48 protein-coding genes, 3 tRNA genes, 1 pseudogene and 1 riboswitch (1 of these 53 only partly in view) are annotated in these 57671 nt (G+C 70.0%); of the genes and pseudogenes, 28 read left to right on the top strand and 24 right to left on the bottom strand.

Going from position 1 to position 57671, the window contains the following annotated elements; translation table 11 throughout:
* Positions 1 to 623: the 3' portion of an NADP-dependent oxidoreductase gene (locus B3G12_RS08560; protein ID WP_186367259.1), read on the top strand. Its footprint begins 298 nt before the window's first position; the window shows 623 of its 921 coding nt (coding positions 299-921); the start codon falls outside the window, past its left edge; the stop codon is at positions 621 to 623.
* 206 nt (positions 624 to 829) lie between these two features.
* On the opposite strand, the gene B3G12_RS08555 is transcribed toward B3G12_RS08560, so the two are convergent.
* Positions 830 to 1588: an SDR family NAD(P)-dependent oxidoreductase gene (locus B3G12_RS08555; protein WP_144941282.1), complete on the bottom strand. Its 759-nt coding sequence runs from the start codon at positions 1586 to 1588 to the stop codon at positions 830 to 832.
* Positions 1589 to 1866: 278 nt separating this feature from the next.
* Between B3G12_RS08555 and B3G12_RS08550 the strand changes: the two genes are divergently transcribed.
* Both B3G12_RS08550 and B3G12_RS08545 read left to right on the top strand, forming a co-directional pair.
* Positions 1867 to 3822: an AMP-binding protein gene (locus B3G12_RS08550; protein ID WP_290499902.1), complete on the top strand. Its 1956-nt coding sequence runs from the start codon at positions 1867 to 1869 to the stop codon at positions 3820 to 3822.
* Between the two features lie 5 nt (positions 3823 to 3827).
* Positions 3828 to 4379 carry a GNAT family N-acetyltransferase gene (locus B3G12_RS08545; RefSeq protein WP_244944899.1) on the top strand — a complete coding sequence of 184 codons (552 nt, stop codon included), beginning with the start codon at positions 3828 to 3830 and terminating at the stop codon, positions 4377 to 4379.
* A gap of 36 nt (positions 4380 to 4415) precedes the next feature.
* On the opposite strand, the gene B3G12_RS08540 is transcribed toward B3G12_RS08545, so the two are convergent.
* Entirely contained in the window at positions 4416 to 4910 is a 495-nt protein-coding gene (locus B3G12_RS08540) for a GNAT family N-acetyltransferase (RefSeq protein ID WP_144941288.1), read from the bottom strand.
* 110 nt (positions 4911 to 5020) lie between these two features.
* Here B3G12_RS08540 and B3G12_RS08535 point away from each other — a divergent pair, with 110 nt between their 5' ends.
* The 4 genes from B3G12_RS08535 to B3G12_RS08520 all read left to right on the top strand — a co-directional run bounded on the left by B3G12_RS08535 (position 5021) and on the right by B3G12_RS08520 (position 8054).
* On the top strand, positions 5021 to 5482 hold the full coding sequence (locus tag B3G12_RS08535) for a hypothetical protein (RefSeq protein ID WP_144941290.1): 462 nt from the start codon (positions 5021 to 5023) through the stop codon (positions 5480 to 5482).
* 50 nt (positions 5483 to 5532) lie between these two features.
* On the top strand, positions 5533 to 6072 hold the full coding sequence (locus B3G12_RS08530) for a VOC family protein (protein WP_144941292.1): 540 nt from the start codon (positions 5533 to 5535) through the stop codon (positions 6070 to 6072).
* On the top strand, positions 6062 to 6853 hold the full coding sequence (locus B3G12_RS08525; RefSeq protein WP_290499901.1) for a MerR family transcriptional regulator: 792 nt from the start codon (positions 6062 to 6064) through the stop codon (positions 6851 to 6853). Before B3G12_RS08530 ends, B3G12_RS08525 begins: the two co-directional genes overlap by 11 nt.
* 121 nt (positions 6854 to 6974) lie before the next feature.
* The gene (locus B3G12_RS08520; RefSeq protein WP_244944898.1) at positions 6975 to 8054 is read left to right on the top strand and encodes a permease; all 1080 of its coding nucleotides are present in this window, start codon (positions 6975 to 6977) and stop codon (positions 8052 to 8054) included.
* Here the strand turns inward: B3G12_RS08520 and B3G12_RS08515 are convergent.
* On the bottom strand, positions 8020 to 8562 hold the full coding sequence (locus tag B3G12_RS08515; protein WP_145011898.1) for a GNAT family N-acetyltransferase: 543 nt from the start codon (positions 8560 to 8562) through the stop codon (positions 8020 to 8022). The two genes, B3G12_RS08520 and B3G12_RS08515, sit on opposite strands and share 35 nt — an antisense overlap.
* Before the next feature lie 111 nt (positions 8563 to 8673).
* On the opposite strand from B3G12_RS08515, the gene B3G12_RS08510 reads away from it, so the two are divergent.
* Positions 8674 to 9039: an SdpI family protein gene (locus B3G12_RS08510; RefSeq protein ID WP_290499900.1), complete on the top strand. Its 366-nt coding sequence runs from the start codon at positions 8674 to 8676 to the stop codon at positions 9037 to 9039.
* Positions 9040 to 9143: 104 nt separating this feature from the next.
* Here B3G12_RS08510 and B3G12_RS08505 read toward each other — a convergent pair whose 3' ends face one another.
* A complete protein-coding gene (locus B3G12_RS08505) occupies positions 9144 to 9776 on the bottom strand; it encodes a hypothetical protein (protein WP_144941300.1) in 633 nt (210 codons plus the stop codon).
* Between the two features lie 9 nt (positions 9777 to 9785).
* The gene (locus B3G12_RS08500; protein WP_144941302.1) at positions 9786 to 10079 is read right to left on the bottom strand and encodes a putative quinol monooxygenase; all 294 of its coding nucleotides are present in this window, start codon (positions 10077 to 10079) and stop codon (positions 9786 to 9788) included.
* Between the two features lie 218 nt (positions 10080 to 10297).
* Between B3G12_RS08500 and B3G12_RS08495 the strand changes: the two genes are divergently transcribed.
* From B3G12_RS08495 to B3G12_RS08485, 3 genes are all read left to right on the top strand, one after another.
* Positions 10298 to 10588 carry a hypothetical protein gene (locus B3G12_RS08495; protein WP_144941626.1) on the top strand — a complete coding sequence of 97 codons (291 nt, stop codon included), beginning with the start codon at positions 10298 to 10300 and terminating at the stop codon, positions 10586 to 10588.
* Positions 10589 to 10739: 151 nt separating this feature from the next.
* Positions 10740 to 11741 carry an ABC transporter ATP-binding protein gene (locus B3G12_RS08490; RefSeq protein ID WP_144941305.1) on the top strand — a complete coding sequence of 334 codons (1002 nt, stop codon included), beginning with the start codon at positions 10740 to 10742 and terminating at the stop codon, positions 11739 to 11741.
* A complete protein-coding gene (locus tag B3G12_RS08485) occupies positions 11738 to 12532 on the top strand; it encodes a hypothetical protein (RefSeq protein WP_144941307.1) in 795 nt (264 codons plus the stop codon). The genes B3G12_RS08490 and B3G12_RS08485 overlap by 4 nt, the downstream gene beginning before the upstream one ends.
* 152 nt (positions 12533 to 12684) lie before the next feature.
* On the opposite strand, the gene B3G12_RS08480 is transcribed toward B3G12_RS08485, so the two are convergent.
* The 4 genes from B3G12_RS08480 to B3G12_RS08465 all read right to left on the bottom strand — a co-directional run bounded on the left by B3G12_RS08480 (position 12685) and on the right by B3G12_RS08465 (position 16713).
* Positions 12685 to 14325, bottom strand: coding sequence for an ABC transporter permease (locus tag B3G12_RS08480; protein ID WP_144941309.1), 1641 nt, complete (start codon positions 14323 to 14325; stop codon positions 12685 to 12687).
* Complete coding sequence (gene modA, locus B3G12_RS08475) at positions 14322 to 15155, bottom strand: molybdate ABC transporter substrate-binding protein (RefSeq protein WP_290499899.1); 834 nt, start codon at positions 15153 to 15155, stop codon at positions 14322 to 14324. The genes B3G12_RS08480 and modA overlap by 4 nt, the downstream gene beginning before the upstream one ends.
* Positions 15155 to 15556, bottom strand: coding sequence for a TOBE domain-containing protein (locus B3G12_RS08470; protein WP_144941314.1), 402 nt, complete (start codon positions 15554 to 15556; stop codon positions 15155 to 15157). The genes modA and B3G12_RS08470 overlap by 1 nt, the downstream gene beginning before the upstream one ends.
* A gap of 374 nt (positions 15557 to 15930) precedes the next feature.
* Positions 15931 to 16713 (bottom strand): enoyl-CoA hydratase, encoded by a 783-nt coding sequence (locus B3G12_RS08465; protein ID WP_144941316.1) that lies wholly within the window; start codon positions 16711 to 16713, stop codon positions 15931 to 15933.
* Between the two features lie 156 nt (positions 16714 to 16869).
* On the opposite strand from B3G12_RS08465, the gene nadE reads away from it, so the two are divergent.
* The gene (nadE, locus tag B3G12_RS08460; protein ID WP_290499898.1) at positions 16870 to 17697 is read left to right on the top strand and encodes an ammonia-dependent NAD(+) synthetase; all 828 of its coding nucleotides are present in this window, start codon (positions 16870 to 16872) and stop codon (positions 17695 to 17697) included.
* Positions 17698 to 17917: 220 nt separating this feature from the next.
* Here nadE and nhaA read toward each other — a convergent pair whose 3' ends face one another.
* Positions 17918 to 19309, bottom strand: coding sequence for a Na+/H+ antiporter NhaA (nhaA, locus tag B3G12_RS08455; RefSeq protein WP_290499897.1), 1392 nt, complete (start codon positions 19307 to 19309; stop codon positions 17918 to 17920).
* Positions 19310 to 19516: 207 nt separating this feature from the next.
* On the opposite strand from nhaA, the gene B3G12_RS08450 reads away from it, so the two are divergent.
* From B3G12_RS08450 to B3G12_RS08440, 3 genes are all read left to right on the top strand, one after another.
* On the top strand, positions 19517 to 19738 hold the full coding sequence (locus B3G12_RS08450) for a hypothetical protein (RefSeq protein ID WP_290499896.1): 222 nt from the start codon (positions 19517 to 19519) through the stop codon (positions 19736 to 19738).
* Positions 19739 to 20255: 517 nt separating this feature from the next.
* Positions 20256 to 20390, top strand: a riboswitch (TPP riboswitch).
* Positions 20391 to 20435: 45 nt separating this feature from the next.
* Positions 20436 to 21200, top strand: coding sequence for a 3-oxoacyl-ACP reductase (locus tag B3G12_RS08445; protein WP_290499895.1), 765 nt, complete (start codon positions 20436 to 20438; stop codon positions 21198 to 21200).
* A gap of 1 nt (position 21201) precedes the next feature.
* Complete coding sequence (locus B3G12_RS08440) at positions 21202 to 22632, top strand: LLM class flavin-dependent oxidoreductase (RefSeq protein WP_290499894.1); 1431 nt, start codon at positions 21202 to 21204, stop codon at positions 22630 to 22632.
* Between the two features lie 180 nt (positions 22633 to 22812).
* Here B3G12_RS08440 and B3G12_RS08435 read toward each other — a convergent pair whose 3' ends face one another.
* Positions 22813 to 24072 (bottom strand): phospholipase D-like domain-containing protein, encoded by a 1260-nt coding sequence (locus B3G12_RS08435; protein WP_290499893.1) that lies wholly within the window; start codon positions 24070 to 24072, stop codon positions 22813 to 22815.
* 152 nt (positions 24073 to 24224) lie between these two features.
* Between B3G12_RS08435 and B3G12_RS08430 the strand changes: the two genes are divergently transcribed.
* The 3 genes from B3G12_RS08430 to B3G12_RS08420 all read left to right on the top strand — a co-directional run bounded on the left by B3G12_RS08430 (position 24225) and on the right by B3G12_RS08420 (position 28954).
* Positions 24225 to 25031, top strand: coding sequence for an exodeoxyribonuclease III (locus tag B3G12_RS08430; RefSeq protein ID WP_055086002.1), 807 nt, complete (start codon positions 24225 to 24227; stop codon positions 25029 to 25031).
* Positions 25032 to 25033: 2 nt separating this feature from the next.
* Positions 25034 to 26044: a hypothetical protein gene (locus B3G12_RS08425; protein ID WP_290499892.1), complete on the top strand. Its 1011-nt coding sequence runs from the start codon at positions 25034 to 25036 to the stop codon at positions 26042 to 26044.
* 1041 nt (positions 26045 to 27085) lie between these two features.
* Positions 27086 to 28954: a glycoside hydrolase family 13 protein gene (locus B3G12_RS08420; RefSeq protein ID WP_290499891.1), complete on the top strand. Its 1869-nt coding sequence runs from the start codon at positions 27086 to 27088 to the stop codon at positions 28952 to 28954.
* Positions 28955 to 29083: 129 nt separating this feature from the next.
* Here the strand turns inward: B3G12_RS08420 and B3G12_RS08415 are convergent, their stop codons facing one another.
* From B3G12_RS08415 to B3G12_RS08395, 5 genes are all read right to left on the bottom strand, one after another.
* Positions 29084 to 29554 carry a hypothetical protein gene (locus B3G12_RS08415; RefSeq protein ID WP_290499890.1) on the bottom strand — a complete coding sequence of 157 codons (471 nt, stop codon included), beginning with the start codon at positions 29552 to 29554 and terminating at the stop codon, positions 29084 to 29086.
* Between the two features lie 191 nt (positions 29555 to 29745).
* Positions 29746 to 29818 (bottom strand) — tRNA-Phe (locus B3G12_RS08410).
* A gap of 75 nt (positions 29819 to 29893) precedes the next feature.
* Positions 29894 to 29967 (bottom strand) — tRNA-Asp (locus tag B3G12_RS08405).
* 88 nt (positions 29968 to 30055) lie between these two features.
* Positions 30056 to 30128 (bottom strand) — tRNA-Glu (locus B3G12_RS08400).
* Between the two features lie 165 nt (positions 30129 to 30293).
* Positions 30294 to 31241, bottom strand: a complete 948-nt coding sequence (locus B3G12_RS08395) for a universal stress protein (protein WP_290499889.1) — start codon at positions 31239 to 31241, stop codon at positions 30294 to 30296.
* Between the two features lie 161 nt (positions 31242 to 31402).
* Between B3G12_RS08395 and B3G12_RS08390 the strand changes: the two genes are divergently transcribed.
* Entirely contained in the window at positions 31403 to 32764 is a 1362-nt protein-coding gene (locus B3G12_RS08390; protein ID WP_290499888.1) for a D-arabinono-1,4-lactone oxidase, read from the top strand.
* A gap of 38 nt (positions 32765 to 32802) precedes the next feature.
* On the opposite strand, the gene B3G12_RS08385 is transcribed toward B3G12_RS08390, so the two are convergent.
* Both B3G12_RS08385 and B3G12_RS08380 read right to left on the bottom strand, forming a co-directional pair.
* Entirely contained in the window at positions 32803 to 33897 is a 1095-nt protein-coding gene (locus B3G12_RS08385; RefSeq protein WP_290499887.1) for an LLM class flavin-dependent oxidoreductase, read from the bottom strand.
* Between the two features lie 165 nt (positions 33898 to 34062).
* Positions 34063 to 35502 (bottom strand): FAD-dependent oxidoreductase, encoded by a 1440-nt coding sequence (locus B3G12_RS08380; RefSeq protein ID WP_414672744.1) that lies wholly within the window; start codon positions 35500 to 35502, stop codon positions 34063 to 34065.
* Positions 35503 to 35728: 226 nt separating this feature from the next.
* Here B3G12_RS08380 and B3G12_RS08375 point away from each other — a divergent pair, with 226 nt between their 5' ends.
* A complete protein-coding gene (locus B3G12_RS08375) occupies positions 35729 to 37189 on the top strand; it encodes an NCS2 family permease (protein WP_186366770.1) in 1461 nt (486 codons plus the stop codon).
* Between the two features lie 25 nt (positions 37190 to 37214).
* Here the strand turns inward: B3G12_RS08375 and B3G12_RS08370 are convergent, their stop codons facing one another.
* Complete coding sequence (locus B3G12_RS08370) at positions 37215 to 38159, bottom strand: spermidine synthase (RefSeq protein ID WP_145011847.1); 945 nt, start codon at positions 38157 to 38159, stop codon at positions 37215 to 37217.
* 175 nt (positions 38160 to 38334) lie between these two features.
* Positions 38335 to 38634: pseudogene (locus tag B3G12_RS08365) on the bottom strand (thiamine-binding protein); the annotation flags it as partial.
* Between the two features lie 96 nt (positions 38635 to 38730).
* Between B3G12_RS08365 and pta the strand changes: the two are divergent.
* Together pta and B3G12_RS08355 are read left to right on the top strand one after the other, a co-directional pair.
* A complete protein-coding gene (gene pta, locus B3G12_RS08360; protein ID WP_145011846.1) occupies positions 38731 to 40824 on the top strand; it encodes a phosphate acetyltransferase in 2094 nt (697 codons plus the stop codon).
* A 161-nt stretch (positions 40825 to 40985) separates the two neighbouring features.
* Positions 40986 to 42218, top strand: coding sequence for an acetate/propionate family kinase (locus B3G12_RS08355; RefSeq protein WP_126874876.1), 1233 nt, complete (start codon positions 40986 to 40988; stop codon positions 42216 to 42218).
* Between the two features lie 140 nt (positions 42219 to 42358).
* Here the strand turns inward: B3G12_RS08355 and B3G12_RS08350 are convergent, their stop codons facing one another.
* On the bottom strand, positions 42359 to 42862 hold the full coding sequence (locus B3G12_RS08350) for a phosphoribosyltransferase (protein WP_126874877.1): 504 nt from the start codon (positions 42860 to 42862) through the stop codon (positions 42359 to 42361).
* Between the two features lie 156 nt (positions 42863 to 43018).
* Between B3G12_RS08350 and B3G12_RS08345 the strand changes: the two genes are divergently transcribed.
* Positions 43019 to 44581: a nucleobase:cation symporter-2 family protein gene (locus tag B3G12_RS08345; protein WP_145011838.1), complete on the top strand. Its 1563-nt coding sequence runs from the start codon at positions 43019 to 43021 to the stop codon at positions 44579 to 44581.
* A 170-nt stretch (positions 44582 to 44751) separates the two neighbouring features.
* Here B3G12_RS08345 and B3G12_RS08340 read toward each other — a convergent pair whose 3' ends face one another.
* Positions 44752 to 46554, bottom strand: a complete 1803-nt coding sequence (locus B3G12_RS08340) for an ABC-ATPase domain-containing protein (RefSeq protein ID WP_145011835.1) — start codon at positions 46552 to 46554, stop codon at positions 44752 to 44754.
* Positions 46555 to 46685: 131 nt separating this feature from the next.
* Entirely contained in the window at positions 46686 to 47924 is a 1239-nt protein-coding gene (locus B3G12_RS08335; protein WP_145011832.1) for an MFS transporter, read from the bottom strand.
* Positions 47925 to 47999: 75 nt separating this feature from the next.
* Here B3G12_RS08335 and B3G12_RS08330 point away from each other — a divergent pair, with 75 nt between their 5' ends.
* Complete coding sequence (locus B3G12_RS08330; RefSeq protein ID WP_145011830.1) at positions 48000 to 49049, top strand: hypothetical protein; 1050 nt, start codon at positions 48000 to 48002, stop codon at positions 49047 to 49049.
* A gap of 818 nt (positions 49050 to 49867) precedes the next feature.
* Complete coding sequence (locus B3G12_RS08325; protein ID WP_144941373.1) at positions 49868 to 52531, top strand: excinuclease ABC subunit UvrA; 2664 nt, start codon at positions 49868 to 49870, stop codon at positions 52529 to 52531.
* Between the two features lie 113 nt (positions 52532 to 52644).
* Here B3G12_RS08325 and B3G12_RS08320 read toward each other — a convergent pair whose 3' ends face one another.
* Positions 52645 to 53838 (bottom strand): glutathione-independent formaldehyde dehydrogenase, encoded by a 1194-nt coding sequence (locus tag B3G12_RS08320; protein ID WP_055083551.1) that lies wholly within the window; start codon positions 53836 to 53838, stop codon positions 52645 to 52647.
* A 575-nt stretch (positions 53839 to 54413) separates the two neighbouring features.
* Here B3G12_RS08320 and B3G12_RS08315 point away from each other — a divergent pair.
* The 3 genes from B3G12_RS08315 to B3G12_RS08305 form a co-directional block, all read left to right on the top strand.
* Complete coding sequence (locus B3G12_RS08315; RefSeq protein WP_290499885.1) at positions 54414 to 55745, top strand: VWA domain-containing protein; 1332 nt, start codon at positions 54414 to 54416, stop codon at positions 55743 to 55745.
* A 412-nt stretch (positions 55746 to 56157) separates the two neighbouring features.
* Positions 56158 to 56688: a hypothetical protein gene (locus B3G12_RS08310; protein WP_290499884.1), complete on the top strand. Its 531-nt coding sequence runs from the start codon at positions 56158 to 56160 to the stop codon at positions 56686 to 56688.
* Between the two features lie 718 nt (positions 56689 to 57406).
* Positions 57407 to 57671 (top strand): transposase (locus B3G12_RS08305; RefSeq protein ID WP_290499883.1); only part of this gene is annotated, 265 nt, incomplete at its 3' end.

Genomic DNA, 57671 nt, shown 5'->3' with positions numbered 1-57671 from the left:
CGTTTGCCCAGTACGTCTCGGTCCCCGTGCGCGCACTCGCCCCCAAACCGAAGAGTCTTTCCTGGGAACAGGCCGGAGGGCTGCCGCTCGCCGGACTCACCGCGTACCAGGTGCTCACCCGACTGGGTCTCGCGGAGGGCAAGACCGTGCTGATCCATGCGGCCTCCGGTGGTGTGGGGAGCATGGGCGTGCAGATCGCCAAGGCGTTCGGCGCGCGGGTGATCGGCACCGCATCGACCAAGAACCACGACTACGTGCGTGAGCTCGGCGCGGAGCCCGTGGAGTACGGGGACGGTCTCGTGGAGCGCGTCAAGGAGCTTGCCCCGAACGGTGTGGACATCGTCGTGGACTTCGTGGGCGGCGTGGTGGAGGACTCCGTCGCCGTGCTCGCGGACGGCGGCCAGCACGCCTCCATCGCGGACCCCGGGGTGGAGGAGCACGGCGGGAGCTACATGTGGGTCTCTCCGGACGCAGAGCAGCTCACCGAGCTCGCTCGCCTGGCCGACGACGGCAAGCTCACCGTCCGCGTGGACCGCACCTTCCCGCTCTCACAGCTGCCGGACGCATTCACCGCCAGCCAGGAGGGCCACGCCGTGGGCAAGATCGTGCTCACGGTCGACTGATCCGCGGAACGCCCCGGGGGCGTCTCGACCTCAGCGGGGCGACTCCCGGGGCCTTTCGCGCAGGCCGGGGCCACGGAGCTCTGACCACATCACGACGATGCCTCGTCACGGGTGGACCGTGACGAGGCATCGTCATGTGCGGGGCCGTGCGGTGTCGTCGCCCGTGGCTGCGTGGCCGGGACGGGACAGGCGCGCGGCAGCGAGGATCAGCGCGGCGCCATGCGCAGGGCGCCGTCCATGCGGATGGTCTCCCCGTTGAGGTAGTCGTGCTCCACGATCATCCCCGCGAGCTGGGCGTACTCGTCCGGGCGGGCCAGGCGGTGCGGGAAGGGGACGGACTCCGCCAGGGCGCTGCGAAAATCCTCGCTCACCCGACCGAGCATGGGGGTGTCCACGATCCCGGGGGCGATCGTCATCACGCGCACCCCGCGGGAGGACAGGTCACGCGCCGCGGCGATCGTCATCGAATGCACACCGCCCTTGGACGCGGCGTACGCGGCCTGGCCGATCTGTCCCTCGAAGGCAGCCACGGAGGCGGTGTTGATGATGACGCCGCGTTGACCGGCCTCGTCCACGGGGTCCTGCGCGGTCATGACCTCCGCGGCGAGCGCGAGGACCGTGAACGTGCCCACCAGGTTGATCCGCACCACGCGCTCGAACAACGCGAGGTCGTGTACGCCGTTCTTGCCCACCACGCGCGCGGAGGTCCCGATGCCCGCGCAGTTGACCACGGTGCGCAACGGCGCCACGTCCGCGGCGGTGGCCACGGCGGCCCGCGCCTGCTCCTTGTCGGTGACGTCCGCGGACACGTACTGCACGCCATCGACCGGCGCGGCGGCGTGCACGACCTGCGGCAGATCCAGGCCGATCACGCGCGCCCCACGCGCCACGAGTTCCGCGGCCGTGGCCGCCCCCAGCCCGGAGGCCGCACCCGTGACGACCGCCGTCGAGTCCCTGATGTCCATGTCCGCTCCGTTCCCCGCCTCGTGGGCGGTCCAGCACGCTGTTGATAACGCCGTTCGTCGCTTTCTCCGCCCGATCGTACGGCTCCGGTGCGCGCAGGTCGACGGGCCCCATGAGCCGGCAAGCCCCGGTCAGCGCGCGACCAGCGACGACGCCCCGGTGCGGTGCAGTAAATTTGAGGAACCAGCCACCCCCGGTTCGAGGCGCGAGCACCACAGGCGCGCCGGGCCGCCCTCCCGTGGACGGGCCGGGGATCCGCACACGTCGCAGCGAGGATCCCATGAGCGAGACCACCGCCTCAGAACACTCCGTCACGCAGCGGTTCCGTGCCGCACGGGACCAGCTGCTGCGCCTACGCACCGACCTGGACGCCGCACACCGCGAGTTCGAGTGGCCCCGGTTCGAGTATTTCAACTTCGCCCTGGACTGGTTCGACGTCCTGGGCAACGGCGAGGAAGCGGACCGCGAGGCCCTCGTGATCGTGGAGGAGGACGGCACCGAGACCCGCCGCACGTACGCGCAGCTGTCCCGGCGCTCGTCGCAGCTGGCCACGTGGTTGCGCTCGCGGGGCGTGCGCCGCGGTGACCGGGTCATCCTCATGCTCGGCAACCAGGTGGAGTTGTGGGAAACCATGCTTGCGTGCACCAAACTGGGCGCACCCATGATCCCCACGACCGTGATGCTCGGGCCCGCCGATCTGCAGGACCGCGTGGAGCGCGGCCGGGCGGCCTGGGTGGTCACGTCCCACACGAACGCCCTGAAGTTCGAGGACGTCCCCGGGGACTTCACGATCATCGAGGTTCCCGATCAGCCCGATCACCGTCCCCGTTCCGCACCGTCGGTCTTCGCATCCTCCGCTGGGCACGACGACGCCGCGTCGTCGCCCGCTGCTGCCGACGACGACGCTGCGGGAGCGCCGGAAGCCGGGACTGCGGCGTCGTCGGGCGAGGGTGAAGAACCGAGCCCGCGGAAGATCGGGGAGCACCCCGTGATCGACTACCGGGACTCCTCCGCGGGTCCCGAGGAGTTCGAGGTGGCCGAGCCCTCGCCCGCGGATGACCCGCTGCTGTTGTACTTCACCTCCGGGACCACGTCCCTGCCGAAACTCGTGGAGCACACCAACGTCACGTACCCCGTGGGGCATTTGTCCACGATGTACTGGATCGGGCTGGAACCCGGGGACGTGCACCTGAACGTGGCGTCGCCGGGGTGGGGCAAGCACGCGTGGTCCAACTTCTACGCACCGTTCATCGCGGGTGCCACCGTGTTCCTCTACAACTACTCGCGCTTCGACGCCGTGGCACTCATGGACCAGATGGACCGCGAGGGCGTGACGTCCTTCTGCGCACCGCCCACCGTGTGGCGCATGCTCATCCAGTCGGACCTGACCCATCTGAAGAACCCGCCGCGCAAGACGGTGTCCGCGGGTGAACCACTGAATCCGGAGATCATCGCGCGGGTCAAGGCCGCGTGGGGCACCGAGATCCGTGACGGGTACGGTCAGACCGAGTCCTCACTGCAGATCGCCAACACCCCCGGGATCCCCGTGAAGCCCGGGGCCATGGGCCGTGCGCTACCTGGGTACGAGACCGTGCTGATCGACACCACGACCGGTGAGGTGAGCGAGGCCGAGGGCGAACTGTGCTTGCGTCTGGACCCGCGTCCCGTGAGCCTGACACCCGGCTACCACGGGGACGCCGCGAAGACCGATGAGGCGTTCCGGGAAGGCGTCTACCACACCGGGGACGTGGTCTCGCGGGACGAGAACGGGGTCTTCACCTACGTGGGCCGCGCGGACGACGTCTTCAAAGCTTCCGACTACCGGCTCTCTCCCTTCGAACTGGAATCCGTGGTGATCGAACACCCCGCGGTCGTGGAGGTGGCAGTGGTGCCTTCGCCGGATCCCATCCGCCTGGCCGTTCCCAAGGCGTACGTGGTGCTCGCCGCGGGTCACGAGCCCACCGCCGAGACCGCGGAGAGCATCCTGCATCACTGCCGCGTGAACCTCGCGCCGTACAAGCGAATCCGGCGCCTCGAGTTCTTCGACCTGCCCAAGACCATCTCCGGCAAGATCCGCCGGGTGGAGCTGCGCCGCCGGGAGGCGTTGCTGCACCCGGACACGCTGGGGGACGCCGGTGCGGCGTCGGGTGGAGCGGACGAGTCGTCAGGCGGGGCCGGTTCCGGCGACTCCGTGGAGTATGCGGACACGGACTTCCCGTCGCTGCGGGGTGAGTGAGCCTGGTGGCTGACATCAGCTCGGTGTGGCACCGGGAGCTGACAACTGAGCAGACCGACCAGCTGGGGCAGCTCTTCGATGCGGAGTACGGAACCGACGAGGGGCCGTGGAACCCTGACGCACCCTACGGCTACGCCCCCGCCGAGCTGCACGTCATGGAAGTGGAGGGCGGGAGGGTCGTGGGTCACGTGGGCACCCAGCGGCGGATGATTTTCGTGGGTGACCGCGAAGTGCTGGTTGCGGGAACAGGCGGAGTGCTGGTCTCCCCCTCGCATCGGGGCCAAGGCTGTGGTGCGCGGCTGCTCGCTGCCGCGCAGCACACCGCCCGATCCATTGCACCAGCCGATTACGGATACCTCGGTTGTCGAGAAGAGGTAGTCCCGTTCTACGAGTCGTGCGGGTACAAGCGCATTGAGGTCACCGAGCGATTCCGTTCCCGCAACGGTTCCAGCCAAACGGTCGAAGAAACAGGCGCCCCGGTGATGGTGTGCACTGGAACGCGCGATGTGGACACCTGGCCCCCGGGCAGTGTCGACCTTCGAGGTCGCTGCTGGTGACTTCCTGCAGTGCTCCTGCGGAGCGACCGGTCCGTATCACCCCGCCTTCCACACCATGACCCCGTCATGCTCTCGTTCGGGGACCGCTGAGAACCCTTCGGACTCATAGAGGTCTCTCGCGCGGTTGCCGTCCTCCACGGAGAGGCTGACGCGGTCGTGCCCGCGCGCGGCGCTCTCCACGAGAAGCATTCGAAGCAGACGACGCCCCTGCCCGGCACCCCGGCATTCGGGAGCCACCCACAGACTGGCTTCCGGAACGTCAGCGGCAACGAACCCGTACCCGGGGTTGTCCACGCCCAGGAACTGCGCCCAGGCCACGCCGACGACGCCCGAAGGGTCCACCATGATGAAGCCGAAGTCTCCGCGCTCAGGTTCGAACACCGTGTAGTGGGCGACTGCGGGATCGGCAAGAACCTCCTCGCGCGAGAAGCGTTCTCCGCGCCAGTTCACGTTGCCCAGGGTGGCCGCACGGAGAGCCTCGACGTCCCGACTCGACAGAGGTCGGACCGACGAGAGGTATTGATGGTTCATGGGACACTCCTTCAGGGATCGTGAGGCCCCATCGGTGAGGCACTTCTCAACGAGCCCAAGACTCGACCGTTCCGCCCCGCCCCCCCCACTCGTAGTACGGAGAATCATCCATGGGAAAGACCCACAACTTCTACCACCGGGCGTGCGATGTCGCCGCCGGGGAGAACATCGTGGGGATCACCGTGGCGGAGGACGGACGGGTGGCACTGGAGTACGGCGAGTTCCCGGAGAACCTGCGGTGCAACTGGGCGGGGTTCCTCTACGACCTGTCGCTGACTCCTGCAGTGCTCGACGACCTGCACCCGGGCCTTCGGGTCGTCTCGGCGCACCTGCAGGAGGGGTACGGGCACGTCGTGGTCTCGGACGGCACCGCGCGGCGTGAGTACCGCTGCGAGATCGTGGCCGTGGACCGCGGGCCCGTGTCGCTCGAGATCCTCCCCTTCGATCCGGCCGTCGAACCGCAACGTGGCAGCGCCTACTGGGACGGTCTGACCCCCACGGGCTTCATGGAGGAGCTGCGAGGAATTTTCCCCGACGATGAGCCAGACGGTGGCCTTCTCAGTTCCGTGTAGATCGCTCCCCGCTTGACCCTCACGCGACGTGAGGAAGAACAGTCTCCGTTATGAGCACTCCCTTCGACGCATTCGACCTCAGCCCCGTTCCCACGCCCGCCTGGGACGCCACCCCGCCCGAGGACTACCACGGCATCTACGGCATGCCGGCGTTCACCACCGTTTGCACCGCTGATCTGCCCGCCTCCGTGAGATTCTGGACCAACGCGCTGGGCTTCTTCACGCTTTTCGAGATCCCCGGACAACTGGTTCATCTGCGGAGGTGGGCGTTCCAGGACGTGCTCCTGGTTCCCGGCGCCCGTGCGGGCGAAGCCGCCTCTCCCGCCGTCGTGAACTTCTCGTGCGTGTTGCACCAGATCGAGCCGCTCGTAACGGCATGCAGACGGTTCGATGACGTCGCCGTGACCGGTCCGCGGGACACGCCCTGGAACAGTCGCGAGGTGGAGGTCGTGACCCCCGAACGGGTTCGGGTGGTCTTCACTGCGGCGAAGCCATATGACCCCACAACCCAGGAAGCGGCGAACCTCCGGGCCGTGGGAATCACCGCCCCGGGCTCCGAGGCAGACCACAATGAGCCGCATGACGGATGACCAGCTGACAGTGGGCCAGGCTGCGCAGCGCCTCGGCGTGACCGTCCGGACGCTGCACCACTGGGACGCGGAGGGTCTTGCCCAGCCCTCCGCGCGGTCCGCCTCAGGGTACCGGCTCTACACGCAGGCGGACCTCGACAGGTTGGAGCGGGTGGTGCTCTACCGCGAGCTCGGCCTGGGGCTCAACGCCATATGCGGCCTGCTCGACGATCCCGACATGGACGCCGTGGCCACCCTGCACGAGCAGAGCGCCCAGACAGAGGAACATATCCACCGGTTGCAGCAGCTGCAGGGCAGCCTGCGGAACATGATCGAGGCGCACGAACGCGGGCCGCTCGTGGGCCCTGAGCGTCAGGAAGAGGTGCTGGGCGAGGGGTGGAACCCCGACTGGCCCGCACAGGCCAGGGCTCGCTGGGGCCACACGGCGCAGTGGCGGCAGTACGCCGAACGGGCGGCCGTACGGGCGCCGGAGGGGTGGTCGGAACTCACCCGAGAAACGGAGGAGCTCGACGGCGACCTCGTTCGGGCCGTAGATGACGGCGCAGTCCCTGGAGACGCCCGGGCAAACGACCTCGTGGAACGGCACCGCAAGCTGTTCAGCCGGTACTTTCCCCTCACACGACAGATGCAGGTCTGCTTGGGGCGGGTATACGAGTCAGACCCGGCGTTCGCTGCCCACTACGATGCGCTGCACCCCGGCCTCGCGATGTGGCTTCGAGAGGCCATCGACGAGAGCGCACGGCTCCACGGAATTGACCCCGACACTGCCAGCTGGGAGTGAGCCCGCCCGCACCCTTGTAGGAGGCCGCCCGCGCGGAAGCGAGCCTCGGGCGTAGGCTGAGCCGGCGGCGTCGCCTCCGGTGACGACATCGCGCCCAGTCCCCGCCCCGAAAGGCTCCCCGGTGAGCACCACCATCACGCCCCTCGATCCCCCCGAGGCCGCCACCCCCGCCCGTGCGAAACGCATGGGCTGGGCAGGACTCGCCCTCACTCTGGTGATCCTGGTGGCCGGGCTGCTGTGGGCCAAGTGGCTCCCGTACGACCTCAAGGGCCACAAGCTGGCCGAGACCGGCGTGTGGGGCGGCGAGGCGATCTTCGGCGCGGCCGGTTCCACTCTGTCCTTGCAGGGCGCGTTCGACTTCACGGTGGTCTACCTCAAGGCCGTGTGGAAGGCCGCGCTCGTCGCCCTTCTGGTGGCCGCCGCACTGGAGTCCCTGGTGCCGCGCCGCTGGCTGCTGCGGGCGCTGAGCCGCAGAACGTCCTGGGGACAGGGCATCTCGGGAGCGCTGCTCGCTCTGCCCAGCATGATGTGCACGTGCTGCACCGCCCCCGTGGCCATCGGCCTGCGGCGTTCCGGGGCGCCGGCGGGGGCCACCGTGGCGTACTGGCTGGCCAATCCGCTGCTCAATCCTGCAGTGCTGGTATTTCTGGGACTCACCATGTCCTGGCCGTTCGTAACCACGCGCGTGGTCGTGGGCATCGTGGTGGTCCTGATTGCGGCCGTGCTCGTGAGCCGACGCTTCTCCACCGTGCAGGTCGAGACCCCCGAGACCCTGCCCTCCGACCCGCGGACGTGGGGCGAGATGCTCTCCCGCTTCGGCAGGGCACTTGGCCTCTACCTGATGGTCCTGGTCCCGGAGTACGTGCTCCTGGTGGTGCTCGTCGGGTTCTTCTCCGGATGGCTCTCGGACTTCGCGGCCCTGAGCCAGCACGCCGGGCCGCTCGCACTGCTCCTGGTGGGCGTGATCGGTGCGGCACTGGTGATCCCCACGGGCGGCGAGATCCCCGTGGTCGTGGGTCTCACCGCCGCAGGCGCCGGCTACGGCGTGGCCGGGGTCCTGCTCATCACGCTGCCCGGGCTGAGCATTCCGTCCATCGTGATGGTCGCCCGCCACTTCGGGATCCGCACCACCCTGCTCGTCACCGGGTGGGTTGTGGTGGGCGGCCTCATCGCGGCCGGGCTCCTGGTGGCACTGGGCTGACGACGCCGCTCGCTCCGGCTACCTCGGCAGTGGCCCCCACCCACCTGACCTCGCCCTCCACCGCAAGACCAGTGGGCGCCATTCCCAGACCACGCGCCACCCGTTGAGAGGCCGCATGGTCCGGGTGGATGTGCGCCACGATCCCCTCGACGCCGTGATCGCGCAGCTCCCCCACCAGGAGTGCCGCCGCTCGGCGCGCGTATCCGCGCCCCTGCCACGGGACCCCGATGACCCAGGCGATCTCCGCAGGTGAGCCGTCCAGCGGAACGGTGGCCTGCACGTAGCCCACCGCCTGTTCCCCCGGTCCCACCACCACGATGCGGTTGAGCCACAGCTCGGTCCCGTCTGAAGATCGGCCACGGGTCTGCACCGCGTACTGCCCCTCCAGGCCCTCAACGCTCGGAGGTTCGCCGCCCGTGTACCGGTACAGCGCGGGATCGGCCAGGACCAACGCCATCTCAGGGGCATCGGTCGCGCTCAGAGGCCGGAGGGCAAGTGAGGTCGTCATGGGTCGAATTTATCGCCCCGGCAATCTCCAGGTGGCCCCTGGAGGGTTTACATCACCGGCATCCCCAGTCGTGGGTGACCGCCACGAGTTCGCTGGGATATCCTCCCTCCCATGGACGAGTCCAGCGGGGGAGCCCTCATTGGCATCGTCATGTCCGTGGTGGTGTTCGGGATCCTCTTCATGGTCACCCGCATGGGAGCCAGCGGGGAGATGGGGCGCAACGGCGCCGTGGGCATCCGCACCAGGGCCACGAAGCGCAGTGACGCCGCATGGCGCGCCGGTCATGCCGCAGCCCTCCCCGTGGTCAGAAGCGCGTGCCTTGTGATCCTGGTTCTCGACCTGGTGTGTCTGGCCTTGATCTTCCTGGGCCCCGCGAGTCTGGTTCCGTGGCTCGGGGTCATACCGTCGGTAGCAATTCTGGCCGCGGCTGTTACCCCTGTTCTCGCGGCCAAGAAGGGTGCCGACGGCGCCGCCTGAGTTCCAGCGTTGAGCTCCTCGCGCGAGCACGGCAGAGCCGTGATCTGGGGCGGTCCGTCCAGGTGGGGTGCGGCGGCGTCGTACTCCGGAACGGCGCCGTAGGATCACCCCGCGACGAGCGCGTAGATCCCGCCCAGGAACACCACCCCGTAGGCGGAACCCGCCACCAGCTGCGGCCACGTGTGCGCGCCCAGGATGCGGCGGCTCACGCAGACGGCCACCGCCACGGGGATGAAGAGCAGGCCCCACGGCCCCCACGCGACGGGCAGGATCACCGCGGTGCCGCCCATCATCATGCCGTGCACCGAGATCTTCCACCACGGGCTCACCAGGGCTACCACCGCGCTCGCGGCGAGCGTGGCGGTGAGCAGGCCCGTGATCTCCACGGGCCCGTGGAACGCGAGAGTCACGGCGAGGAACGCCGCCACCAGCAGGAACGTTCCGACCATCACTGGGCGGCGGTGCTCCTTGACGCTCACGTGGTGGTCGGTGAGCACACCCCGGCGCGCCAGCACAGTGACCGTGGCGAGTGAGACCCCGCAGACCGCCAGCGCCGCCATCACGCCCCACAGCAGTGCCCCGAGGCTCCTGTGCACGGTCCACGGCAGGACCACCAGCAGCGCGGCCAGCACGAGCGGCGCCTGGAAGACCTCGCTGAGGACAAGGGCCCACGCGGGCCCTCGTTCAGCCGGGGCAGGATCCGGGCGCGGCGGCATTGTCTCCTCGTGGTTGGTCACGTGTGGCGGTCAGAAGTCGAGCGTCTCGTAGGTCTTGTGCGCACGCTCCGCCAGGGCGGGGATCGCCTGGCTTGTTCCCCACTGGTCGAAGTGCTCGGAGCTCACATGGGCCGTGAACGCATCCTTGTCCGTGTACACCTCGAAGATGCGGAACACGGCAGGCTCCTCCGGGCTCTGGTACGCCTGGTAGTAGAGGTTCCCGGGCTCCTGGCGAGCGGCCGGGGAGAGGTGGGAGAGCGCGTCACGCACGGTGTCCTCCTCTCCGGGCTTCGCAGTCCAGGTGGCGCTGCAGACGAAGGCCATGGGTTGTCCTCTCTCGATGTTGACGCCGGACGGTCACCGGCCCGACTCATGCTACCGACCCGGAGGCGGGCGCCGGACGGCGGGGGCTCGTTCTGCAATCACGCCGCCGACCGGCGCAGTCTCCACCCCTTGTCGAACACCTCGAGGCGGGCGAAGATCGTGGGACCAGCCGTCCCCCCAAGAGGAACGACCCCGTGTCCACGCCGACGACCGTTCGCATGTTCAACGAATACGGCTGCAGCTGGCCGTTCTGGGGAGAGGAAGGTCTCCTGGACCAGGAGAACTTCCCCCTCCCGCCGGAACTGACCCGAGACGTCCTGGCGTGGACCCGGAACTTCAAGCAGCACTTCGACCACGAGAGGGGCTGGCCCACGCCGGAGCAGCGGGAGGCCAGCCGCTGCGAGGGCGAACGACTCGCGGAGAGGGTGCAAGACGCGGTGGGCCCAGAGGTCACCATCGACCTGCACCTGTGGGAGGTGCATGTCGACGAACCACGTCTGCCTCGGTGAAGGCGGGTCGTCCGCTCACCCTCCGAGCGTGCCTGAGAACCCTGTCTGCGTGAGTTCGTCGACACTCCTCTCCTGACGCACCGTTCTACGAGACTCGCCCTCATCCCCCACCTCCGCCGTCCCACCCCGTTCGGCCGTCAGGATGGAGAGCATGATTCGCATCGAGCACCTCACCAAGCGCTACGGCGGATTCACCGCGGTGCACGACATCTCGTTCGTGGCACAGCCCGGCCGGGTCACCGGTTTCCTTGGGCCCAACGGCGCCGGGAAGTCCACGGCACTGCGGATGCTCACCGGTCTCACGCCGGCCAGCTCGGGCGAGGCGCTCGTGCTCGGCCGCCGCTACGCCGAGCTGCCCAACCCCAGCCGGCACGTGGGCGTGATGCTCGACGCCGCCGCGCAGCACCCCGGGCGCACCGGCCGCGAGGTGCTGCAGCTCGCCGCCACCATCACGGGTGCGGGTAAGGCACGGGTGGACGAGATGCTGGACCTCGTGGGGCTGGAGCCCTCCGAGGCACGCCGCCGCGTGAAGAACTACTCCCTGGGCATGCGCCAGCGCCTCGGGCTCGCGGGCGCACTGATGGGGAAACCCCAGGTGCTCGTGCTCGACGAACCCGCCAACGGCCTGGACCCCGCCGGCATCCGCTGGATGCGTGGCCTGCTCCGGGACTTCGCGGACCAGGGCGGCACCGTGCTGCTGAGTTCGCACCTGCTGCACGAGGTGGAGCAGGTCGCGGACGACCTCGTGATGATCGGCCACGGCCGGATCGTCGCCCAGGGCAGCATGGCGGACCTGCTCACCACGCGCCCCGGCTGCGTGGCCGACGCCGAGGACCGCCCGGCCTTCGCCACCGCGCTCAGCGCCGCGGGCATCGCCTTCTCGGGACGCGCGGACGGTGCCGCCGAGATCGAGGCCGACGCCGCCCGCGTGGGTCGCGTGGCGCTCGACGCCGGTGTGCCCCTCACCCTGCTGCGCCCCGCGGACGGCACCCGGCTGGAGGACATGTTCCTGCAGCTCACCGCGGACACCGCCCGCGACGAGCAGGGGCGCGGAACGCCCGCACCCGGCGCGGCGGCGTCGTCCGCCACCACACCGCCCGCGCAGCCGTCACCCGCCCAGGGATTGTCCGCCCGAGAGGAGCCCACCGCATGAGCACCGCAACCACCACCACGGCCCCGTGGGGCCACGCCGAACCGACGGGCCGCGGGCTCTCGTTCCTCACCCTGCTGCGCGTCGAGCTGCGCAAACAGGTGGACACGCGCGCCGGGCGCGGTCTGCTGATCGCCATCGGCGTGCTCACCGCCCTCGCGCTGGGGCTCGCCACCTGGCTGACCCGCGAGCAGGGCGCCGACCTCCCCGGGCTGTTCGTCGTGACGTTGACGCCGCAGGGGCTGCTGCTGCCCGTGCTGGGGATCATCACGGCGTGCAACGAGTGGAGTCAGCGCACCGCCCTGATCACGTTCACGCAGGAACCCCGCCGGCTCCGTGTGGTGCTCGCCAAGCTCCTCGCGGCACTCGTCCTGGGGACGATCGCCCTCGCGGCCGCGTGGGTCCTGGCGCTGACCGCTCACCTGATCTCCGCCGGTCTCTCCGGCAGCCCGGTGAACATCGACCTCGCTCCCGGTCAGCTGGCGGGCCAGTGGCTCAGCCAGATGCTCGCCCTCCTGCAGGGTGTGGCGTTCGGGCTGGCGCTGCTGTCCGTGCCCCTGGCGATCGTCGCGTACTTCGTCCTGCCCATCCTGCACTCGGCAGCTGCCCTGATGGTGCCCGCGCTGCATGATCTCGGCGCGTGGGTGAGCATCACCGCGGCCTCCGCCCCGCTCATGGAGGGAGTGGACCTCACCGCCACGGAGTGGGGTCAGCTGGGAACGTCCTCGCTGCTGTGGATCGGGGTGCCGCTGCTGATCGGCATCTGGCGGGTGCTCACCCGCGAAGTGAAGTAGGGGCCCCGGCACCCCCGCGGGTGATCGCAAGGGGAGATCAGCCCTCGCAGGGCTGACGGCCAGGGCTTGTCCGGCACAGCGGACATCGATGTCCTCCGTACGTACGAGGACCGGCCCTGACCTGTGGAACAGGCGGGCCGGTCATGGTGAAATTACGTCGTCTCAGCCTGGTGCGACCGGCCATTCCCACCACGGATGACCCGATCCATCCGCACCACCCGGTCCGCGAGCTCGGCGACGTCCGCGTCGTCATGCGTGACCACCACCGCGGTGCGCCCGGCCAGCACGCGTTTCAGCACCTCGCGCATCCGCGGGCGGGCGGCCACGTCCAGTGCGCTCATGGGCTCGTCCAGCAAAATCACGCGCGGGTCCGCGGCCAGCACGCGTGCGATCGCCACGCGCTGCGCCTGGCCTCCCGAGAGCTCGTCCGGGTGCCGCTGCGCGAACTCCTCTGCATCCACCTCCCGCAGCCACGCCCGCGCACGACGCCGCCCTTCCGCCCTCCCTTCCCCGCTCGCCCGCGGCCCGAACGCCACGTTGTCCAGCACGCTCAGGTGGGGGAACAGGAGGGGCTCCTGCGCCATGAGGGCCACCCCGCGGCGGTGCGCCGGGACCCACACGGGCCGGCTTCCGGTGCCTGCCCGCACCACACACCGCTCCCCCACGTGGACCGCACCGCCGTCCGGTGCCACCATTCCGGCGATCACGCCGAGCACCGTGGACTTCCCCACCCCGTTGGGCCCGAGCAGCGCCACGGTGGCGCCCGGTTCCACGGTGAACTCGGCAGCTGCATGCCGTTGCTCGTGAAGCACGTCCACGCGCAGCCCGATGGTGTTGTGGGACCCCTGCGCCGGACTGCCAGCTGCGACCGTGGCCGGCGCGGCAGGGACCCCCTCGGCGGAGGCCGCTGCAGCGGCGTCTGCGCGCGGCTCAGGATCGGTCTTACCGTTCGGCGCACCGGCGCCATCCCGCCCGAACCACCGGGTGAGGTTCGCGCGGAAGCCGGCGCCGCGGCGTCGTCGTGCGGGGGCGCTGAGGCTCACGACCAGCAGCGCGACCAGGACGAGCAGCAGTGAGAGGGCCACGGCCGCGTCGGGGTCGGTCTCGCGCTGCAGGTAGATCTCCAGCGGGAGCGTGCGGGTGACACCTTCCAGACTGCCCGCGAACGTGAGGGTGGCGCCGAACTCGCCCAGGCAGCGCGCGAAGGACAGCGCGGCGCCGGAGAGCACGGCGGGCAGGGTGACGGGCAGCGTCACGCGGAAGAGCGTGCGCGTGGGCGAGGCGCCCAGGCCAGCGGCGATCTGCTCGTAGCGGGTGCCCGTGGTGCGCAGTGCGCCCTCCAGTGAGACCACAAGGAACGGAAGTGCCACGAAGGTCTGCGCGAGCACCACCGCCGTGGTGGAGAACGCGATGTCCACCCCCAGTGCGCCCAGGGGACGCCCCAGGAATCCCATGCGCCCGAACGTGTAGAGCAGCGCGATGCCGCCCACCACCGGGGGCAGCACGAGCGGAAGCAGCACCAGCGACCGGAACACGGTGAGGCCCCGGGCCGTGGACCGCGCCAGCACCAGGGCCAGCGGGCAACCCAGGACCACGGACAGCACGGTGGAGACCACCGCCGTGCGCAGGCTCAGCCACAGCGCGGCGAGCGAGGACTCACTCGTGAGCAGCTCCCCCAGGTGCGCCCAGTCGATGCGCAGCAGCATCCCCACCAGGGGCAGCAGGATGAGCAGGGCACCCACGCCCGCCGGGAGCAGCACCCACCGCGGGGTGGCGGAGAAGCCGCGCGTCACGGGGTGCCGAAGCCCGCGTCCTTCAGCACCTTCTGCCCGCGCTCACCCGTGACCAGGTCCACGAACTGCGCGGCGAGCTCCGGCTGCTCGGACTTGTTCAGTGCCACGATCGGGTACTTGTTGATCGCCTCGTCCGTCTTGGGGATCTCGATAGTGGTGACCTTGTCCCCGGCAGCCTTGGCATCCGTGACGTACACGATCCCGGCGTCCGCCTGGCCGCTGGTGACCTTGCCGAGCACGTCCGTCACGGCGTTCTCCTGGCTCACGGGCTTGAGCTCCACACCGTTGGCCTTCTCCACCTTCTGCGTGGCGGCGCCGCACGGCACCTCGGGCGCGCACGTGACGAGCTTGACCTTCTTATCCAGCACGTCCTGGACGCTCGTGATCCCCGCCGGGTTGTCCTTGGGCACCACGAGGGTCAGCACGTTGGTCGCGAAGATCTTCGGCTCCCCCTGGGCGAGGTCCGCGTCCGTGAGCTTCTTCATGTTCTTCTGGTCCGCGGAGGCGAACACGTCCGCGGGTGCGCCCTCGGTGAGCTGCTGCACGAGCCCCGAGGATCCGCCGTAGTTCACGTCCACGTGCACGCCGGGGTGGTCCTTCTCGAACTCGTCGGACAACTGGTCGAAGGACTGGGTCAGGGACGCCGCCGCGGACACCCGCAGGGTCTTGTCCCCGCCCCCGGCCTTCGAGGACGACGCCGATGCGTCACCTGCCCCGCTCTGCCCACCGCAGCCGGTGAGCACCAGGGCACCCAGACCCGCAGCGGCCACGAGGGCCGTGAGTCGGCGTTTACCCGCGGTGCCCGGTGTCTTCCGCTCTGCGCGCGCCATCACTTGCGCCCCTCCGTCTCCACGATCACTGCGGTGGACTTCACCACGGCAGTGGCCACGGATCCCGGTTCGAGCCCGAGGTCCTCCACCGCCTCCGTGCTCATGAGGGACACGATCCGGTGCGGACCGCACTGCAGCTCCACCTGGGACATCACGGGGTCGGACTTCACCGCGGTCACCAGCCCCACCAGCCTGTTCCGGGCCGAGCTGCCCACCTTCGCGGGGTCCTCGGGGCTCACGGCATTGCGGCGGGCAAGCTGCGCGAGCTGCGCCCCGTCCACCACGGTGTGCCCCGCAGAGTTCTTGTGCCCGGTGAGCGCGCCCTGCTCGATCCACCGCCGCACGGTGTCGTCGCTGACGCCCAGGAAGGTGGCCGCCCGGGCCACGCGGAGGAAGGTCATGGACACACCCTATCCGCAGCTGCGGGTCATAGGTACGAAGAGGACCGCAGATGCGGGGACAGTCCGTGGTCACGGGCTCACGGAGTCGGCCTGGCGCCCTTCCGATGCTGACTGGCGGAGCAAGTGCACGCAACGGCCCGGATGTCGACGTTTGCTCCGTTGGTGCACGCCCCCGGAAAACCGCCCACATCTCGCCTCCACCCCCGCGCAAGAACGGAGCAAACGCACCAGAACCGCTCAATTTCTGCATCTGCTCCGTTGTTGCGACCGCCGCCGGGCAGCACGACGGCGCCGCTCCCGGGCCTCCCCCGGAACGGCGCCGTCGATGAGTGTCACCGGGTGGTGCACCACCCCGCGCGGTGCACCTCTGGTGCTCACTCGTGGGAGAAGTTCGGCTTCCGCTTCTCCGTGAAGGCCGCCATGCCCTCCTTCTGGTCCGCAGTGGAGAACAGCCCGTGGAACACGCGGCGCTCGTACTGCAGGCCGGCGGCCAGGGTGGTCTCGTACGCGGTGTTCACCGTCTCCACGGCGTGCTGTGCCACCGGCTTGGACATGCCGGCGATCGTCGTGGCGACCTCGAGCGCGGTGTCCATGAGGGAGTCGGCGGGGACCACTCGGGAGACGAGTCCGGAGCGTTCCGCCTCCTCGGCGTCCATCTGGCGGCCGGTGAGAATGAGGTCCATCGCCTTGGCCTTGCCCACCGCACGGGTGAGCCGCTGCGTGCCGCCCATACCGGGGATGACGCCCAGGGTGATCTCCGGCTGCCCGAACTTGGCGGTGTCCGCGGCGATGATCATGTCGCACATCATGGCCGCCTCGCAGCCACCGCCCAGGGCGTAGCCCGCGACCGCCGCGATCTTCGGCGTGCGCAGCCGGGCGAAGGTGTCCCACGCGGAGAAGAAGTCCTCGCGGTACATGTCCGAACCGGTCTTGGAGCCCATCTCCTTGATGTCAGCACCCGCGGCGAACGCCTTCTCGGAGCCGGTGAGGACGATCGCGCCGATCTCCGGATCGCGGTCCAGGTCGGTGGCGGCCGCCACGAGCTCGGTCATGGTCTGCTCGTTCAGCGCGTTCAGCGCCTTGGGGCGGTTCAGCGCAATCACGCCCACGCGTCCCTCGCGGCGGACCAGGATGGTGTCGTAGGTGTTCTCAGTCATGTGACCAGCATCTCACGACCCCGCCGTGCCCCGCCTCACACCGCCCCGTGCCTGGCGCGCGTCGGAGCAGGCGCACGTGCGGCGTCGTCGTCATCTGCGGGGGGGGGGGGAGTGGGACGTGACGTGCCGGAAACACGCGGTCGCTAGCATGGCGGCATGCGTGAATTTCAGGCACAGATCATCGCCGAACTCGGGGTGGCCCCGCGGATCGACCCGGAGACGGAGGCAGCGCGGCGCGTCGACTTCCTGTGCGACTACCTCCAGGCGACGCACACCAGGGGCTTCGTGCTGGGCATCAGCGGCGGCGTGGACTCCACGCTCGCGGGTCGGCTCGCGCAGCTGGCCGTGGAGAAGCTGCGCGAGGACGAGATCCCTGCGGAGTTCGTGGCCATGCGCCTGCCGTACCGCACCCAGCAGGACGAGGACGACGCCCAGGCCGCCCTCGCCTTCATCGAGCCGGACCGGGTGGTCACGTATGACGTCGCGCCGGCCGTCGACGGGTTCGAGGCCGCCTACGCCGCCGCCACCGGTGAGCAGCTCAGCGACTTCACACGCGGCAACACCAAGGCCCGCGTGCGCATGACCGCGCAGTACGCGGTGGGCGGGGACCACAACCTGCTGGTGATCGGCACGGACCACGCGGCGGAGTCCATCACCGGGTTCTTCACCAAGTTCGGGGACGGCGGCGCGGACCTCCTGCCGCTGGCCGGGCTGAACAAGCGGCAGAACCGGCAGCTGCTGGAGTACCTGGGAGCCTCGGAGCAGCTGGTCGGGAAGGTCCCCACCGCGGACCTGCTCAACGACAACCCCGGCCGCACGGACGAGGACGAGCTGGGCCTCACGTACGAGGACATCGACGACTACCTCGAGGGCAAGGACGTCCACGTGGAGGTCGCGGAGAAGCTGGAGCAGATCTTCCTGCGCTCCCGCCACAAGCGCACCGTGCCAGTGACCCCGGCGGATGCGTGGTGGCGGGAGGGCTGAGCCCGCTCCCGTTCAGCGCCGACGACGCCGAGCGGGTTGTGCCCGGCGGCGTCACTCACTGGGGGCCCCGGTGATGCGGGCCCTCAGCGCGTCGTGGAGTGCCATGGCACGGCTCCGTTCCACGCGATCCGACCTCGCGACTGACACAGTTTCGGCCCCGGGAAGCGCCCGGCACATGCCCTCCGCAACGACCACCGCAGGGGACGGAAGCCCCCGGTCCCTACGCCTCTGCGGCGTCGTTCCCGAACACCCGGGGTGACGCGCTGCGGTAGCGGCGGTTGCGGACCGCCAGCACACCGCCGGCCAGCACGGCCGCCAGGACCGAGGCGGTCAGCACGGCCACCTTGGCCTGGTCACCGGCGGCCGCGGACGGGTCGAAGCTGAGCTCCGAGATCAGCAGAGACACCGTGAACCCGATGCCGGCCAGCAGCGCGATCCCCACCAGGTCGATCCACCGGTAGGACGGATCCAGCTTCCGCCCGGTGAGCACGGTGGTGAGCCACGTGGCGGCAATGATGCCCAGCGGCTTGCCCAGGACGAGGCCCGCGATGGTGCCGAGCGTGACGGGGGCGGCGAGCGCCGTCGTCAATCCGTCCCAGCCGCCCACCGCGACGCCCGCGGAGAAGAACGCGAAGACCGGCACCGCGAACCCGGCGGACAGGGGCCGGACGCGGTGCTCCAGGTGCTCGGCGAGCTCCACGGGCTCCCCGGAGGCCTTCCCCGCGAGGACGGGGACGGCGAAACCGAGCAGCACGCCCGCGACCGTGGCGTGGATCCCCGCCTCGTGGACCAGGGCCCACGTGATCACGGCCAGCGGCACCAGGATCGCCCAGGCGGCCCACGTGCGGTGCGCGAAGAAGCGGGGGAAGCGGTGCGCCAGGAGCCCGAACACGGCCAGCGGGACGAGCGCGAGGAGCAGCGGGAGCACGTGCACCTCGTCGGTGTAGAAGACCGCGATGATCGTGATGGCCAGCAGGTCGTCCACCACGGCAAGCGTGAGCAGGAAGAGGCGGAGCGCGCTGGGCAGGTGCGAGCCCACGATCGCGAGCACCGCCACTGCAAACGCGATATCGGTGGCGGTGGGGATCGCCCAGCCGCCCAGGGTCTCGGGGTTCGTCGCGTTGACCGCCGCGTAGATCAGCGCGGGGACGACGACGCCGCCCACGGCCGCCGCGATCGGCACCGCCGCCTTCCCGAGGTCCCGCAGGTCACCCGCGACGAACTCGCGCTTGAGCTCGAGGCCCACGAGGAAGAAGAAGATGGCGAGCAGCCCGTCCGCGGCCCAGGTGCCGAGGCTGAGGTTCAGGTTCCACGGCTCGTAGCCGACCTCGAGGTCCCGCAGCTGGAAGTAGGAGTCGGCGGCGGGCGAGTTGGCCCAGACGAGGGCGATGACGGCGGCGACCACCAGGAGGATGCCGGCCACGGTCTCGCGGCGCAGGACGTCCTGGAGTCGGGAGAGGGCGCCGCCCGCGGGGTGGTCAGGCTCGCACGTGGGCTCAGGATGGTTGAAGAAACCGGGCTCCGAGACGAAGCCGGAGGGCTCTTCCTGCACCACGGGCTCCGGGGATCCGGGCTCACGGTGGGCAGGGGTGGTCGTGTGGTGCAGGGGCATGGACTACTCCAATGTCGACGGGCATCACGCTCATTACCGCCGACCAGACTTCCCGGCACACCAGCCAGCAAGAGTAGCAGGGCGCTTTTGGGTGGCGCACCCGGGGCGGCTTTCAGAAAGGCGGTCCCGCAGCAACCCACTCGGCTTCTCTGTCGCTGCGACCCGGGACACGAGACGATCTGGCAGTGACCTGCCTACGGTGGGGGCATGCTGAAACGGAAATCGGTGGGCTTGCTGATCCAGGGGTCCGCGATGGTGGCCCTCTTCCTGATCACTTTCATTGGAGCGCGGGAATCATGGCTGCTCATGACCCTGGAACTGCTTTTCGCCGTCATCTTTTTCACCAAGGCGGTGCAAGAACGGCGTGCAGAAGTCGCGGCACAGCGCCGTCGAGCGGCGCGCCGCCCCGCGAGCAACGGCCTGTCTTGACCGAGCTGCCACCGGCAGGACCGGTTATACCGGACTGCGGTGCGGCTGTGGCTTGGAAACACGAGCCAACATCAGGCTGATTCCCCACAGGAACAGGACCAGCAGCGGTACGAGAGTCATCATGGACGGCTCGTCCACGACTGTCACGCCGCCCACGTTCTCCCAGGTGCATGTGTGGCCCAGTGGCACCCAGCTCCACTCCGGCTCACCGTAGATCGAGCTTCCGTCGCCCAGTTCGCAGGACAGGGATCCGGAGTACACGAGTCGCTCCGCCACAAGCCCTCCGACCCAGGCGAGTACCGCTGCGAGCCACAGCACCCATCCAACGTTCCTTGCCCGCGAAGCGGCTGTTCGGTGTGACATTCGCCCGTCTCCGTTCTGGCTGCCGTGCCCCTCCGCCGAGCGCGCTGCCGGTTATTTGGTCTCGCCACTTTCCTATCAGGGTTCCCTGCGACCCCATCCTTCCCGGTCAATCCGCTCACTTGATCCTCGCCAAACCTCCCTGACTACACTGACCACCAGTGACACGGGGTGCCGCCACCCTTCCCTCCAGCCCCACCGGGCGCACGGAGCGTGAAGCCAAGGCGGCTGAGATGACACCCGTCGAACCTGTCCAGTTAGTACTGGCGAAGGGATGTCACGGTCGCACCGCGCAGGTGGCGCACCGCTTTCTTCGCCGTGAGCCACAGGAGTGAGCATGCGGATCGAGAACGCCATCGTCCTGGTCACCGGCGGAGCCCGTGGGCTCGGGGAGCACCTCAGCCGGGCATTCGCGCGCGAGGGTGCGCGCGTCGTCGTGAACTACCACGCGAGCGAGGACCGCGCCCGGGCGCTGGTCCGTGAGCTCGGGGAGGACAGGGCGCTCGCCGTCCAGGCGGACGTGACCGATGCCCACCAGGTGCGGGACATGGTCACCCAGGCCCGGGAGCACTTCGGCGCGCCGATCACGGTGGCCGTGAACAACGCCCTGGTGGACTTCAGCTTCAACGGGGACGCCCGCCCCACCCTGGAGCACCTGACCGCCGAGAACCTCACGCAGCAGTTCCACGGCGCCGTGGTGGGCGCCCTCAACGTGATGCAGGCGGTCACCCCGGGCATGGGCCAGGCCGGTGAGGGGCGCATCATCAACATCGGCACCAACCTCTTCCAGAACCCGGTGGTCCCCTACCACGACTACACCGCCGCGAAGGCCGCCCTGCTCGCGCTCACCCGCACCGCCGCCAAGGACCTCGGCCCGCAGGGCATCACCGTGAACATGATCTCCGGTGGCCTGCTGCGCACCACGGACGCGAGCGCCGCCACCCCGGACGAGGTCTTCGACTTCATCGCCGCCGGCACCCCCCTGGGCCGCGTGACCACCCCTGAGGAGTTCGCGAACACCGCCCTGTTCTTCGCCTCGGACTGGTCCCGCGGGGTCACCGGCCAGAACCTGGTGGTCGACGGCGGGCTGGTGATGGACTGACATGGCCGTCCCCTCCCCGCACGACGACGCCGCCCAGCCCGGTCCCGCGCGCACGGCACCTGCCGGGGGCGCGGCGTCGGCAACCACCCCCGAAGCCGGGCCGACGCTCGGGACGGCCGCTGCGGCGTCGTCGACAACAAAGACACCGGCCCGCCGCCTCCACCTCAACGCGTTCCTCTACGGCGCCGGCCACCACCAGGCGGCGTGGCGCGCCCCGAACTCCTCGGTGCACCGCCTCACGGACATCACCTACTACGAGGAACTCGCGCAGACCGCCGAGCGTGGCCTGTTCGACGCCGTGTTCTTCGCGGACGGCCACAGCGTGGGCGACGTCTCCGGCGGTCCGGTCTGGGCACTGGAACCGCTCACGGCGCTGTCCGCGATGGCGCGCGCCACCGAGCGCATCGGCCTGGTGTGCACGGTCTCTTCCACGTTCTTCGCCCCGTTCCACGCGGCCCGGATGCTCGCATCCCTGGACCACATCTCGGGCGGCCGGGCGGGCTGGAACGTGGTGACCTCCATGTGGGATGCGGAAGCCCGCAACCACGGCTACCGGGCCATGCCGCCCAAGGACGAGCGCTACGAGCGCGCCCGCGAGTTCGTGCAGGTGGCCCGCGCCCTGTGGGCCAGCTGGGACGAAGACGCCGTCACCGCGGACCCCGAGGGCCAGTGGGCGGACCCCTCCAAGCTGCACCGCCTGGACCACGAGGGCCGCCACTTCCTGGTGGACGGACCCCTCACGGTCCCGCGCTCCCCGCAGGGCGAGCCGGTGCTGTTCCAGGCCGGTGCGTCCGGGCCCGGCAAGGCCCTGGCCGGGGACTACGCGGAGGGGATCTACGCCGTGGCCTACGACCTCCCGGCCGCCCAGGAGTACTACTCCTCGGTCAAGGCGGAGGTCGCGCGGGCCGGCCGCGATCCGGAGTCCGTGGCCGTGATGCCCGGGCTGGTCACCTACGTGGGCCGCACCCACGAGGAGGCCCTCGCCAAGCAGGACCGCGTGGACCGGCTGCTGCCCGTGGAGCAGTCCCTCGCGCAGCTCTCCACGTTCGTGGAGCAGGACTGCTCCCAGCGGGAGCTGGACGCGCCCGTTCCCCCGCTGCCGCCCCTGGAGAAGTTCACCGGTCCGCAGGGGCGCTACGGCACCATCCTGCGCATCGTCGAGGCCGAGAACCCCACCGTCCGGCAGCTGCTCGGGCGCCTGGCCGCCGGCGGCGGGCACTGCACCATGGTGGGCACGCCGCAGAGCATCGCCGACCAGATGCAGGAGTGGCTGGAGAAGGGTGGTGCGGACGGCTTCAACCTCATGCCGCCCGTGCAGCCGGACTCCCTCGCCGATTTCGTGGACCTCGTGGTCCCGGAGCTGCAGCGCCGCGGCCTGTTCCGCACCGAGTACACCGCCACCACGCTGCGCGGTCACCTCTCGCAGGTCTGAGCCGGGCAGGACGACGCCGCCGCGCCCCGTTCGTGGGGCGCGGCGGCGTCGTGCGGAGACGAGCAGGCGGATCCTGGCTCCGGGTGGAGGCCCGGGTGGAGGCGCAGATCGGGCCCCGGCGACGAGGCGACCGGCGTGGGTGCCGGAACGCGGCGGCGTCGTCCCCTCAGGTCTCCCGGATCACATCAGGGGCCGCAGCGGCGCGAGCACCACCTCGGCCACCCGCGCCATGGGGTGGCGGTCACGCCACGCCGGCGAGGTCAGCTCGTCGCAGTGTGTGCTGTCCGAGAGGAAGACCTTCTCCATCTCCGCGGCGAAGTCCTTGTCCACGATCTCCACGTTGGTCTCGTAGTTGAAGGACAGGGAGAGCCGGTCCAGGTTGGCGGTGCCCACGGTGGACCACTCGCCGTCGATCGTGGCGGTCTTGGAGTGGATCATGCACGCCGCATACAGCAGGATGGTCACCCCGGCCTCCAGCAGCTGGCCGTAGAAGCCCCGGGAGACCCAGTCCGCCACGATGTGGTTCGAGTCCTTGGGCACCATGATCCGCACGTCCACACCGCGGCGGGCGGCGGCCAGGAGCGTGTCCAGGATCTGCTGGTCCGGCACGAAGTACGGGGTGTTGATCCAGATGTGGTCCCTGGCCCGCTCGATCGCGCTCAAGTACATGCCGCGGATGGGATACACCAGCTGGATGGGGAGGTTCGGCGAGACGCGCACCTCCGGATCCCAGTTCTTGGGCGGGATCCACTCGATCGCGTGCTCCGGGGCGCGGTGCTCGTTCCACACGGCAGCGATGGCGTTGCGCAGTCCCCACACCGCCGGGCCGATCTCCCGGATGTGGGTGTCGCGCCAGTGCCGGGAGTACATCGAGCCGATGTTGAAGCCGCCCACGAAGCCGATGTTGTCGTCCACCACCAGGATCTTCGAGTGGCACAGCCCCGAGAAGCGCAGGGGGCCCTTCCAGAACGGACGCCGCACCGCGGGGACGCGGAAGACGTCCACCTTCTCGGAGAACCGGTAGAACGAGTGCGGCACCACGGTGTTCGCGAACCCGTCGTAGATCACGAAGACCTTCACGCCCCGCTCGGCCGCACGGTTCATGCCGTCGAGGAAGCGCTGCCCGATCTCGTCGCCCTTCCAGATGAACGTCTCCATGTGGATCGAGCGCTCGGCACCGTCGATCGCCTCGAGCATGTCCTCGTACACGTCCTCACCGGAGGTGTAGACGGTCATTGCGGAGTCCTGCACCTGCGCGGTGTACGTGCCCGGGCGAGGAGCATCACGCTGCTTGCGCCCGCGCTGCTTCCACCAGTCGACGCCCACGAGGGACGCAACCACCACGGCCTGCGCCCCGAGCAGCGAGGCCGCCCCCACTCCCGCGGCCTTGAGGATGATCCGACGTTCCCTGATCTCGGCTAGCGCCCGCATTGCGTTCATGACGCCACAGTAGTGCCGCTCACCCCGCAGCCACCACGGTTTCGGGGGCGCCGCCTGGGAGTCGTCCTGGATCCGAGGGTGCGCGGCCCTCCCGACGACGACGTCGCACGGCTGGTTTCTCAGGGCCCGCGCGGGTGGCTACCGTGGGGAGCATGAGAATCGCCACGTGGAACGTGAACTCCATCCGTGCCCGCGCCGACCGCATCGAGGCGTGGCTCGACCGTTCGGACGTGGACGTCCTGGCCATCCAGGAGACCAAGGCCAAGGACGAGAACTTCCCGTGGGAGCTCTTCGAGTTCGCGGGCTACGAGGTGGCGCACTTCGGCGTGAACCAGTGGAACGGCGTCGCCATCGCCTCCCGCGTGGGGCTCAAGGACGTGGAGCGAACCTTCCCTGACCAGCCCACGTTCGGCAAGCCCGGCCAGGAGCCCGCCCAGGAGGCCCGGGCGATCGCCGCCACGTGCGACGGCGTGCGGATCTGGTCCCTCTACGTGCCCAACGGGCGCGGGCTGGAGGATCCCCACATGCCGTACAAGCTCGAGTGGCTGCGGGTGCTCGAGGGCCACGCCAGGCAGTGGGTGCAGGACGATCCGGACGCGCAGATCGCCCTGGTGGGCGACTGGAACGTGGCCCCGCGGGACGAGGACGTGTGGGACATCCAGCTCTTCAAGGACGGCGGATACACGCACGTCAGCGAGCCGGAACGCGCGGCGTTCAACGCGTTTGTCGAGGACGCCGGCTACCAGGACGTAGTCCGGCCCCGCCATCCCGGCCCCGGTGTCTACACCTACTGGGACTACACACAGCTGCGCTTCCCCAAGAAAGAGGGCATGCGCATCGACTTCCAGCTGTGCTCCCCCGCCCTGGCCGCTCGGGTGACGGACGCGTGGATCGACCGTGACGAGCGCAAGGGCAAGGGCGCGTCCGACCACGCACCCGTCGTGATCGAGATCGACTGACCGTGCCCCTCCTCAACGTGGGCAGCGCGTACCGCAGCGTCACCGGTTCACCCATCCGCTTCGCCCTGCGGATCTACGTGCCCCAGCAGGAGCTCGACGCGGCCTACGCCCCTGGCATCCCCCGCGCCATGGACCCGTTCACGGCCGGGGTGCACGAGTTCTCCGAGCAGCTCGCCCGGCTCGCCGACACCACCCAGCCCCTGCTTCCGCCCGCACACGAACCGCTGTGGACCATGCCGTTCTCCACCGCACCGGCCGGGGCGCGGCGTGTGGCCTCGGGCCGTGGGGGGGACTTCCCGGTCTTCCACCCCGCCCAGCGGCTTCGACGCTCCCTGCGCCTGTTCACCGCCGCCGAGGACGAGAACAGCGCCCAGCTGCTCCCCCTGCTCGTTCCCGAGAAACAGGTTGAGGCGGCCGCCAAGGCCACTTCTCGTGAGGCGTTCCTGCCCGTCTACACGCGGGAGTCCGCCTACGTGGTGCCCCTCGCGTGGTTCGCCGCGTTCGAGCCCGAGGACCACGTGTCCTCCCACCACTCGGGCCACGAGGTGCACCGGTTGATAGTCCCCGCGGACACCGCCGCGGCCCGGGTGGCTGGGGCCGCCCGGGCCGTGGAGGACGCCGCCCGATCCGTCACGCGGATGTCACGCTCCTCCGGGGCCGCCCGGGGCCCGGCCGGCGAGGACCTGTCCAGGGAGGATCCGTCCGGTGAGAATCCTTCCGGGGCGGGCCCGTCCGACGAGGTCGGAGACGTCCCCGAAGAGGCGCAGCAGGCCGCCGCGTTCGCGCAGGACCTCACCCGCCTCGGACGCTGGCTGGATGCGTTCAGCCCCGACTCCCTGCTCTGCCTGGACTACGGTTCGGTGGCGGACCGGATCCAGCCCGACGAGAGCCCCCGGGACGTGTCCGACGCCGTGGAGCTGCTGCGCGAGGGCGACTTCGGCTCCGCCACCGCGGCGCTGCGCCGCATCTTCGTGCGCTGGGCTCCGCTGGCCCACCTGCAGCAGGCGAACTGACACGCGGCGGGGGCGACGGCGCCGTCGCCCCCCCCCCCGCGTTTGCTCCCCTAGTGCAAAATCCGGCCCGGAAATTGGCATTAGCTCAGTTTTTGCAGGAGGCCGGCGGCGGGCACATGGGGAGGAGGGGTGACGCGTCGCACGGGCTGGGGTGCTTCTGCTCCAGGACAGGCCCCGTCGCACACGATTCACCCATGTGTCCCGGCGGGCTGGTGAGCGCAGGTCGTCCCCGGTGAGCAGCGAGACGTCCCACCCTGCATCCCGCAGCAGCGAGATCCGGTGCATCTCGCCACGGTACTGCGCGACCTCCCTGGCGTGGACGGCGCCGTTGAACTCCACCGCCACACGCGCGTCCTGCCAGGCGCGCCAGGACCTCCAGCGGATGCACGATCTGCGTTTCCCACGGTCCGGGAAGAGCGGCGAACCAACGGGACTCCGCGATCCGCACGCTGTCCCGCTGGGACTGGATCCGGTGTGTGGTCCAGAGCAGCTCCACCCGCTGCCCGGTCGCCGCGAGCCCCTCGCTGTTCGCGCTCCTCCGGGTCAGAACACTCGCAGAACGGCCACGTCCGAGTGCCACCTCCACCCACGGATCCGTTCCGCCCACCGGCATGCGCATCAGATCGAGTGCGCTCACACCGCTCACCAGAGGCCCCGAATCCGGCCCCGCGAGGTGCTTCTGCCGCAGCAGCGCCCCCTCAGAAAGCGTCAACGGTTCCCTTCGAAGCATCCAGAGCCCCCGCGCGAGGCGCTGGATCTGAGGATTCTTCACGAATTGCGAGGCCCGGCTGCCCGTCTCCGCGGTGGTGACCACATGACGCTCGACGGGGAACCCCACGAGATGCTGCTGGCACGGCCCCGTGCTCGGACTGTAGATGCTCGCAAGGGGAGACAGGAGACGTGGTCCACAGCCGCCGTCGCCCGCCACCCGCACCCCACCCGCTGCTTTGACGGAGCAAATGCGCTTTGAGACCCCTCGATCTGCATCAGCGGAGCACATGCACGTGAGGGTGGGCGGGGCCGCGGCGTAGCCTGGGGGACGTGTCTTCTTCGCAAACAGTTTTCTCAGCCCCGGCCGGTTCCGAGTGGTGGCGCGACGCCGTCATCTACCAGGTGTATCCCCGCTCCTTCAAGGACTCCAACGGGGACGGCATGGGTGACCTCGGCGGTGTCACCGAGAAGCTGCCGTACCTCAAGGACCTGGGCGTGGACGCCGTCTGGCTCTCCCCCTTCTACCTCTCGCCGCAGCACGACGCCGGGTACGACGTCGCGGACTACCGCACCGTCGATCCGCGCTTCGGCTCCCTCGAGGACTTCGACCGCATGCGCGAGGAGGCCCACCGGCTGGGCCTGAAGATCATCGTGGACCTGGTCCCCAACCACACCTCCGAGGACCACGAGTGGTTCCAGGCCGCTCTCGCCGCCGGCCCGGGCTCACCCGAGCGCGAGCGCTACATGTTCCGCGAGGGCACCGGCGAGAACGGCGAGCTGCCGCCCAACAACTGGAAGTCCCTCTTCGGCGGCGCCGCGTGGTCCCGCGTGCCGGACGGGCAGTGGTACCTGCACCTCTTCGACTCTTCGCAGCCGGACCTGAACTGGGAGAACCCGGAGGTCTGGGAGGAGTTCCGCGCGATCCTGCGCTTCTGGCTGGACCGCGGTGCGGACGGCTTCCGGGTGGATGTGGCCCACGGAATGATCAAGGCGGATGGCCTGCCGGACTGGGACGAGCAGGTCCACATGGTCGAGGGCACGGACGCCGCCGAGGACGACGACGCCGCGGCCACCCGCCCCACAGACGTCGCCTCGGCGTCGACCGTGGATTCCGGGAACGACGATGCCGCGGCGCTCGGCCCTGAGACGGTCGGGGTCGAGCAGGGTGACCTCGCGGCCGGAAGCGCCGAGGGCGCCGCCGCCCCCGCAGCCGACGCCGAGGAGGCCGCCCCCACCAAGACCATGGACACCGGCCCGTACTTCGACCAGGACGGTGTGCACGAGATATACCGGGACTGGAACCGTGTGCTGCAGGAGTACCCGGGTGAGCGGATGCTGGTGGTGGAGGCGTGGGTGGGCCCGGCGTCGCGGCTGGCCCGCTACGTGCGGGAGGACGAGGCGCAGCAGGCGTTCAACTTCGACTTCCTGGTGGCCGGGTGGCACCGGGACCGCATGCGGGACACCATCGAGACCTCCCTGCGCGCGAACGCCGAGGTGGGTGCGCCGTGCACGTGGGTGCTGTCCAACCACGACACGGTCCGTCACCCCTCCCGCTACGGCCTGAGCTCGCGCACCGCGTACCCGAACGGCATCGGCGCGCAGGACGAGCAGCCCCACCACGGGCAGGGCCTGCGCAGGGCCCGGGCCGCCGCGCTCGTGGAGCTGTCCCTGCCGGGGTCGGCGTACGTGTACCAGGGGGACGAGCTGGGCCTGCCGGAGCACACCGAGCTGCCCGACGACGCCCGCCAGGACCCCACGTTCCACCGCAGCCTGGGCGCGGAGCTGGGTCGCGACGGCGCTCGCGTGCCTCTCCCCTGGTCTCCCGTGGGCGAGGGGCTGGGTTTCGGCCCCGCTCCGTGGCTGCCCCAGCCGGAGTCCTTCGCCGAGATCACGGTGGACCACCAGCTCGGTGATCCGCAATCCACCCTGAACCTCTACCGGAGGGCCCTGCGGCTGCGTCACGAGCTGGGTCTGGGCGCCACCGGCTTCGCATGGCATCCGCTGAGCGAGGACGAGCAGGGCGTTCTCGCGTACGTGCTCCCTCGCGCTGATGGGGACGTCCTGGTGGCCGCCAACCTGGGCGAGTCCGCCGTGGGCTTCGAGGAGCTCTCCCGCGGCGAGCTGCTGCTCGCGAGCGGTCAGGACGCCGTGGTGGGTGACCGCCTGAGCGTGGACAGCGCAGTGTGGCTCAAGCTCTGAGCGGCTGACGCGGCGCGCACGGCCGGGCAGGAGGTGTCCCCTCCGCCCGGCCGTTCGCATGCGCGGCAGACCTGCGCCCAAGCCGGGTGCGGCGTCTCGAAGGCGGCGAGCGGAGGGCAGGGGCGCGGCTCAGCCGGACGGCGTGCTCGCGCAGTTGGCCTGCAGCCATGACTCCGCGGGTTCCAGGGCCCGGTGCAGCCGCACGGCCTCGCGGGGCTGGAGGGTGTTGCCAGCGTCGCCGAGGATGGATTGGACGTCGTCGAACGCCGGGCGCACGGCCCCCGGGAGGTGCGCCCGCGCCGAGGTGAGGGAATCTCTAGCCTGGACGAGGGCGTCGTCGTCCCTGTCGTCCCCGTCGCCGTCCTGGTCCGTGAGTGGTAGCAGCTCCAGCCCGCTGTAGGCCTCGGCCACGTCGAAGCAGGCGGTGGTGTCCGCGTGCCCCTGGGGGGTCGCCGCCGCGGCGGAGGGAGAGGGCGAGGAGGATGCAGGGACCAGATCGATGGTCGTGGCCTGGTCCCTGTGGACGCTGCACCCGCTCACCAGGGCGGCGACGACGAGTGCCGCCGCACCCGCGCACAGCGCTCGCGCTCGCTGGTCCATGCCCGGTCCTTTCCCACGTTCCCGCTGCCCAGAAGCCCGCCCATGCGCGTCCGCCAGGTTCGGCGACGGGGCGGGTCCGGTGAACCACACGCTAGGGCGCGAACCTCCGCGCAGGCTGAGGGTGGGGTGGCTGGCAGATGTGGCCGGGAATGAGAAGAACCCCCGCGTGTAGAAGCCACGCGAGGGTTCAGTGGCTCCGACCGGCGTCGATCCGGTGACCTTACGATTTTCAGTCGTACGCTCTACCAACTGAGCTACAGAGCCAGGCACACGCCGGGGTGAAACCCTCGGTGATATGCCGCGACGGCGCGAAAAGTTGCCTTTTCATCGCCGCCTGAGCGACCCTGACGGGACTTGAACCCGCGACCTCCGCCGTGACAGGGCGGCGCGCTAACCAACTGCGCTACAGGGCCTTGATTGTTTCCAACGAGAGAAGATCTTACCAGGACAACCGACTCACTGTGCAAATCGGCGCCCCCGCAGGAGCCCCGTGGGAAAACGTACCCCCAACGGGATTCGAACCCGTGCCGCCGCCGTGAAAGGGCGGTGTCCTAGGCCGCTAGACGATGGGGGCCAGAACCTCCTCCGAGCGGTGACACGACACCCCTCGGACGATGGACCGTCAGTAGCTTAGAGGGAAGGTGCCCTCTTTCACAAACGGGCCGTGAGCCTGCGGAAACCGCAGCGGGGCCCTGAGACGGCCGCGCACGCCGGCTCTCTGCCCGGCCGGCGGCGACTCTCAGATGCCCAGGTCCGGGCGGTCCTCCAACCGGGGGTCCTCGAAGCACGGGACGATCATGGCCGGGCCCACGCAGTTGTGCAGCACGCCCTGGGACGTGGAGCCCAGCAGCATCCCGGTGAAACCGCCGCGCCCGCGGGTTCCGGTGACCACCAGCTGGTTCTGCGCGGAACGCTCCACGAGCACGTGGATGGGGGACCCGTCTGCGAGCACGCCGGTGATCTCCAGGTCCGGGAAGTGCCCGCGCAACCACTCGACACTGGCGTCCAGCGCGTTCTGGACCTGTCCGCGGAGGTCGTCGAAGTCCACCGGGGAGGGCAGCCACACCGAGGACCCGGACTCGGAGGGTGCGGCGCACACCACGGTCAGCGGCACACCGAGCTGCTCGGCCTCCTCCGCGGCCCACAGCATGGCGGCACTGGCCCGCTCGGAGCCGTCGGAGCCCACGGTCACACCGTCCACGAAAGCTCCGTGACGGCTCACGTTCTCGTGGAGCCGGTACTCGGTGCCCCACTGGAGGGGGATGATCCCCACGGGGCAGTGCGCGTGCGCGGGAACGGCCGTTGAGACCGAGCCCAGTAGACGTCCGATCAGACCGCCCCGGCCTCGGGAGCCCAGCACCAGCAGCTGCGCGTCCCTGCTCAGCTCCACGAGCACGCCGGAGGGGTCCCCGGCCTCGACCGTGGACCGGACGTCCACGTCCAGCTCTGCCACGCGGCGTCGGGCGTCGTCCACGAGCTCCTGCACGGCGCGGTTCATGGCGGCGTCGTCGAACGCGGCGTAGCCGACGTCGAAGGTGGAGCCCCCGACCATCGGCACCGAGTAGGCGGTCACCACGTGCAGCGGCGCCCCGCGGCGGTGGGCCTCCCGGGCGGCCCAGTGCAGGGCGGCCAGGCTCTGCTCGGAACCGTCCACACCCACGACGATCTCGGCCTCACGTGCGTTCATGGTGCTCCCTCCCTGGGCAGGATGTCCTGGTTCCAGCCTAGTCGCGTGCTCCCCCGCACCGCGGAGGCGGTGAGATGATGGACGCGCCCCGGGCGTGCTCCACGCAGCGCGTCCCGGAGGACGACATCGAGGGGCCGAACCCCCCGGAACGGAGGCGAACCGTGAGCGCAAGATCCGAGCACCCCACCATGACGGCGCAGGTCAGGGGCGGCACGTGGCGGTCGTGGGGCGGCAACCTCAGCATCGAGCCGGCCGTGACCGTGCGCCCCACGGACTCGGACCAGGTGCTGGAGGTTCTCCAGGAGGCCGCCTCGCAGGGCGTGGCGGTGCGCCCCGCCGGGTCCGGGCACAGCTGCTCCCCGCTGGTCCCCACCGGGGGCGTGCTGCTGGACACCTCCGCGCTCAAGGGTCTGGTGTCCGTGGACGAGGACCGCCAGCAGGTCACCGTGTTCGCCGGGACCACCCTGCAGGAGCTGAACGTGGTCCTGGAGCAGCACGGGCTGGCGCTGGCCAACCTCCCGGACTCCTCGCACATGAGCGTGGGCGGGGCGCTGGCCACGGGCACCCACGGCACCGGGCTGGGCCAGCCGTCCCTGGGTGGGCAGGTGATCGGGCTGAGCCTCGCGACCCCGGAGGGCGAGCTGATCTCCTGCTCCGAGACCCACAGCCCCGAGCTGCTCGACGCCGCCCGGGTGAACCTGGGCGTGCTGGGCGTGGTGGTCTCCGTGACGTTCCAGTGCGTCAACGCCTTCCGGCTGCACTGCGCCGAGTTCCGCGAGCCGATCGGATCCCTGCTGGACACCATGCAGGAGCGGATGTCCGGCGCGGACCACTTCGAGTTCTCGTGGATGCCGGGCACCACCGTGGCCCACACCCGCATCCTGAGCCGGCTGCACCGCCTCCCGGACACCTACACGCGCCCCGCCTCGCCCATCTCCCGCGCGCTGCGCCGCGCGGACGACGCCGTCCTGCGCACCTCCCTGACCGCCGGGCTGGGCCGCGTCGGGAACCTGATCCCGCGCGCGGTGAGCCGGCTCAACCGGATCGAGTCCCTCGCGGAGAGCTCCCGGCGCTACACGGACGTGTCCTACCGCGTGTTCACGGTGGCCCGCCCGGTGCGCTACGTGGCCACCGAGTACGCCCTGCCGCTGGAGGCCACCGCCTCCGCGGTGCGGGAGCTGCGCACCCTGGTGGACGCGCACGTGTACGACCTCGCGTTCCCCATGACCGTGCGCTGCTCCCCGCCGGACCAGGGGCACCTCTCCCCCGCGGGAGGCCGGTACACGGGGTGGATCAACCTGCGCCAGTGCGGCCGGCGCCCCAGCCAGACCTTCCTCACCGCCGCCGAGCAGATCCTCGTGGACCACGGCGGCCGCCCCCACTGGGGCACGCTGCACACCCGCACCGCCGAGGAACTCGCGCCCCTCTACACCCAGTGGGACGAGTTCCTCACCCTGCGCGCCGCCATGGACCCCCAGGGCACCCTGCTCAACCCCCACCTCCGGAGGCTGCTGGGACTCTGATGCCCGCTCGTTCCGCCCCTGCGCGGAGCCTGCACTGCTCAGAGCAGACCGTCGGCTTGGAGGAGCGGACGGACGCCCTCGCCGAACCAGTAGGCCTCCTCGAGGCACGGGTATCCGGAGAGCACGAACTCGTCGATGCCCGCGGCAACATACTCCGCGATGAGGTCGGCCACCTCCCGGTGGGACCCCACCATGGCCGTCCCCGCTCCACCACGCAGCAGGCCCACTCCTGCCCACAGGCCGGGGTGGACCTGCAACTTGGTTGCGGAACCACCGTGCAGATCCAGCATCCGGCGCTGCCCCTCGGACTCTGAACGGCGCAGCGCTTCCTGCTGCTCCTGGATCATCCGTTCGTCCACGCCCGCGAGCATGCCCTCGGCCACCGCCCATGCCTGAGCCGACGTCTCCCGCGAAATGGTGTGCAGACGGATGCCAAAGCGCACGCTGCGTCCGCGTGCCCTTGCGAGTTCACGGATCCGGTCGATCTTCTCCTTTGCCTGTTGCGGTGGTTCACCCCACGTGAGGAAGACATCCGCGTGTTCCGCAGCCACGGTGGCCGCAGCTGCGGAGGAACCCCCGAAGTACACCTGCGGACGGGGCGCAGGCGGGAAGTCCAGCCTGGCCTGCTCCACGGCGAGGTGCTCACCTCGGTAGTCGAAGGGTGGCTCGTGATCCCACAGGCGGGACACGATGTCCAGGAACTCTCCGGTCCGAGCGTAGCGACCGTCTTTGTCCAGGAAGTCTCCGAAGGCGCGCTGCTCGGTGGACTCCCCACCGGCCACCACGTTGACGTTGAGCCGTCCCCCCGTGAGGTCCTGGTACGTGGCCGCCATCTGGGCCGCCAGGGTGGGGGACATGGCTCCGGGACGCAACGCCACGAGGAACTTGAGTCTTTCCGTGTGCTGGGAGATGGCGGCCGTGGTCAACCAGGCGTCCTGGCACCACAGGCCCGTGGGCGAGAGCACGGATTCGAAACCGTTGTATTCCGCCGCCTGCGCCACCTGCACCAAATAGGGCAGACGCGGTTCACGCAGGGTCTCCGTGGCCTGAATGCTCGCCCCGTGGCCTCCGCCCACAATGCCGCGGGAATCCGACGCGGTGGGGAGGAACCAGTGGAGGGAAATCGGGGCCATGGGAAACACTCCTGTCGTAGCTGTCCGGTCCAGGCCACGCTACGGCTGAGGGAGCTGAGGCCTATGCGTCACGTCACTCAAGGACACACAACCCGATCCCACTGCGCGCCTGGGCAGGCGGCGGCCCAACGGCGTGCAGGGGAGGGGAGGACGACCCGATGGGCGCTACTGCTGGACAGCTCCGCGGGAGACCGCCACCATCTCGTCCCGCTCCACGACCTTCACGCGCTCGCGCGGGTTGCCCTGGGCGTCCTGCGAGGCCTGGCCGAGGCCCTGCTCGTGCTCGTCGAGGGTGAGCCAGCCCTCCCACGTGGTGTAGGGCACGCCCTTCTCCTTGAGCAGCGCCACCACGGCCTCGGGCTCGGGGTTCTCGGGGTCCGCCAGGGAGGCGTGGTCCTCGATCAGGTGGTTCACGGTCTCCAGCGCGTCCGACTTGGTGGCACCGATCAGGCCCACCGGTCCGCGCTTGATCCAGCCGGTGGCGTACACGCCGGGCAGCGGGGCGCCGTCGGCGTCCACCACGCGGCCCTCCTCGTTGAGGATCACCCCGCGCTCGGGGTCGAAGGGCAGCTCGGGCAGCGGCGAGCCCAGGTAGCCGATCGCGTGGTAGACGGCCTGCACCGGGTACTGCGTGTACTCTCCGGTGCCCGTGACGGAGGCGTCCCCGTTGAGGCGGGTGCGCTCCATGCGGATGGCCCGCACCTTGCCGTTCTCGTCCCCGAGGATCTCCTCCGGGGTCTGCAGGAAGTGCAGGTGCAGCCGGCGGGAGGCCGTCTTGGGCGAGTCGTCCTCGCGCCACTTCTGCAGGGTCTTCATCATGACCTTGGTCTGGTTGTTCTCCGCCATGGCTTTCTCGGAGGCCTCGTCGAACTCGAAGTCCTCGTCGTAGACCACGATGTCGACGTCCCGGGACTTCGCCAGCTCGCGCAGCTCCAGGGGCGTGAACTTGATCTGGGCGGGGCCGCGGCGTCCGAAGATGTGCACGTCCGTGACCGGGGACTTCCGCAGCCCCTCGTACACGTTCTCCGGGATCTCGGTGACAAGCATGTCCTCGGCGTGCTTGGACAGCACACGCGCAACGTCCAGGGCCACGTTGCCGTTGCCGATGACCGCGATCTCCTTGGCCTCCAGAGGCCAGGTGCGGGGGTAGTCCGGGTGCCCGTCGTACCAGGCGACGAAGCGGGCGGCGCCGTAGGAGCCGTCCAGGTCCGCGCCGGGGATGTCCAGCGGAGCGTCGTTGACGGCACCGGTGGCGAAGATGACGGCATCGTAGTGGGTCAGGAACTCACCCAGGGTGATGTCCCGGCCGTACTCCACGTTGCCGAAGAAACGGATGTCCCCGCGGCTGAGGATCGAGCGCAGCGCGGTGACGATCCCCTTGATGCGGGGGTGGTCCGGGGCCACCCCGTAGCGGATGAGGCCGAAGGGAGTGGGGTAGCGGTCGAAGAGGTCAACGCTCACCTCGAGCTCACCCTCGCGCACCGCCTCGGTCTTGGTGATCATGTCCGCGGCGTAGATGCCGGCGGGGCCTGCACCGATCACGGCCACGCGGAGCGGGCGGGAGCTGGGGGTTGTCACGGTGGTGACTCCTTTCGACGCGCACACGGATCCCGCGTGCTGGCAGGGACTGGGATCAACGGTAGTGAACGCGGGTCAGTCTTGCCTAACCACGCGGAGGAGCTCGCGTGGCCGCCCGCACCACATGCGCGCCCCGCCCTGCGGAACCGGCGGGGCAGCACGGTACGCGGGCGGCGTCGTCGTAGTATTTCTACACAAACATCCCCCACCCGTCCCGTTCGGCGCCCGAACGCGCCCACCCGTGAGGATCCCTATGTCGTCATCCACCCCGCCCGCTCAGCGCAGCGAGCCCCGAGGCGGGCTGGACCGCTTCTTCTCCATCACCCGGCGCGGTTCCACTGTGGGCCGGGAGGTCCGCGGTGGCGTGGCCACGTTCATCGCCATGAGCTACATCGTGGTGCTCAACCCGCTGGTACTCGGCTACGGCCAGGACGCGGCGGGCAACACCCTGGGTGGCGCGCGGGTGGCCGCCGTGACGGCCCTGGTGGCCGGCGTGATGACCATCGTCATGGGCGTGTGGGCCCGGTCCCCGTTCGGCATGGCCGCGGGGCTGGGCGTAAACGCGTTCCTCGCCGTCACCATCGCCACCAACCCAGGGCTCACGTGGCCCGAGGTGATGGGCCTGGTGATCTGGGCCGGCGTGATCATGGTGGTGCTGGTGCTCACCGGCTTCCGCACCGCCGTGTTCAACGCGGTGCCGGCGTCGCTGAAGACGGCCATCGTGGTGGGCATCGGGCTGTTCATCGCCCTGATCGGCTTCGTCAACGCCGGGTTCGTGCGCCGCATGCCGGACGCCGCCGGGACCACCGTGCCCGTGCAGCTGGGCAGCGGGGGCCAGCTCTTCGGGTGGCCCACTCTGACCTTCGTGGTGGGGCTGCTGCTGACCGTGGCGCTGATGGTGCGCAACGTGAAGGGCGGAATCCTGATCTCGGTGGTGCTCACCACCGTCCTGGCGCACGTGCTGGAGGCGGTGGCACCCTCGGGATCCTCCACCGAGAACCCGCACGGCTGGTCGCTCGTGGTGCCCGCCACTCCGGACGGGTTCTTCGGCCTCCCGGACCTCTCCCTGATCGGCTCGGCGGCGCCCCTGGAGGCGTTCCAGCAGCTCGGGGCGATCTCCTGCCTGCTGCTGATCTTCACCATCCTGCTGTCCGTGTTCTTCGACGCGATGGGCACGATGGTCGGGCTCTCCCAGCAGGCCGGTCTTGTGGCCGAGGACGGCCAGATCGAGCACGTGGACCGTGTGCTGCTCGTGGACGCGCTGGGTGCCGTTGCCGGTGGCGCCGGGTCCGCGTCCTCCAACCAGATCTTCGTGGAGTCCTCCACGGGCATCGCCGACGGCGCCCGCACGGGTCTCGCGAACGTCGTCACGGGCGCACTGTTCCTGGCTGCGATGTTCCTGACGCCACTGGTCAGCCTGGTCCCGTTCGAGGCCGTGGCCCCCGCCATGGTCGTCGTGGGCTTCCTGATGGCCCGCAACGTCGTCGACATCGACTGGCAGGACTGGGGCGTGGCCGTGCCCTCTTTCCTCACCTTCGCCGTCATGCCGTTCACCTACTCCATCGCGGACGGCATCGGCGCGGGCTTCGTCTCCTACGTCTTCATCCGTCTCGTCCAGGGCCGCGCAAAAGACATCCACCCGCTGATGTACGTGGTGGCGCTGGCCTTCGTGATGTTCTTCGGCGTGGGCGTCATCGAGGGCTGGGCGGCCTGACGCCCGTTCCCTGACGACGACGGCGCTACGCGGCGTCGTCCCCGCCCGCCACCGGCCCCTCGGGCACCGGGTCCGCCGGCTTGTCGTGCCACGGCTGGGTGCCGGCGGCCAGTTCGCGGCACCACGCGGTGTCCTTGTACTGGGCCGGCAGGGAACCGACGAGCAGCTCGCGGGCCAGCGCGGCGGCGTCGGCGGAACCGGCCTGCGGCAGCGGTGCGTGGGAAGCGGCGAGCACCACGTTGCCGTAGCGGCGGCCCTTGAGCATCGCGGCGTCCGCCACGGCGGCCACGTGCTCGAAGACCTCCAGCAGCGCCGCGATCTCCGCGCGCGTCCCCTTGAGGTTGCGGGTGTCCCCCACGTTGAGCAGGTAGAGACCGGCCGGGGCCATCACCCGGTCCACGTGGTGCGCGAACTCCAGTGTGCGCAGGTGCCCAGGCGTCTGCTCACCGGCGAAGACATCGCGGATCACCAGGTCCCGTGACCCCTCAGAGAGGGACTCGGTCACCGCGCGGGCCTCCCCCGCCCGGATCCGCAGCAGGGGCGCGCGGGGCAGGTCCAGCCACTCGCGCACCAGGCGGGCGAGGGCGGCGTCGAGCTCCACGACCACCTGCCGCGCCTGCGGGTAGCGCCACGCGAGGTAGCGGGCCATCGAGCACGCGCCACCGCCCAGGTGCAGCACGCGTAGCGCGGTGGGATCCAGGCGGGAAGAGACGTGCTCCTCGGCCACCGCGGAGAACCAGCGCATGTACTCGAACTCCAGCTGCTCCGGGTGGTCCGGAACGATGTGCGAGGACGGCACCCCGTTCACGCGCAGCACCCACGCGCCAGGCACGTACGTGTCCTGCTGCAGCTCCACAGTGCCGGTGTCCGTGACCCAGGTGCGCTCCACGAGACCGGGGGCGTCCGACGACGTCACCCGCGCGGGTTCAGCAGCCTGCTTCCGGTTCTTCTTCTGGCCCTTCCTGCTCACAGAGCGCGGCGAGGGGTCACTGCCGGCCGTCCGCGGACGGTTCGTTCCGCTCGGCGGCGTGCTTGCCTGCAGTGCGTCGAGCCGCCGAATCCTGGCCGTCGGAATCCTGCCCGGCGGCGCCGTCGAAACCCCCTGCGGTGATCCCTCGGCGCTCCTTCGAGCGGCCAAGTTCGTGGCTGTGCAGCGCGGACTCCAGGCGCTCGAGCTTGCCCGTGAGCTCACCGGTGTGGCCGGGGCGGATGTCCGCCTTGAGCACGAGCGAGACGCGCGGGCCGTACTCGGCCACGGCGGCGGTGGCCTCCTTGACCACCGCCATGCACTCGTCCCACTCACCCTCGATGGTGGTGAACATGGAGTCGGTGCGGTTGGGCAGTCCCGACTCGCGCACCACGTGGACGGCCGCGGCGACGGCGTCGTGGACGGAGGCATCGGGATTGTCCCCACCGCTCGGGGAGACTGAGAAGGCAACCAGCATGTAACCAGTGTGGCACCGGCACTGCGCGGGCGCGACCCCCCCACCCCGGTCCATAGACTGGAGGCACAGCCGACCGATCGCGAGGGAGCACGTTCCATGACGCAGGGCATCTACATTTCCGCCATGACACCGCGGAGCGGCAAGACGCTGGTGGCACTGGGCCTCGCGGACACCATGTTCAAGCGCACGGACGCCCTGGGTTTCTTTCGTCCGGTCTTCGACGGCGCGGCACCGGAAGACGACTCCGTCCTGCAGCTCATGAAGCGCACCTTCGACCTCCCGGACTCCCGGTGCCGGGGCGCGGTGTCTCTGGAGCGCTGCCGCGAGATCCTCGCCTCCGGTGAGCACGACGACCTCGACTCCGCCGCCATGGCCGTGTACTCCGAGATGGCGCTGGAGTGCGATGTGATCGTCGTGGACGGCACCGACCTGCTGGCCCACAACGCTGTCACCGCCGAGTTCGACCTCAACGCCCGCCTGGCCAACAACATGGGCTGCTCCGTGGCCGCGGTGATCGGAGCCCACGAGTCCGGGCGTGTGAAGGACGTGCTCAACGCGATCGACGTGACCCGCACCGAGCTGCGCCAGGCCGGGTGCGACATCTACGCCGTGATCGTCAACCGCGCGGACCCGGAGCAGGCGGAGCAGATCCGCCGGGAGGCCAAGCCCGGCAACCACAACCTCCCCGCGTACGTGATCCCGGAGATCCCCGCGATCTCGAACCCCACCGTCGCCGAGCTCGTGGATGCCCAGGGCTACGGCACGGACTTCAACTCCACGCCCCTGGACCGCGACATCAAGGCCGTGAAGGTGGCCGCGATGACCGCCGGGAACTTCCTGGACCAGATTGCGGACGGGGACCTGGTGATCACCCCCGGGGACCGGACGGACGTGGTCTCGGCAACCCTGGCGTCGTCGTTGGCGCCCACGCTGCCGGTGCCCGCCGGGATGCTGCTGACCGGAGGCTTCCGGCCCGCCGGCGCGGTGGGCTCGCTGCTGGGCGCGGCTCCGTTCCCCGTGCTGACCACCGAGCGGGACACCTTCACCACCGCGCAGGCCGTGGCCGGCACGCGCGGCACCCTGGCCGGCGCGCACTCCCGCAAGATCGCCGCCGCGCGCGGCGCGTGGGCGGAGCACGTGGACAGCGACGAGCTCTCGGGGCGGCTCACCCTGCCGCGGCCCGTGCGGCGCACCCCCCTGCGGTTCCTGCACGAGCTCGTGGAGTCCGCGCGGGCGGACCGCAAGCGGATCGTGCTGCCCGAGGGCGACGACCCCCGCATCCTGCGCGCCGCGGAGCTCATCCACCGGCGCAACTTCTGCGACCTCACCGTGCTGGGCGATCCCGAGACGGTCCGATCGCTCGCGCAGTCCGAGGGCATCGAGCTCGACTTCGACGCCGACGGCCTGGACCTCGTGGACTTCCAGCACGACGACGCCCTGCGCGAGAAGTACGCGGACGAGTACGTGCGGCTGCGCTCCCACAAGGGCGTGAGCACGGGGCAGGCGCTCGAGCGCATGATGGACGGCTCCTACTTCGGCACCATGATGGTCCAGATGGGGGACGTGGACGGCATGGTCTCCGGCGCCGCACACACCACCGCGAACACCATCCGCCCGGCCCTCGAGTTTGTGAAGACCCGGGAGGGCGTGAACATCGTCTCCTCGGTGTTCTTCATGCTGCTCGCAGACCGCGTGCTCGTCTACGGCGACTGCGCTGTAAACCCGAACCCGGACGAGCGGCAGCTCGCGGACATCGCCCTGGCCTCCGCGCAGACCGCCCGCGAGTTCGGCGTGGACCCCCGCGTGGCCATGCTCTCCTACTCCACCGGCGGTTCCGGCTCCGGCGAGGACGTGGAGCGGGTGCGCGCGGCCACCGAGCTCGTGCGCGCCGCGAACCCGGACTTCGAGGTGGAGGGCCCCATCCAGTACGACGCTGCCGTGGACGCCTCGATAGCCAGGTCCAAGCTGCCGGGCTCGCACGTCGCGGGGCAGGCCACCGTGTTCGTGTTCCCGGACCTGAACACCGGCAACAACACCTACAAGGCCGTGCAGCAGTCCGCGGGCGCGGTGGCCGTGGGCCCCGTGCTGCAGGGACTGCGCAAGCCCGTGAACGACCTCTCCCGCGGCTGCACCGTGGACGACATCGTCAACACGGTGGCCATCACGGCCATCCAGGCGCAGACGCTCTGAGCTTTCCAGGCAGGCTGGGCGCGGGCAGGGACCGCGAGGGACGACGACGCCGCCGCGAGCGCCGTCGTCGTCCCACCGCACCGCCTGTACCACCTGCCCCACCCGACTCGAACCGGCTCCGCCACAACCCGCGGCCACCGTGCCGCTGAAGGGACAGCACCATGCTCGTACTCGTCGTCAACTGCGGTTCGTCCTCCATCAAGTACCAGGTCCGCGAGGTCACCACGGCCGGTGAGGAGCCGCAGGCGTACACCTCCTCGATGCCCGCCATCAACGAGAACGTGACCCTGGACCGGGCCACCGCCGGCGTGGAGGGTGGGGAGGTCATCACCAAGGGCCTCATCGAGAACATCGGCACCTCGGACGTCCAGGACCACACCCAGGCCCTCGAGATCCTCTCGCGGCGCCTGGACGAGGAGCTCGGCGGGCGCACGATCGACGCCGCCGGGCACCGCGTGGTCCACGGCGGCGAGCGCTTCTCCGCGCCCGTGCTGGTCAACAACGAGATCATCCGCGCGATCGAGCGCCTCGCCCCGCTCGCCCCGCTGCACAACCCCGCCCACGCGCTCGGGCTGCGCGCCATCCAGAAGACCTACCCGGGCATGCCCCAGGTGTGCGTGTTCGACACCGCGTTCCACCGCTCCATGCCCGAGAAGGCCTGGCGCTACGCCATCCCGGACGACTGGTACGAGATGCACGGCATGCGCCGCTACGGCTTCCACGGCACCTCCCACGACTACGTGACGGGCAAGGCCTGCGAGTGCCTGGGCATCCCCCGCGAGCAGTTCAACGCGGTGGTCGCCCACCTGGGCAACGGCGCGTCCGCCACCGCGATCCGCGGCGGGCGCTCGTTCGACACCTCCATGGGCTACACCCCCCTGGCAGGGCTCGTCATGGGCACCCGCAGCGGGGACCTGGACCCCTCCGTGGTCACCGCCATGATGGACCGCAACCCCGCCATGGGCACACAGGAGATGAACCGGGTCCTCAACAACGAGTCCGGCCTGGAGGGCATCTGCGGGGACTCGGACATGCGCGCCGTGCAGCAGCGGGCCGACGCCGGGGACCAGCGGGCGCAGCTCGCACTGGACATGGCCGCCTACCGCCTGGCGAAGTACGTGGGCGGGTACCACGTGGCGGTCGGCGGGGCGCAGGCGCTGATCTTCACCGCCGGCATCGGGGAGAACTCCCCCGAGTTCCGGGCCCTGGTGTGCGACCAGCTGGGGGCACTCGGCATCACCCTGGACCCCGCGCTCAACGAGGACCCGCAGGGGGACGTGGCCCGCATCAGCGCGGAGACCTCCGCGATCGAGGTCCTCGTGGTGGCCACGGACGAGGAGCGGGCCATCGCGGAGGCCACCGCCGCACTGGTGTGGGAGCGGGTCAAAAAGTAGCGGGCGGGCGCCCCGGCCCGTACGAAAATAGTGCAGAAAACGACGTCTGCCGCCTGGTAGGCGTCGTTTTCTGCACTTCATGTGCGCCGGAGCCCGGGCCCGAGGGGGCGACGGCGCGGCGCGGGCCGGGCGCGGGCGGGTCAGCCCTGCTTGGTCACCGGCTCCTGCGCGGACCACGGGAAGACGATCCACTCGTCGGTGGACTTCCAGGAGAAGTCCGGGCGGACCTCCGAGCGGGGCTTCTCGTAGACCACGGCGGAGCGGCACTCGGCACCGTAGCCGCGCAGCAGCTCCAGCACGAGGGCGAGGGTGCGGCCGGAGTCCACGACGTCGTCCACCACCAGCACCTTCTTGTCGCTGATGGAGTCCGTGTCCAGCATGGGGGCGAGCAGCACCGGGTCCGGGAGGGTCTCGTGGACGTCCGTGTAGAACTCGACGTTCACGGCGTCCGAGAGCTTCACTCCCATCGCGTAGGACAGGGCGCCAGCGGGCAGCAGACCACCGCGCGCGACGGCGATGATGATGTCCGGGGCGAACTCCGAGTCCACGATCTGCTGGGCGAGCTCACGGCTGGCGGCGCCGAACCCCTCCCAGGTCAGGATTTCCTTGTTGTCCAGTTCTGTGGAGTCCGCGTGAAAGGCCATTCCCGTAGGTTAGTCGGTTTTCACGGCCCGCACGTGCAGCCGTCCGGCCCACGGTGCCGCCCGGTCGCTCTGCCCTCCCTGCCCCAGATCGGAACCCGGTCCCACCGCGCCTACACTTTCCCTGTCCCCTCCTGCCCTTCCTGATCGAGGATCCCCATGGCCAGTTCAGCACCGTCCACCCTGCCCGGCGAGCGGGTCGCCCGCCCGGAGGACGAGCGGCTGGGAGCCGGACGAACCGTGGCGTACGCGGTGCAGCACATCCTGACCATGTACGGCGGACTGATCGCTGTTCCGCTCGTGGTGGCCAGTGCCGCCGGGTACGACGCCTCGACCACAGCCCTGCTGGTGGCTGCCGCCCTGTTCGTGGGCGGTTTCGCCACGTTCCTGCAGTCGTGGGGGCTGCCGCGGGTGGGTTCGCAGCTGCCGCTCGTGCAGGGGGTGTCCTTCACGGGCATCGCCACGATGCTCTCCGTGCTGGCCACCGGTGGCGGGATGCAGTCGGTGATGGGCTCCATCATGGTGGCCTCCGCGTTCGGCTTCCTGGTGGCACCGTTCTTCGCCCGCGTGCTGCGCTTCTTCCCACCCGTGGTCACGGGCTCCATCATCACGACCATCGGCGTCACCCTGGTCCCGGTGGCGGCCGGGTGGTCCATGGGCGACGACGCCGCCGCACCGGACTACGGCTCCCTCGCCAACATCGGCCTGGCCGGGTTCACCCTGCTCGCCGTGCTGCTGCTCTCGAAGTTCGGGGGTGCCGTGCTCTCGCGTCTGGCCATCCTTGTGGCCATCGTGGCCGGCACAGTGCTCGCGTGGGCCACGGGGATGGCGGACTTTTCGCAGGTGGGTCAGGGGCCGTGGGTCGCACTGCCCTCGCCGTTCCACTTCGGTGCGCCCACGTTCCACATGGCGGCGATCGTGGCCATGGGCATTGTGATCCTGGTGAACATGGCGGAGACCACCGCTGACATCCTGGCCCTGTCCGAGATCACGGGCTCGCGGATCGACTCCGCACGCATCGCGGACGGGCTGCGCGCGGACATGCTCTCCTCCGCCGTAGCACCCGTGTTCAACTCGTTCACGCAGACGGCGTTCGTGCAGAACGTGGGGCTGGTGGCGATCACCAAGGTCAAGAGCCGCTACGTGGTGGCACTGGGCGGCGTGTTCATGGTGCTACTGGGCATGCTGCCCGTGCTCGGCCAGGTCATCGCCGCCATCCCCCTGCCGGTGATGGGCGGTGCGGGCTTTGTGCTCTTCGGCACCGTGATGTCCTCGGGCATCCGCACGCTGGCCCGCGTGGACTACCGGGGCGGCATGAACCTGATCATCGTGGCCGTCTCCCTGTCCTTCGGCATGGTCCCAATCGTGGTCCCCACCTTCTACGACGCGTTCCCCGACTGGGTGGGCATCATCTTCTCCTCCGGTATCTCGTCCGCCGCCGTGGCCGCGCTGCTCCTGAACTTCTTCTTCAACGAGGTGGGCCGCAGCCGGCGCACCACCGAGGCCATGGGCATGAACACCGTGGGGCTGCGGGTGCTCTCCCCGCGCGAGGCCGGCGCACTGCAGGACGGCGACCAGTTCGTGGACGGTCGCCTGCTGGACGCCCAGGGGCGGGAGATCCCGTTCGCGTCCTCCCAGGAGCAGTACGAGTCGGTGCGCGAACGCATCAACGCGGGCGAGCTGACTTCGCTGGAGGACATTCGCCGCGCGGTGGATAACTAACCCCGGAAGACGTCGCTCCCCACCTGCGCGTCTCTCCTCCCCTTCTCCTCCGCGAGTCTCGGCCTGTGCACCGCCGGCGCTCCACCGCCGCGGGTTTCTGCCCCTCCTCTGCCCCGAGGGAGCAGCCGTACGAGGGGACGCACACCGCTGCCGGGATCACGCGCTGCCCCTCATCGGCGCACCCGGTGGTAGGCCGCCACCACGTCCTGCGCACGGGGCAGGGCCAGATGGCCCGGGTGGCCGCGGTGGTGGGCCAGGGCGTCCAGTCCGTCCCGCACCACCCGCTCCAGTGCCGCGTCCACCAGCTCGGTCAGAGGAGTGCGGCCGTCGGCCGTGCGCTCGACCTCCTCCAGAAGCCGCGCAATCGCTTCCGTCTGCGAAGGGTCCACGAGCTGGCTCAGAGCGGAGAGGTCCACGTCCTCGCGGCCCCACTGGATGGTGTCGAGACCGCGAGCGCGAGCGGGTTTGTCCCTGCCGCCCCGCTGGGTGGCGCCATGGCGCGGACCGGGCCGGGAGGCGTCGTGCCCCGCGGCACCTGGTCCGGACGGGGTGGCACCGCGTTCGGCCGGGACCGTGCCGGGTGCTTCCGAGGCACCGCCAGGAACGTGCGGGCGGATCTCCCCGAAGGATGCCGCAGGACAAATGTCCTCGGGGCGCGGGAAGTCCCGCACCACCTGCCGGGCGCGGTCGGTGACATCCACGGCGCGGTAGGCGTCCATGGCCACCACCAGGTCCGCGACGTCCAGGAACGCCCCGGAGCCCCCCGTGACCAGGATGGAAGACACCCCACGCTCCGTGTAGAGGGCGCCCACGCGGTCCACGAACGGGGTGATGGGCTCGCGTTCGCCCGGAACCATGGCCCTCATCCGCTCGTCCCGCACCATGAGGTTGGTGGCGCACGTGTCCTCGTCCAGCAGGAGCACCGCCGCCTGTGCCTCGACGGCCTCCACAGTGGCGGCCGCCTGGGACGTGGAGCCGGAGGCGTTGGACGTGCTGAAGTCGCGGGTGTCCGCGCCGGTGGGCAGGTTGTTGATGAACGGCGAGACGTCCGTGTGGTTCACGGCCCGGCCGTCCTCCGCGCGCACGGACATGGCGCTCGGCAGGGTGACCACGCGTTCGCGGCCGTCGCCAGGCACGTGGCTGTAGACCCCGCGCTCCAGGGCCTGCAGCAGCGTGGACTTGCCGTGGTAGCCGCCACCCACGACCACCGTGACGCCCTCGGGGATCCCCATGCCGCTCACGGTCGACCCGTCTTCGAGCTCGAGCTCCACGCGCAGCTCCGGAGGCGTCTCGAACGGGACGGCGCCCCGGGCCAGCGGTTCGTCCCGGTGCCCCGAGGCGCGCGGCAGCACGGCGCTGTCCGCGACGAACGCCACGAGTCCACGCTGCGGCAGCTGCTTCCGCAGGTGCTGGGCGTCCAGGTGGGAGGTCACGTGGGCCTGCAGGGCGTGGGCGTCCAGGTTCTCGTACCGCAGCGCGCGCTCGACGACGCCCGGCAGCACCTCGGTGAGCAGCCGGTGCGCGGCATGGCCCCTGATGCGGCGGCCCGCGGCGGGCAGGGCGATCTCGCAGCGCACCTCCACGTGCGCATCCGTGGCCGCGGGGTCCGGCACCAGGACGGACGAGCGCTCGAGGATCTCCTGGCCAGTGCTCTGGATGGAGATCCCGCCCGAGTCCTTGCCACCGCGCGGGCCCAGCTCACGGGCGGCACGGGAGAACTGCCGGGTGAGGAAGTCCCCGGCCGCCACGCGTCGGTCCTTCGAGGCGATCAGCCCACTCGGGATCCCCGTGCTGCGCAGGGGCAGCCGCACGCGCGCGAGGGACGGCGGGGCGTACGGGTCCGACTGCACGCGGTCCAGGACGAGCTCCACCTCCCCGAGCCGCCACAAACCCTTGAGCTGCTTGTACGCGCTGTAGCTGCTGCCATCCAGGCGGGGGAGGGTCTGCGAGAGGTCCGTGCGAGGTGTGCTCATGGGTCCATCGCACCACATGTGCGGGGGCCGGGGCACGCGGCAGGGCCGCCTCCCCGTGCGGTTTCCCACAAGCAACGGGCCGGGGGACCAGGCCCAAGCGAGCGCTGCGCGCCCCGGGCCCCGTTCACATCTCAGGCTCTGCGTGCCTGCACCCGCCCGAGCACCAGCGCGGCCACAAAGCACAGCACGTATGCCCCAGCGACGGCGGCCCATCCGGCGGTGAACGCCTCCGTGAGGTCCACGAGCTGGCCCACCACCACGGGCCCCAGCGCGAAGCCCAGGTACATCCCGGTGGCCACCAGTCCGGACGCCACACCGATCCGTTCCCCGGACACGGCGGCGACGATTCCCGAGTTGATCACAACGTTTGCGGCCAGCGGCAGCGCGGCGTGGAAGGCGACGCCCAGCCACATGAGCCAGTGCTGCTGCGTCGTCTCCGCGAGCACGAGCAGCCCGAGCCCCACGATCCCGCCCAGGCTCATGACCTGGATCAGCGGTGCGGGTCTGCCGAGCCTGCCGCTCACCCGGCCCCACCCGATCCGGCTTCCGATCCCGATCACTCCCATCGCGCCCAGAAGGAGCCCGGCCACCGTGACGGTGTACCCCATGGCACGCACCGCGAACAGGGACGCGTACACGTTCACGCCCTGCGTGCCCACCGCGTTGAGGAAGGACGTCAGCGTCAGCAGCCACACCGCGGGCGGCAGCGCCCCCGACGACGCCGTGGCGGAGGGTGCGGCGGGAGAGGGAGCGGGCGGCGTCGTCGGGGTGTTCTCGCGGGCGCGGCGCTGCAGCCGGGTGACCACGGTCCACCCCGTGACGAGCAGGGGAACGCACAGCAGCGCGCCGAACAGTGCGGCACCCCGCCAGCCGAACGCCGCGCCCGCCACCGGGAACGTGAGGCCCGCGACCAGCAGACCCACCTGCACCCCGGACTGCTTCCACCCCATCCACGCGGAGCGCTGGGCCAGCGGCACGCGCTGCGCGACGATGCGGTTGGTCACCGGGTTGGAGAAGGACTGCGCGAGACCCGCAATCAGGGCCGCAACCAGCAGCATGGCGTAGGACTGCCACGTGGCGCTGAGCAGGAACGCCACCAGCACACCCCCGAAGATCAGGGTGAGCTGCACGCGGGTGTCGATGCGGTCCGCGAGCACTCCCAGCAGTGGCGCCGCGAGACCCGCTACCACGAACACCGCCGTGATGATGAACCCATACTGCCCCTCGGTGATCCCGTAGCTCTCCACGATGGTGGCGCTCAGCGCACCCACCCCGTAGTTGAACACCGGCCCGGCGGCCATTGCGGCCATGAGCACCGCCAGCAGGATTCCGGGGGCATTGCGCGTCGGCGAAGATGGGGTGCGGGTCACAGTCGATCACCCTAGACCCGCACCGCGCCCTCGACCTCCCGTAGGCTTTCTCCACGACTGAGAAAGGCGGACGCCATGAGTGACTCACTGGATCCGGAGCTCGCCCGGGCCCTGCAGGAACCGGCGCGGCTGGTGCGCGCGGACCCCGCACTGCTGGACACGGTCCGCCAGGCGGGTTCCCCTGCCCAGGCGGAACTGATGCGCCGCGTTTCGGACGTGCGCACTGTGGAGGACCGGTACGCGGCGGCCGCCATGCTCGCAGCCCTCTTCGGCCACCGCGGCCCGCTGGACCAGGCCGCCCACGGCTACGGCAGCACCCCGCCACTCGAACTGCTCGCGCTCGCGGACGTCCCGGCGCTCCAGCCCGCCCTGCGGGAATCCCTGTCCTCCCTCGTCCGCACCGGCCTGCTGGAGTGGGCCACCACCGCGGACCCTTCTCACCCGCCCCTCGAACTCGCCATGGCGGCCCGGGATCTCGGGCTGTCCGACGCTGCAGTGCTGCGTTCCGTCGCGGATCGCGCGGACCAGGTCGCCCACGACGTGGCACCCGCACAGCGGGAGCCACTGGCCCGTTTCTCGGAGGTGCTGCGCGCGGCGGCGCACAACCCCCGGGACGGTGGGGCGGCGGCGTCCGCGCCCGGTTCGATGCCGACGCCGCAGGCTCCCGTCGGCTCGCAGGGCCCCGCGGTCACGACCACCGGCATCCCGGCCTCCGAGATGCTGGGCGAGGACGAGCTGGACGAGCCCTCCCGGCCCGGACACCGCTACCCGGGTGAGGGCGTGCCCGTGCGCGACTCGATCGCAGGCCCTGGCGTCAACGCACCGCTGCAGACCTGGGAGCCGGGCAGCCTCTCGGGACGTCCCACCAGCGGCGAGTCCCAGGACGGGAACGACGCCGCCCACCCGTCCAGTCCCTCGGGCTCGTCCGACCGCCACGGACCGCCGGCGCCCCCGCGCGAACCGTCCACCAACGAGCTGTACTACGGCGTGGGCAGCGACCGGTACGCGGACCGGGACCCGGACAGCGAGCAGACCCGGGCCGAGGACCGCCACGTGGCCCGCAACTGGGCCATCGTGTTCGCAGTGATCGTGGCGGTCATCGTGGTGCTGGTGCTGCTGTTCTGACCGCGGTAGGACCGCCCCCCGCCGGGCTCAGGAGTCGAGGCCGAGGCCCATGGCGCCCAGGGTCTTGAGCAGCGGGGGTGTAGCCGCCGAAGAGGACCCCGTTGTCCCCGCTGAGCCGGTAGGTTGACCAGATCCGCCAGGCCCTGCCTGTTGCGCCCCCCGATCGGGTCCAGCTGCCCGTCGGTGAGCGGCTCGGTCATCAGCGCGTAGTCGTAGACCGGTGCGGACTTGAGCCTGTTGTGCTTGAGCAGGACGAGAACACGTTGGTGGCCAGCACGGCGCGAGGCGCCCGCACGAGCCCGGCGTCGGTGTGGGCCACCACGCCGTCACCGAGGTGCCCAGGTCGGTCGCGCGGCTGTATTCGTGGATCTCGCCACCCAGCTCCGTGACCACCCGGGCCAGTTTGGCGGGGTGGACCATGGCACACGTTCGCTTCCTCCACCGCCGGCGGGGTGCGTGGGGGCGAACCTGCCCACGCACTGCGCGCTCATCCAGGAAGACGCTGGAACCGTCCTCGGCAGTGGGCTCGTTCAGCCACCGCACCCGGTGAGGCTCCCCGGCCAGGTTGAGATTACCCGTGCGCTCGAATTCCACGTCCTTCCCATGGTGCTCAATCGGGGCGAGCGCGGCCCCGGTCCGGGTCGCTCTGCGGGGCGTTCGAGCAGCACTCGACTGCGCCCCGTGGTCGGCGGTCGTGCGGCGCCCGCGGGGATGTCGACGGTGCCGAGGACGCTGTATGGCTGGTTGTCCCCCATGCCGGACACCTCCGAACGGCAGGTCCGCTCCGTCTGACGGCACCCCCGGGTAGCGTGGACCAGGTGACTACTGAACAGAACGACACCGCATCCTGGCAGCACGGCGTAGTGGTGCGCGGCGCGCGCCAGAACAACCTCCGGGACGTCTCTCTGGACCTCCCCCGGGACGCCATCGTGGTGTTCACGGGGGTGTCCGGCTCGGGGAAGTCCTCCCTCGCCTTCGGCACGCTGTTCGCGGAGTCGCAGCGACGCTACCTGGAGTCCGTGGCGCCGTACGCGCGCCGGCTGATCGACCAGGCGGGTGTCCCGGACGTTGACGTGATTGAGGGGCTGCCGCCCGCCGTCGCGCTCCAGCAGCAGCGCGGCGGGGGTGGAGCGCGCTCGGACGTGGCCACGGTGACCACGCTGTCGAGCCTGGTCCGGATGCTGTACTCCCGCGCCGGCTGGTACCCGCCGGATCAGGCCATGCTCTACGCGGAGGACTTCTCCGCGAACACCGTGCAGGGCGCCTGCCCCACCTGCCACGGGATCGGGCGGGTCTACGAGGTTACCGAGGACACCATGGTCCCGGACCCGTCGCTGACCATCCGCGAGCGCGCTGTCGCCTCCTGGCCCGTGGCGTGGGCGGGGCAGAACCAGCGGGACATCCTGGTCTCCCTGGGCTACGACGTGGACACTCCCTGGAAGGACCTGCCGAAGAAGGACCGGGACTGGATCCTCTACACCGAGGACCGTCCCACGGTGGGCGTGTACCGCGGGCTCACCCCGAACCAGACGCGCAAGGCCCAGGAGGAAGGTGCGGAGGCCACGTACCAGGGCACGTTCATCGGGGCGCGGCGCTACGTGCTGGACACCTTCGCCAACGCGAAGAGCCCGAGCACCAAGAAGCGCGCGGCCCAGTACCTCACGAGCGAACTGTGCCCGGAGTGCCACGGCAAGAAGATCAAGCACGAGTCCCTGTCCGTGACGTTCGAGGGCCTGGACATCGCGGAGTTCTCGCACCTGCCGCTCGCGCGCGTGGCGGAGATCGCGCGCTCGGTGACCGCGGAGGACTGGACCCCGGGTGAGGCCCAGCACCTGGAGGACCACCTGCTCGACGCCGAGGCCCGCGCCGCCTCCACCGCCTCGCGGGTCGCGGAGGGAGGTGCCTCGCACGACGCCGCACCGGACGTCCGGCGCACCCCGAACCTCTCGGTGGAGAAACGTGCCGCCGCGCAGCGCCTCGCGGCGGACCTCGTGGCGCGGCTGGAGCCCATGATCGACCTGGGCCTGGGCTACCTCTCCCTGGACCGCACCACACCCACACTCTCCGGTGGTGAGCGGCAGCGGTTGCGGCTGGCCACCCAGCTCTCCTCCCAGCTCTTCGGGGTGGTCTACGTGCTCGACGAGCCCTCCGCGGGCCTGCACCCCCGGGATCTGGACGCGCTCATCGGGATCCTGCACGGGCTCAAGGATCGCGGCAACAGTCTGTTCGTGGTGGAGCACTCCCTGACCGTGATCCACGAGGCGGACTGGCTCGTGGACATCGGCCCGGACGCCGGCGAGCGCGGCGGGCGGGTGCTCTACAGCGGTAAGCCGAGCGGTCTCGCGGACGTTCCCGAGTCCGCGACACGCCGCTACCTCTTCGCCGAGCATGCGCCGTCGGCCGAGGCGCGCGAGCCCCGCACGCCGCAGGGGTGGCTGCAGCTCGAAGGCGTCACGCGCAACAACCTGCGCGGCCTGGACGTGAGCCTCCCCGCTGGGTGCCTCACCGCCGTCACCGGCATCTCCGGCTCGGGCAAGTCCAGCCTGGTCAGTCAGGCGCTGCCGGTGCTGGTGCGCGAGCGGCTGGGCCACGGCGGCCAGGAGGACACGGAGATCACCGGGGACCCGGAGGCGGACCTGCTGACCGCCGACGACGCCGCGGACGAGGTGCGCGGGCACGTCGTCTCCCTGCCGGGGAGCGTGCGGCGCGTCGTCGTGATCGACCAGAAGCCCATCGGGCGCACCCCGCGCTCCAACGTGGCCACCTACACCGGGCTGTTCGACGCCGTCCGCAAGCTCTACGCGGCAACCGACGAGGCGAAACGGCGCGGCTACAAGGCCGGGCGGTTCTCGTTCAACGTGGCCGGCGGTCGCTGCCCCACGTGCGAGGGCGAGGGCAGCGTGATGGTGGAGCTGCTGTTCCTGCCGAGCATCTACGCACCCTGCCCGGACTGCCACGGCACCCGCTACAAGGCCGAGACTCTGGAGGTGCTGTGGCGGGAGCGCTCCGTGGCGGATGTGCTGGCCATGAGCGTGGACGAGGCGCACACGTTCTTCGAGGGCGAGGACGCCATCCACCACACCCTGGGCGTGCTTCGGGACGTGGGACTCGGCTACCTCCGGCTGGGCCAGCCCGCCACGGAGCTCTCCGGCGGTGAGGCGCAGCGGGTCAAGCTCGCCTCCGAGCTGCAGCGGGCCTCGCGCGGGGACACCCTCTACGTGCTGGACGAGCCCACCGCCGGGTTGCATCCCTCGGACAGCGACCGGCTCATGAACCATCTGCAGGGCCTGGCGGACGCAGGCAACACGGTGGTCATGGCCGAGTTGGACATGCGCGTGGTTGCCCAGGCGGACCACGTGGTGGACATGGGCCCCGGTGCGGGAGCCGACGGCGGCCATGTGGTCGCGGCGGGCACGCCGCACGACGTCGCCGCGCACGCGGACAGCGCCACGGCACCGTACCTGAAGGCCGTCATGGCCTGACGGAGACCTTCTCAAGCAGCGACGAGCCCCACCGTGAGTGCCGTACGGTGGGGCTCGTCGTCGTCCGCGGTTCCTCCGTCTGTCCGGACTCGGTCCGGTCAGACGGTGGCTGCTCAGGCCTTGATCATGCCGTGCGGGTCGATGATGTACTTGTCATCCGAGCCCGCGTCGAAGGCCGCGTAGGCCTCAGGCACCTCGTCGAGGCTGATGACCTTGGTGTTGAGCATCTTGCTCAGGTACGGCATGCGGTCCCAGAGGATCGACATCATGAGCTCACGGTTGTAGTGCATGATGGGCGCCTGGCCAGCAGAGATGCGCGGGGACTTGATCCATGCCTTGCCGAAGTCGATGGGGTACGTACCCTCCTGCTCCGCCTTCGAGGACGCCAGCGGATCCGGGCCGTAGACGCCGATGATACCCGTGGCACCGCCCGCGCGGGTGGCGTCCAGGACCTGGTTCACGGCATATGCGGGATCCGTCTTCTCCGCCTCGGAGCCGATGCCGTGGGCCTCGGTGCCCACGTAGTCCACCGCGCAGTCGACCATGGGCTCGCCCAGGATCGCCTCGATCTGCTCGGTCAGCGGGACGTCTTCGGAGAGGTCGATGGTCTCGCAGCCGTTCTGCCGCACGAGATCCAGCCGCTCCTTGCTGTAGTCGCCCACAATGATGCAGGACGCCCCGAGCAGCCGTGCCGCGGCGGCCCCGCAGCGGCCCACGGGCCCGGCGCCCGCGATGTAGACCGTAGAACCGGGCTTGGCGCCCGCCTCCATGAGGCCGTGGAATGCGGTGGGCAGGATGTCGGAGAGGAGAGCGAGGTCCCGGATCTTCTCCATGGCCTGGTCCCGGTCCGGGAAGCGCAGCAGCTGGAAGTCCGCGTACGGCACGAACATGTACTCAGACTGTCCGCCGTCCCAGTTGCCCAGGTTGAACCCGTACGCGGCGCACGCGGTGTCCGGGTTGGTGGTCTCGCACACTTCGGTGCGTCCGGCACGACAGTTACGGCAACGGCCGCACGCCACGTTGAACGGCACGGAGACGAGGTCCCCCTCGCTCAAGAACTCGACGTCCGAGCCTACTTCCACGACCTCCCCGGTCATCTCGTGGCCCATGCGCATGCCCTCAGGCACGGGGAACGAGCCGCGGTAGATGTGCAGGTCGCTACCGCAAATGTTCGTGGCCACGATCCTGAGGATGACGCCGTGCGGGGCCTTCTTCCCATTCGGCATGACGAGCTTTGGGTACTCCACCGTGTCCACCTGCATGTTGCCGGTGCCGTGGAACACCACTGCGCGATTGCCATTTGCCATCGTCTTAGCTCCTTTGGGCCTGCCGCATCGTAGAGCACGCAGGCCATAGGTGACGGTGCCGCCAATCGGTAGCACCGCGCTCATATTCGCAAAAACCAAGGAGAGCGCCAGCATTCGTCGGAACGGCCGCCTCGGTGAGAACCATTCCCCAGCGCGCTGTGAACGATTCTCATCGCACCCTCGAATGAACGTTGGGCGAACCCTGCGCCACCCTGCGCGCAGTGGCGCCATGAACCTCGACATCCGCCGCGCGCTCCCCGACGACGACGGCCCGGAATTCATGGTCCGCCTCAAGGCCACGGGGAGGGGCATGCGGGTAAACCCCCGTGCGCGGGATCGGACCGGTCTCGGTCGCACCCGAGCGGCAGTGGGAGGGCATCGGGTCACGGCTCATGACGGAGCTGATCCGTCTCGCGGACCCGGGACCGCAGGTGGCCGACGCGTTGTCCCCATCTGTGCCGATACCCGGATGACCCCGCACCGGGTCCCGGCCACGTAGTGTGGTTTCCGAGTGGGTGTCGGGGCCCGGTAGCGCCTCGGCGCAGGCCTGCCGCCTGGGATGGGGGACCGAGACGATGACCGAGCCTGGAATGCACCGAGACCGCGGGGCGCACCGCGCCGAACGCCGGGGGCTGAGCCGCACACTGCTGATCTGGCTGGCCCTCGGGGTGGTGGCCGTGCTGCTCCTGCTCGCCGCGATCTTCTTGATCCCACGGGGGGACAACGACGCGAGCGGCGATCCCACGGACGGCGGCTCTCCGACGGCGTCCGGCGCCTCCGGGGAGACGAGTGGGGGCGGTGACGAGCCCGTCGTCGTCGCCGGCTCCGAGACGGACGCGAAGACCTGGTCCGCCGTGCTGCAGGACCCTGCCGTGGAGCTGGGCGCCCCGGGCGAGGACACCGGGACCCGCGAGCTGATCTCGCGCGCGCTGGGCGAGGTGCAGGTCGGCCAGGCGGACCGGTCGGTCACCGAGCAGGCACTGAAACGGCGGGCCCGCTCCGAGGGGGACGCCGCCCCCGTCCAGGACGCAGCACAGCGCCTGCAGCAGATCGCGGAGGACCCTGCACCGAGCTCTCCGGCGCCTGCAGACCCGAGCGCCCCCGCCTACGCCGCGGGTGCAGAGCACCCCTCGGCCACCGTGGTCACGCGCGGCGAGTGGCAGGACTACCGCGCCCAGCACGCGGACACCTCGCTCGTGGCCAGCACCCCGGGCAGCCGCCCCGTCTCGGAGGCTCCCACCGCGGATGACGCCGCTCTGACGCATGCCCTGGAGCAGTGGCAGCACCTCGCGGAGCCTTTCCACGCGCTCGTGGCCATCGACATCTCAGGTTCCATGGGCACCACGGCACTGCCCGACGGCTCCACGCGCATGGACCTCACCAAGGCCGCAGCCGCCACTGCCGTGGGGCTGTTCCCCGAGCACGATGCGCTTGGGCTCTGGACGTTCGAGCGGCACCTGGACGGAGACAAGGACTACCGGTCGGTGACCCCCGTGCGCGAGCTCTCCGCACCGGTGGGCGGCGGTACCCAGCGGGACCAGCTCTCCCGGGACGCGCAGTCCCTGACGTTCTCCCCGGACGGCTACACGGGGCTGTACGACACCACCCTGGCTGCCTACCGCCAGGTACTCCACGACGACGCCCCAGATCACCTGCGCACGGTGATCGTGCTCTCCGACGGCATGAACCACGACCCCGGTTCCATTGCGCTGGACGAGCTGCTGAGCACGCTGAAGGCCGAGCAGGACACCGAGAACCCGGTGCGGATCATCACCGTGGGGGTCTCGAAGGACGCGGACGCCACGGTGCTGCAGCAGATCGCGGAAGCCACCGGTGGCTCGTCCCATGTGGCGCGTACGCCGCAGGACATCCAGAAGGTGTTCGTGGACGCGTTGACGGGGGCGTGAGGGGGCGCCGCCGGGCGCGTGCGCAGCGCATAAGGAGAGGTTCTGCCCCGATTATCGGCCATTCCGGGGGGGGGGTGTGGAGCTGCACCTCACGCCCCATATTTAACATCATGTCTGTTATGAGCGTTTTTCCGCCCCCCCCACCCACCCTCATCCCGCGAGATGATGGCTATCGTGCCACCACCAAAGATGTATCGGCTTTGCAAGCCGTAAGCCCGTTTGAGGATGAAGTCAAACCGGTTGGTCATTTCAAAATTTCTGAAGTCTAGCCAAACGGCCAATTTATGTAACTATTTGGCAGCGGTGACCCTCCTGTGTTTGCGATCACCACGGCCTCCTCCGTAAGTTCTCGTGATGCACACTAATCACCGCGCCACCAGGAGCGGCTCTCTCCTTGGGACTACTTGGCGGTATGGCCGCTGCGTCAATGGCGGCCGAAGCATCTGCCCCTCAGGCACAGCAAGCGAGCCAGGCCGACGTGGCAAAGGTTCAGGGGAACATCAAGAAGGTTGATGACTCCAACATGGCGTTCCGTCTTTCCAAGGGCGACAAGCCTGCCCAGGATGGCTCTGCTGTGGTCGCCAAGGACGGTACCAAGCAGGCGCTTCCCTCTCAGGAGAAGGACGAGAATGGCAAGACCGTCGCCTTGAAGTGCGCGGAAAAAGACGGCGTTGTGACAATCAACGTCCTGCAGTGGAATCCCAAGACGAGGGCAACCAATAATCCGATGGCGACTGCAGCCGTGAGCAGAGGCTGGAAGTGCGCACTCGGCACCGGCGGGGGTGCTGGGACCGGGGACATCGCAGGTGGCACTGCCGGGGCTACCATCGGCAGCGTCGTGCCCGGGGCCGGAACTGCTGCAGGATGGGCCACTGGCACCGCCATTGGCGGGGCCGTTGGCGGTGGCGCTGTGGGCGCTGTGGGCGCTGCTGCATCCTGCTGATGACCTGGAAGGACTGCAAGTGAACCAGCAAAGAACTGGCATGTATGCAATCATCGCAGCTTGGGTCAGCGTTGCCCTCGCCTTGGCTCTGACGCTTTCAAATGGGGGGCCGTTTGTGGTCCTGTTGATAGCTACAGCAATCATTGCGATTTCGGTAACATCGTACTGGGCCAGAAAATCGCAGCATTTGAGTTGAACCCGATCGCTCCCGGCCAGAATCCTTAGGCCGGGGGCGATTTCTTGTAGGCCTATTACTGTTCCTTCGGACGCTGCCGTTGCCACTTGTCGTAGTGGGATGAGCAGTACCCCCTGCCCTTGACCGGCTGATCGCACCCCGATGCAGGGCATGCATGGCTCACGGGTCCAAATTTCGAGGTCAAGGCCCCTCCCCTGACGAGCACGCGGCTACGGTGCAGTGCTTCGGAGGCCTCTTTGCAGGAGGAGCTGGAGCTGCCACCGCAACTAAACTGCTAGCCCGGATCGTTCACGACGCCGCGGAGTGATCGGCGCGTAGAAGCACGGAAGCGCCTGCACAGCAGGGGAAACTTGTGATTGCGATGTCCCAAGTTCTCCGCGTTGGAAGGCACTCCGTAGGTGAAGCGTACTTCGTGGAAGACGGGCCTGTCCGTGACGGCCGACGGTGTGGCGCACGCTGAAGTCGATGACGCCCGGTCGACGGAATAAGATCGCGGCCGCCCGTGCTCGGGTCCGGCGCCACATGTGGGCCCAACTGCCCGGCGGCATCCCGGCCTCCAAGGTCGCCGGGACCAACCTCGCCGACGTCATCGTGCTAGAGATCGACGCCACGAGCGTGATCGCGCACAGCCAGAAGGAGAACGCGGCCGCCACGTTCAAACGGCCCTTCGGCTACCACCCGATCGGGGTTTGGTGCGACAACACCAGTGAGTTCCTCGCCGCCAAGCTGCAGGCAGGCAACGCCGACGTCGCCTCAAGATCCCGGAGTCATGGCCCTGGGCAACCGC

The sequence above is a fragment of the Kocuria sp. UBA5001 genome (assembly GCF_002398425.1).
GTDB classification, from domain to species: Bacteria; Actinomycetota; Actinomycetes; order Actinomycetales; family Micrococcaceae; genus Kocuria; species Kocuria salsicia.
The sequence above is the reverse complement of the archived record's forward strand: the minus strand, read 5'-3'. Positions and strand labels throughout refer to the sequence as shown.

Coding starts and splice junctions, on each gene's coding strand:
- B3G12_RS08555 (WP_144941282.1), bottom strand. CDS start 1,588: ATGGACATCAGGGACTCGACGGCGGTCGTCACGGGTGCGGCCTCCGGG.
- B3G12_RS08550 (WP_290499902.1), top strand. CDS start 1,867: ATGAGCGAGACCACCGCCTCAGAACACTCCGTCACGCAGCGGTTCCGT.
- B3G12_RS08540 (WP_144941288.1), bottom strand. CDS start 4,910: ATGAACCATCAATACCTCTCGTCGGTCCGACCTCTGTCGAGTCGGGAC.
- B3G12_RS08535 (WP_144941290.1), top strand. CDS start 5,021: ATGGGAAAGACCCACAACTTCTACCACCGGGCGTGCGATGTCGCCGCC.
- B3G12_RS08530 (WP_144941292.1), top strand. CDS start 5,533: ATGAGCACTCCCTTCGACGCATTCGACCTCAGCCCCGTTCCCACGCCC.
- B3G12_RS08525 (WP_290499901.1), top strand. CDS start 6,062: ATGACGGATGACCAGCTGACAGTGGGCCAGGCTGCGCAGCGCCTCGGC.
- B3G12_RS08515 (WP_145011898.1), bottom strand. CDS start 8,562: ATGACGACCTCACTTGCCCTCCGGCCTCTGAGCGCGACCGATGCCCCT.
- B3G12_RS08510 (WP_290499900.1), top strand. CDS start 8,674: ATGGACGAGTCCAGCGGGGGAGCCCTCATTGGCATCGTCATGTCCGTG.
- B3G12_RS08500 (WP_144941302.1), bottom strand. CDS start 10,079: ATGGCCTTCGTCTGCAGCGCCACCTGGACTGCGAAGCCCGGAGAGGAG.
- B3G12_RS08495 (WP_144941626.1), top strand. CDS start 10,298: ATGTTCAACGAATACGGCTGCAGCTGGCCGTTCTGGGGAGAGGAAGGT.
- B3G12_RS08490 (WP_144941305.1), top strand. CDS start 10,740: ATGATTCGCATCGAGCACCTCACCAAGCGCTACGGCGGATTCACCGCG.
- B3G12_RS08485 (WP_144941307.1), top strand. CDS start 11,738: ATGAGCACCGCAACCACCACCACGGCCCCGTGGGGCCACGCCGAACCG.
- modA (WP_290499899.1), bottom strand. CDS start 15,155: ATGGCGCGCGCAGAGCGGAAGACACCGGGCACCGCGGGTAAACGCCGA.
- B3G12_RS08470 (WP_144941314.1), bottom strand. CDS start 15,556: ATGACCTTCCTCCGCGTGGCCCGGGCGGCCACCTTCCTGGGCGTCAGC.
- B3G12_RS08465 (WP_144941316.1), bottom strand. CDS start 16,713: ATGACTGAGAACACCTACGACACCATCCTGGTCCGCCGCGAGGGACGC.
- nadE (WP_290499898.1), top strand. CDS start 16,870: ATGCGTGAATTTCAGGCACAGATCATCGCCGAACTCGGGGTGGCCCCG.
- nhaA (WP_290499897.1), bottom strand. CDS start 19,309: ATGCCCCTGCACCACACGACCACCCCTGCCCACCGTGAGCCCGGATCC.
- B3G12_RS08450 (WP_290499896.1), top strand. CDS start 19,517: ATGCTGAAACGGAAATCGGTGGGCTTGCTGATCCAGGGGTCCGCGATG.
- B3G12_RS08445 (WP_290499895.1), top strand. CDS start 20,436: ATGCGGATCGAGAACGCCATCGTCCTGGTCACCGGCGGAGCCCGTGGG.
- B3G12_RS08440 (WP_290499894.1), top strand. CDS start 21,202: ATGGCCGTCCCCTCCCCGCACGACGACGCCGCCCAGCCCGGTCCCGCG.
- B3G12_RS08435 (WP_290499893.1), bottom strand. CDS start 24,072: ATGAACGCAATGCGGGCGCTAGCCGAGATCAGGGAACGTCGGATCATC.
- B3G12_RS08430 (WP_055086002.1), top strand. CDS start 24,225: ATGAGAATCGCCACGTGGAACGTGAACTCCATCCGTGCCCGCGCCGAC.
- B3G12_RS08415 (WP_290499890.1), bottom strand. CDS start 29,554: ATGGACCAGCGAGCGCGAGCGCTGTGCGCGGGTGCGGCGGCACTCGTC.
- B3G12_RS08395 (WP_290499889.1), bottom strand. CDS start 31,241: ATGAACGCACGTGAGGCCGAGATCGTCGTGGGTGTGGACGGTTCCGAG.
- B3G12_RS08385 (WP_290499887.1), bottom strand. CDS start 33,897: ATGGCCCCGATTTCCCTCCACTGGTTCCTCCCCACCGCGTCGGATTCC.
- B3G12_RS08375 (WP_186366770.1), top strand. CDS start 35,729: ATGTCGTCATCCACCCCGCCCGCTCAGCGCAGCGAGCCCCGAGGCGGG.
- pta (WP_145011846.1), top strand. CDS start 38,731: ATGACGCAGGGCATCTACATTTCCGCCATGACACCGCGGAGCGGCAAG.
- B3G12_RS08355 (WP_126874876.1), top strand. CDS start 40,986: ATGCTCGTACTCGTCGTCAACTGCGGTTCGTCCTCCATCAAGTACCAG.
- B3G12_RS08350 (WP_126874877.1), bottom strand. CDS start 42,862: ATGGCCTTTCACGCGGACTCCACAGAACTGGACAACAAGGAAATCCTG.
- B3G12_RS08345 (WP_145011838.1), top strand. CDS start 43,019: ATGGCCAGTTCAGCACCGTCCACCCTGCCCGGCGAGCGGGTCGCCCGC.
- B3G12_RS08340 (WP_145011835.1), bottom strand. CDS start 46,554: ATGAGCACACCTCGCACGGACCTCTCGCAGACCCTCCCCCGCCTGGAT.
- B3G12_RS08330 (WP_145011830.1), top strand. CDS start 48,000: ATGAGTGACTCACTGGATCCGGAGCTCGCCCGGGCCCTGCAGGAACCG.
- B3G12_RS08320 (WP_055083551.1), bottom strand. CDS start 53,838: ATGGCAAATGGCAATCGCGCAGTGGTGTTCCACGGCACCGGCAACATG.
- B3G12_RS08315 (WP_290499885.1), top strand. CDS start 54,414: ATGACCGAGCCTGGAATGCACCGAGACCGCGGGGCGCACCGCGCCGAA.
- B3G12_RS08310 (WP_290499884.1), top strand. CDS start 56,158: ATGGCCGCTGCGTCAATGGCGGCCGAAGCATCTGCCCCTCAGGCACAG.